This window comes from Streptomyces malaysiensis subsp. samsunensis (assembly GCF_024519315.1).
Lineage (GTDB): Bacteria > Actinomycetota > Actinomycetes > Streptomycetales > Streptomycetaceae > Streptomyces > Streptomyces malaysiensis.
Genome location: NZ_JANIIC010000029.1, coordinates 57,672 through 115,068, shown reverse-complemented (window position 1 = coordinate 115,068; position 57,397 = coordinate 57,672). Strand labels below are relative to the sequence as shown.

The window sequence follows — 57,397 nt, the reverse complement described above, 5'->3', positions numbered from 1 at the left end:
ATGCGTATCCGTCGGAAGTGCGCAGCACATTGGCCCGGGATGTGTCCCCGTGGACCAGTACGGTGCCGGGAGGATTGCGCAGCGCGTCCTGAATCAGCGTGGTCGCGTCCGCGACCACGGGGAGGAGGGCATGCGCCGACGGGGCGACCGGGTGGTCGCTCGCACCGGCCTCGCCCACCCACTCCTGCCACTCCGCCAGGGAATGCAGCGCGATGCCGTCATCGGCGCCGGCCCCTGAACCAGTGCCCAGGAGGGCGATGCGGGCCAAGGTGCTTCCCACCCACTCCGCCGGCTTCGAGAGGTCGGCATCGGATGGGGCCTCGGCCCGCCGCAAGTCGTGCCCTTCGAGCCATTCGCTCACCCGCACCAGCGCCTCACCCGCTGGGTTGTGCCAGAAGCCGATGGCCGGAGAGGGGGGCTCGACGGGCCGCGGCATCGTGATCCCCGCTTCCCAGGCCGCGCTCTGTAGCCGGTGCACCCGGTGCGCCTGTTCGCGATGCCACTCGCCCAGCAACCGGTCCGTCCGCACCACCCACCGGCCTCGCGTGGTGACCAGCACACGGCTGTCCGACGGGGCGCCCCCGTTGGCCAGCGGGCGCCATGGCCCCAACGGCCGACCCAGCCCGAAAGCCGCGGCGACTGCGACGCAATCGAGATGCATCCGAAGAGTCTGCTCCACATGGCGGCACTGCCGCATCCGGCTTCTCCGGCCATCCACAGATGTCACGAACAGTGCGCCCGGGTATCCGCGCAGGCCGCCGCCGCCCGTGCTCAGCCGAGTGGGTCAGCACGTCCGTACGAGCGGACGGCCCGGCCCGGACGGCGTCAAGGGCGCCGGGGGCGGAATCGCTGCCGCCCCCGGTTGCGCCCCGTCAGGCGGGTGCGGGTCCCGTCGTGCCGCGTTGCACGAAGTGGGCCGTCGGGGACCAGCGCTCGGTGACGGGCCTGCCGTCGATGTGATCCAGGGCGGCTTCCGCGACCACCACCCCGAAGCCGTGCACGTCGACGGTCATGGTGGTCAGCGGCGGTGAGGCGAGGCGGCAGAGCGCGGAGTCGTCCCAGGCGATCAGCGACAGGTCGGCGGGGGCTTCCAGACCAAGCTCCTTGGCCGTGGCCAGTCCGGCGACCGCCATCACGTCGTTGTCGTAGAGGATCGCGGTGGGCCGGGAATCCCGCTTGAGCAGCTCGGCGGTGAGCCGGGCCCCGGACTCGGCCGTGTAGTCGCCGTCGATGACCACCGACTCGACGCCCGCCTGTTTGCACGCCTCCTCCTGGGCCACGGTGCGGGCCTGGGTATGCAGGAGGGAGCGCGGTCCCGCGACACGCGCGATGACACGGTGTCCGAGGTCCGCGAGCCGGGCCACGGCGTCGCGGACGGGGCCGCCGTCGTCGGTGCGCACGGCCGGCAGGTCGGGGGCGTCCCGCCAGGTGCCGACGAGGACCGCCGGCAGCCCCAACTCGCGCAGGACGGCCGGCCTTGGGTCGTCCTCGACGAGGTTGACCACGGCCACCGCGTCGACCAGACCTCCCTCGGCCCACCGGCGATAGGCGGCCACCTCTTCCTCGTACGTCGGGACGACATGGAGCAGCACCGACATGTCGCGTGTGACGAGGCACTCCTCCATTCCGGCGATGAACTCCATGAAGAACGGCTCCACGCCGAGCAGCCGGGTCGAACGCGCGAGGACGAGGCCCAGGGCACCCGGCTGGGTGCGGTCGCGATGGGCAGGGGTCATCCGATCTCCGGTGTCGTGGGGCAGAGGCTGTTCACGGAACGCAACACGGGTACGGCGGTCAGGACAGCGGGATCGAGGGTATGGCGGGTGCGGACGTGGAAGGTGTGGCTCTCTCCGGGCAGCAGGGTGACGAGCATGTCGTCGACCGTCGCGTCGTCGGCGACGTGGTCGGCCAGCACGGCGACGTCGCGGGCGAACGAGGTGGCCCGGACGTCGACGCGGTAGCCGCCCGGCTCGGCGTGGGCCTGTGCGCTCAGCGCGTCGGGCCGGTAGGCGAGGTCGCGGTCCTCGCAGAAAGTGTGGACGGCGCGTACGCCCTCCGACGACGCCACGAGCACCTCCTGCCTGGCCTCTTCCGGTGTGAGCAGTGAGTCGTCCGGCTTCACGCAGACTACCGAACGGGGCCCCACCCGGAGCTCGACTTTAGCATCGGCACGGACGACACCCTCGAGCGTCTGACGCTCGAGGACCAGGCGGCCGGCCCAGGCTTCGTCGGTGTCGTTGACCACGACGACGGCGAGTCTGCCCTCCCTGGGCTGGAAGGTCAGCAGACGCGGCGCGTAAGCGTCGCGCAGCGCGTACCACAGGGGCTTGGGGCGCTCGTCGCTGTCCACCGCGGCCCAGGAGGTGACGGGCCAGCAGTCGTTGAGCTGCCAGACCAGACTTCCGGCCGTCCTCGGCCACCAGGAGCGGAAGTGCTCGATGCCGAAGGCGACGGCGCGGGCCTGGTTGAGCTGCGTGGCCCAGTGCCAGTCCGTGAAGGAGAGCGGGCGGGGCAGGTGCGGAGCCATGCCGCGGTCCAGCTTGCCGTTCCCGTCCTCCGCCTTCTGGTGCAGCAGGAACGCGGGCGAGGTGGGGGCGAGCGGTTCGTCGTGGATCCAGCGGGTGAGGGTGGCCCAGGTGGGCGGGCCCTGGAAGCCGAATTCGGAGCAGAAGCGCGGAATGTGGTCGCGGTAGGTGGTGTAGTCGAGCCGGTTCCACACCTCCCACTCGTGCCGCGTGCCGTGATTCTGGTCGTTGGGGTGGGTGCCGCCGACCGGTGCGCCGGGGGTGTAGGGGCTGCCGTCGGCGTAGGGCGTCGTCGGGTCGAGGTCGGCGACGATCCGCGGCAGCAGGTCGGTGTAGTAGCCAAGTCCCCAGGTGCGACCGGCCAGTTGCTCGGGCCAGCCCCAGTCGGCGTAGCCCCAGAGGTTCTCGTTGCCGCCGTTCCACAGGGCCAGGCTGGGGTGTCCGGCGAGCCGGGCGACGTTCTCGCGCGCCTCGGCCTCGACCTCGCCGCGCAGCGGCTCCTCCTCGGGGTAGGCGGCGCAGGCGAAGGGGAAGTCCTGCCAGACGAGCATTCCTCGCTCGTCGCACACGTCGTAGAAGTCGTCGGTCTCGTAGATGCCGCCGCCCCACACGCGCAGCATGTTCATGTGGGCGGCGAGGGCCTGGTCGACGCGGCGTTCGAGGCGTTCGCGCGTGATGCGGGTCAGGAAGTGGTCGTCGGGGATCCAGTTGGCTCCCTTGGCGAAGATGCGGGTGCCGTTGACGACGAAGGTGAAGGGGGTGCCGGTCTCGTCGGGTGCGGTGTCGACGGTGATGTTCCTGAAGCCCACGCGCCGGTCGACGGCGTCGAGAGGCTCTTCGGGCCGCTCGGCCGTGGCAAGGGTGACCCGAAGGTCGTACAGGGGCTGGTCGCCGTATCCGGCGGGGCACCACATCCGGGCGTCGGGTACGCCGCCCCGGAGCACGGCGGTGGTGTCGCCGACGGTGAGCACGGCGCGCGCCCGGTGTCCGCCGACCTCGGCGGTGAGGACCAGCTGTGGCGCTTCCGCTGCGGTCCGTTCGATGTCCGCGTGCACCTCCACGGCTCCGGTGCCGTCGGGCTCGACGCTCACCAGGGGCCGGACGCGGCCGAGTCGTGCCGTGTGCCAGCGTTCCAGGCGGACGGGCTTCCAGATGCCGGCGGTCTGCAGGTCGGGGCCCCAGTCCCAGCCGAAGCTGCACGCCATCTTGCGCACCATGTTGAATGCGTGCGGGTAGACGTGGTCGCGACGGCCGAGTTCCGCTTCCTTCTCCTCCGCGTACTGGAGGGCAGAGGAGAAGTCCACGGTGAGTTCGTTGGCGCCGTCCACGAGGTGGGGGCGGACGTCGAAGCGGTAGCTGCGGTGCATGTTGGCCGTGGTGCCGATCAGTTCCCCGTTGAGGGTGATGGCCGCGACGGTGTCCAGGCCGTCGAAGACCAGGTCCACGTGCTCCCCGGCCTGCGCGGCGGTGGCCTCGAACGTGAGGCGGTACTGCCAGTCGGTGCGGTGCATCCACACCAGCTCCGCCTCGACCCGGTCAAGGTAGGGGTCGGGTATGAGGCCCGCGGCCCTCAAGTCGAGATGCACGCTGCCCGGCACCGCGGCGGGCACTGTGCGCCCGCGGACGGCGTCCGGCACCGGCCCACGCGTCGCGCTCAGCTGCCAGCCCTCGTGCAAGGTAGTACGCGCCATGTTCACTCCCGTCGGATCGGAGCCTGCGGCCGGGACATCCGTCATCGCTGGACCTTCCGAGCGAGGCCATAGACTCGCGAGCATTGTTACGTTGCTGAATTAAGTAAGTCAACGAGCGTGAGGCACCCAGAACACCCCGGAAGGGAGACGAGTCGATCAGTGGGTGCGGATGGCGCGGATCAGCCAGAGCGTGGCGGCCAGACACAGCGCCGAGACACCGCATAGCAGCAGCGGCACCGCGCGGATGCCGGACCACTCGATGGCCTTGCCGAGCACGGGTCCGGCCGCGACGCCGCCGATCATGGACGCGGCGATGACCACGGCCCCGGCCCTGCGGGCCCGCGGGGCCGCCTTGTTGAGCCAGGGAAGGCCCGTCGGAAAGATCGGTGCGATGAACAGGCCGACACCCGCGTACGCGTACGGGGCGAGTCCCGGCACCGTCGCGAGCAGCAGGCACACGGTCATGCCCACGCAGGAGACGGTGATGATCGCCTGGGCCGAGAACCGCAGCGCGATCGGCACGACGAGGAACCGGCCGACGGTCATCATCAGCCAGTACACGGACGTGGCGGTCGCAGCCACTCCGGCGCCGAAGCCGACGGTCTCCAGGTGGGTGGGCTCCCAGCCGCCCACGCCCGCCTCGATGCCGACGTGCAGCACGTAGAGCGCGATGAACACGCCGAGCACGGAGGCCAGGCTGCGCCCGAGCGCGCCCGTGGGCGCCGTGGCCTGTGCTGAGGAGGCCAGCTCGGGCGCCCGGTCGCGTACGCCCTTCAGGCACAGCAGGAGCGGCAGGTTGACCACGGCGAAGCCGAGGAAGACCGCCGGGTAGTGCGTGGCGCCGACTGCGCCGATCAGCATCGGGCCGAGGATCGCGCCGATCCCGAAGTGGGCGTTGAGGATGTTCAGCATGGCGGTCGACCGGTGGCCGAAGCCGATCGCGAACAGCTGGTTGAGGCCGTAGTCGATACCGCCGAAGCCGAGCCCGGCGAGCAGCGCGGCGGCCAGGGCGAGCGGCCAGGCCGGCGCGAGCGCGACGCCCGCGGCGCCGACCGCCATCAGGACGTAGGAGCTGGCCAGGATCTGCCGGTTGCCGAGCCGCCCGAAGAGCCGGTCGAAGAGCAGCACACCGGTGACGCCGCCGACGAAGTGGGCGCTCAGGCCGAGGCCCGCGCCGGAGGGGGAGAGCCCGAACTCCTCACGGAAGGCCGGGATCGCCGGACCGTACAGGGCCTGCAGCGCGCCGATGAGGACGAAGCCGACGCACGAGGCGACGACGGCGGCGTTGTTGAACAGCGGTGCGGTGCCGGCCGGTCGACCGGTCTTCACTCGCTGGGCGGTGTGGTCGCTCACACGGACTCCAGATGACGGCCCACGATCTCGTGGGCGTAGGACATGATCGTTCCCTGCGGGCTGATGCCGGGGGCACCGGGCAGCACGCTGGCGTCGCACACGTGCAGGTTGCGGAAGCCGTGCGGCCTGCCCGTCTCGTCGCACACCCCGCCGCGCTCGGGCCGCGCCATGGGGCAGCTGGCCATGCCGTGCACGGACACCAACTCCCAGTCACGCGGCCGCACCTGGGCGCAGTACGCGTCCACGTCGGCCAGGTCGCGCAGGGGCCCGGCCGTCGACGTGGGCGGCAGCAGCTCGACGGCACCCGCCGCGAACAGGAGCCGCGCGGTTCTGCGGAACGCGAGCCGCAACGTGTGATGGTCCGCCTGGGTCATGCCGTGCCGCAGCAGTGGCGCGCCGCCCACGCACGCGGTGATGCTCGCCGGGCCCTGCATACGGACCTGCGTGGTGAACATGCCCAAGTGGGCGCGAACGTCGAGGAGTGCGTCGACCTGGCGAGGGTCGCGTCCGGCCAGCGCGGCGCCCAGGCCGCCCGGGGTGAGGTTGGACGGCATGACGAGGATGCCGAGCCCGGAGTGCTCCTGGACCTGGGCGGTGAACATGGTGCCGCGCACCGCGTCCACGACCCGGGAGAAGCGGGCGACGGTCCGCAGGTTGAGGTGCAGGGCGAGGCGGCGCCCGGCGGTGTGCCGGTGGACGGAGCTGCGGCGCAGCAGCACGGGCGTGCCGATCGGGCCCGCGGCGGCGAACACGGTGCGCGGCAGGTAGCGGACGGGCCGCCCGGCCGCGTCCGTGGCCTCCACGCCGGTGACCACGCCGCGCCCGTGCACGAGCCGCCGCGCCCGCACCCCGTCGTGGATCCGCGCGCCGAGCGCCTCGGCCTGCGGCAGATAGCTGACGGCCATGCTCTGCTTGGCGCCGCTGGGACAGCCGGTGGCACACTGGTTGCGATGCTCGCAGCCTCGCACCACCCGCTGCGGATGCTGCCAGCGCCAGCCGAGCGACTCGGCGGCCCGGGCGAGCAGCCGGGAGTCCTCGTTGCCCTCGCCGTGCTCCTGGACGATCATCCCGAGGCGCTGCTGTACGTCGGCGAAGCGGGCGCCGACGACGGGGAAGCGGTAGCCGCCGTAGCCGGACCAGGCGGCCCAGCGGTCCAGGACCATCGCCGACGGCTCCCACAGCAGACCGCCGTTGACCACGGTGGTGCCGCCGACCACGCGGGCCTCGCCGTAGGCGATGGTCGGGGTGCCGAGGACGGCGATCGCCCCGCCGCCCCGGTACAGGCGGCGCATCGACTCGGCCGGGCTGGCCGCCGCGAGCTCCGCGGTGGTGACGCGCGGGCCCTCCTCCAGGACGGTCACCTGCCGCCCGGCGCGGGCGAGTTCGAGCGCGGCGACGCTGCCGCCCGCGCCGGACCCGATCACCAGGGCGTCGCAGTCGATGTCGTACGCAGCATGCCTCATCGCACGGCCCCCAGCGGCGGGTGCGCGGGGCGGGGCGCCGTACCGTCCAGGGCCCCATACAACGCCAACGCCGTGGTGGCGCGCAGCACATCGGCGTAGCCGGGCCGGGCGCGCAGCTGCCCGAGACCGTGGCGCAGTCGTTCCGGGGAGGCGGAGTGCGGGCTCGTCCGCGTCACCGCGCGGAAGGCGACAGGGAACAGGCGCAGGGCCGTGACCGTGCCCCACCGGTAGGCGGCGGGCATCAGGGCGAGGCTCGCGGCGGTGTGGCGCACCGCCCGTTCCAGGGCGCGGGAGTCGCGCAGAGCCGCGTAGGACCCGGCCCAGCAGGTGGGCAGACCGCTGTCGTAGAGGGCGCGCTCAAGGGCCCGTGCCCGCGGCGTACGGTCGCCGCTCACGCGGTCACCTTCTCCCGCACCAGTCCGGCGAGGAGCCTCGAGGCGCCCTGCCCGAGCACGTCGTCCAGGGCCTTCACGAACAGGTCCACCTCGTCGTCCTGCGCCACCAGCGGCGGCGAGACGATCAGCGCGATGAGCCGGTTGGAGCCGAAGAAGGTGAGGATGCCGTGGTCGCGGTAGAGGGCGGCGACCACGGCGCCGGTCAGCAGCTTGGAGACGGCCTGCGGGTCCCTGGCCACCGACGTCGGCAGCATCTCGCGCAGCCTGGCCGGGACGTCGGGCCCCGGCGTGAGGAACACACCGTGCAGCGCGCCCCGCCCCGTCACCTGCTGCACCAGACCCGGATGGCGGACGGCCACCTCCGCGAGACCCCGTTCAAGGCGCTCCCCCAGCGCGCGGGCACGCCCGGGGAAGTCCTCGTCGACGGCGACCGCCACCGCCTCCAGCGCGGTCGCGGTCTCCTCGCCGAAGCCGTAGTACGTGGTGCTGTGCAGCGTCGCGTCGGACAGGTTGTCGTACGCCGCCCGGAAGATCGGCTCGCGGGCGACGTAGCCGGAGATGGACGCCTTGCCGCCGCCGAACGACTTCGACGTCGTCACGATGTCCGGCACCAGACCCGGGTGGTGCATGAAGTGGAAGAGGGCGCCCGTCTTGCCCCAGCCTGTGTACACCTCGTCGAAGATCAGCACGATGTCCCGCTCGGTGCACAGCCGACGCACCCTGCGCAGAAACTCGGGAGAGCACTCGCGCAGGCTGGAGGCGCTGAACGGCTCCAGGACGACGGCGTACACATCGCTCTCCCCCGAGGAGGCGGTGTGCCGGTCGAGCGAGAGAAGGAACGAGGACAGATCGTCGTACGCGAACGTGTCCGTGCCGGGGATCTGTGGATACGGGAAGTGGGTCTCGGGCGAGGCTGTCAGGCTGCCCGCGCCCAGGAGCTTTCCGTGGAAGGCGATATCGGTGTGCAGGACGGTGCCGCGCCGCCCCCGGTGGTACTTGTAGGCGAGCTTCACCGCGCCCTCCACCGCCTCCGCACCGGAGTTGGGGAAGTAGCTGATGTTCAGGTCGCCGGGCAGCAGCTGCGCGAGATTGTGGCTGAGGGCCGCGACGTACGGCGAGAAGTAGTTCTTGTGCACCTCCATACGGCGCTGCTCCTGGAAGCGGCGGCGCGCGGCGAGGATACGCGGGTGGTTATGGCCGTGACTGAGGACACCGACGCCGCCGGTGAAGTCGAGGATCCGGCGCCCGTCGCGCAGATGGATCCACGCACCCTCGGCGTGATCGACGAGGTCTCGGCCGAACCCGAACGAGCCGATGAGGGAGACCTGGCTCCGGGAAACGTACCGCCGGTACAGGTCATGGGCCTGCTCCGTGGTCATTGCCTCCGCCTGGTCCAAGGTGATCAGTTCAGACATAGGCGCTCCCGGCGGGGGTGGCGGCACGGAGACGGTCGGCGATGAGACGTCCGGCGCGCCGGCCGGCGCGCACCGCGTAGTTGGTGCCGCGGTCCTCGGGGAACACCTGCGCCATGCTCGACAGGTACAGGCCCCGCACCCGTGACTCCACAGCGGGCATGGCCCGGCTGTAGTGCGGCGTGATGACGGGTTGCGCGTGCTCGGCGCGCCAGACGTGAAACCGCTCGACCCAGCTGCGGTCGAAGCCCGGGAACATGCGCTGGATGTGCGGCAGGCTGTACGCGAAGACCTCCTCGTCCGACATCCGGTACAGCTCGGCGTCGGTCGGCAGATACTTCGACAGATACACAACGTGCTTGCCGTCGTAGCGCTCGGGCCGGTCGAGATTGGTGTGCTCGATGACACCCACGAACGGGAAGTCGGGGTCGTTGACATTGAGCCAGTACGTGTCGGAGAGCTTGCGGTTGTTCTCCAGGACCAGGCACAGGTTGCCAAGGTAGTCGGTGGCTGACCAGCGCCGCTGGAGCTCCGGCACGGCCGGGTGGTCGGCGCCGTCGTGGTCGAGCAGTCCCACGGCCAACTGCGGGGCGACGGTGACGAGCACTTGGCCGGCCGGGTGGAAGACCCCGCCCGCGCCCACTCCGCTCACCCCGGCCCCCTCGGTGTGCACGGCATCCGCCGCCACTCCGGTGAGGATCTCGACCCCCAGGGACTCAAGGCGCCGCTGCAACGCACCGAGCAGTGCCTCGCTGCCGCCCTTGATGTAGTAGAGGGTTTCCTTGCCAGAGCGGGTCCGGCTGCCGCCACGCAGATGCAGCTTCGTGTCCACATCCAGGTGGCACCGACCTGGTCGGCGTACTTGCCGAACTTACCTTCGAGGAGCGGCCGCCACACCACCTCGTACACCCGGCGCCCACCCAGCGATATCAGCCACTCGCGCGCGGTCAGCTACTCCAACTCCCTCCAGTGCTCCACCCGTTGGGCTCGCAGAGCGAGCACGCCGAGGCGGATCCGGTCGCGCATCGGAAGCGGTGCGAAGCGCAGCACGTCCAGCGGCGCGGACAGCCGGTACACCGAGTTGGCGTAGTAGACGCCGGTACGTGTCTCGTGCGCCTCCAGGAGATGGGCTATGCCGAGGCTCTCGCACAGCCGGATCATCTCCGCGTCGGAGGAGAACCAGTGGTGGTAGAAGCGTTCGAGGCGCTTGCCGTCGCCTATGTCGAAGCTGGAGGCGAGGTCGCCGATGGTCTCCTCGCGCTCGATGACACGCACGCTGCGGCCCTGGAGGGCGAGTTCGAGCGCGGCGGACAGGCCGGTGAACCCGGCGCCGACTATGACAGCGTCCACGGCGCCGGCTTGCGTTGCCGACTGCGGTGTGATCTCCGTGCTCACAGGGCGACACGCTCCTTGCGGGACTGGCGGGAAGGGGGTGCGGAGGTGACGGTGGCGGGGCGGTCCGCGCAGCCAAGCCGGTCCTGGACCACGTAGTCAGGGCGCCCCTGCACCTGCCGGAAGACGGCGTGCAGGTACTCACCGACGACACCGAGCGCGATGGCATGCGCACCGAAGGCTCCTGGCCGGGCGAGCAGACGGGCGTTCCGCTGCATCAGGGCGGCCGCACATCCCCCTGTCAATACGGCCGTTCCGACATAGGTGGACAGCCGCAACGGCGCCACCGAACCGGCCAGCAGGCCGCGCCGCGACAGGGCGAGCATCTTGCGTAGGGTGTACTTCGACTCGCCTGCCTGCCGGGCGTCGCGGTCGTACGTCACGCTGGTCTCGGGCAGCCCGAACCAGCTGACGGCACCGCGAAGGTACAGGTTCTTGTCAGGTACGCCGGTCAGCAGCGCCACCAGCTCCCTGTCCACGAGCCGGAAGTCACCGGTGTCGAGGGCGAGCGAGTGGTCGGAGAGTGAGTTCAGCAGGCGGTAGAAGGCGTAGGCGCTGGCCCTTTTGAACAGCGTCTCGCCGTCGCGGCTGCGGCGTCGCGCGGACACCACGGACCAGCCGTCCCGCCACAGGGCGGCGAGCTCCGGGATCAACTCCGGCGGATCCTGCAGATCCGCGTCGATGACGACGACCGCGTCGCCCACGGACTCGCGCAGCCCGGCCAGGCAGGCGGCCTGATGCCCGAAGTTCCGGCTGAGCCGCAGGCCCCGCACGGAACAGCGCTCTCCGGCAAGGGAGTTGATGACCGCCCAGGTACCGTCGGAACTGCCGTCGTCCACGTAGATCAGCTCGTACTCGAATCCAGTGAGCCCTTCGAGGACCCGGGTCAGGCGGGTGTGGGTGCGGGCCAGCACCTCCGCTTCGTCGTAACAGGGCACGACGACGCCGAGGACTGGTCGCCGGTTGTCGTAGACACGCCTCTCCTGCAGCACGGCACACCTTTCGCGTAGGAGACACGGTGAGGGAACGGTCTGGTGGTACGCGGGTCAGGACTGACGGGGCTCAGCACGACGCTTCGGTCGAAGCTACGGTCGCCGACGGAGCCGATCGCGGGGTGGGCACGTCCACCAGTGCTGGACTCTGGTGTCTTCGGAACGAGGCCGATAAGCTCAAGCATTGTTACGTTACCAACTTAAGTAAGTCAACGAACGCACGGACACCCCCACTGCGAGGAAGCGCCAACTGTGTCAGCTGAAACCCTCATACCCGGCTCCGAACCGATCCACCTGCGCGCCGCGGGCACCGCCCTCGTCCTGGACCTGTCGGCGGACATCCTCCCCCGTGTACTGCACTGGGGGGCCGACCTGGGCGAACTGTCCGCCACGCACCTTCACGCGCTGCGCCTGGCGTCGCAGCGTCAGCCGATCGGCTTCTCCGTGGACCAGCCCGTCGAGGTCTCCGTACTGCCCGAGCAGTCGGCGGGCTGGCTGGGCACTCCGGGGCTGGTCGGCAACCGCGGCGGAGCGGACTTCTCGTCCGCCTTCCGCATCACCGGCACCGAACTCACAGCCGGCGGGGACATTGACGATGACCGGCCCGGCAGCCTCGTCGTGCACGCACGCGACACGGCCGCGGCCCTCGACCTGACACTGACCATCGAGCTGACCCCCGAAGGGCTGGTGCGCCAGCGCGCGAGCGTCACCAACCTCGCGGACACCCCATTCGCCGTGGACGCGGTCAACCTCACCCTGCCCGTGCCGACCGCGGCCGTGGAGCTCTTCGACTTCACCGGTCACCACCTGCGTGAGCGCAGCCCGCAGCGCACCGCCTTCACCCAGGGGCTGCGGGTCCGCGAGAACCGAACGGGCCGCACCGGTTTCGACTCGACTTACCTGCTCGCGGCCGGTACCCAGGGCTTCGGCAACGGCAGCGGTGAGGTGTGGGCCGTGCACACGGCCTGGTCGGGCAACCACCGCACGTTCGCGGAGCGCACCTTCCACTCCGTGGCGCTGCTCGGCTCCGGGGAACTGCTGCTCTCCGGCGAGATGGTGCTCGGCCCCGGCGAGAGTTACAGCACGCCCTGGCAGTACGGCGCGTACGGACGCGGCCTGGACGAGGTGTCGGCCCGCTTCCACCGCCATCTGCGAGCCCGTCCGCACCATCCGTCCTCGCCCCGGCCCGTGGTCGTCAACACCTGGGAAGCGGTCTACTTCGACCAGGATCTGGACCGGCTCAAGCGGCTTGCGGACACGGCGGCCGCGGTAGGCGCAGAGCGGTTCGTCCTGGACGACGGCTGGTTCGGCGCGCGCCGTGACGACCGCCGGGCGCTCGGCGACTGGTACGTCTCCGACGAGGTCTGGCCCAAGGGGCTCGGCCCGCTGACGGACCATGTGACGGCGCTCGGCATGGAGTTCGGGCTCTGGGTGGAACCGGAGATGATCAACGAGGACTCCGACCTCGCCCGCGCACACCCCGACTGGATCATGGCCACCGGCGGCCGGCTGCCGGGCGCCGCCCGCAACCAGCAGGTCCTGGATCTGGCCCGGCCCGGGGCGTACGCATACATCCTCGAGCGCCTTGACGACCTGCTGACGACGTACCCCATCTCCTATCTGAAGTGGGACCACAACCGCGACCTGGTCGAGGCCGGGCACCAGCCGACAGGGCAGGCCGGTGTGCACGATCAGACCCTGGCCATTTACCGGCTGCTGGACGAACTGCGTTCCCTGCACCCGGGTGTGGAGATCGAGTCCTGCTCATCGGGCGGCGGGCGAGTGGACCTCGGCATCCTGGAGCGCACGGACCGGGTGTGGGTGTCCGACTGCATCGACGCCCTGGAACGGCAGCAGATCCAGCGATGGACGAATGCCCTCGTCCCGCTGGAGCTGATGGGTACGCATGTCGGTTCGCCCGTGTCCCACACCACCGGTCGCAGCCACCCGCTCGACTTCCGGGCCGGCACCGCCCTGTTCGGCCACTTCGGCATCGAATGGGACCTGACCTCCGCCGGACCGGAGGAGCTGGAACGCCTGACGCAGTGGGTGGCTCTGTACAAGGAACTGCGACCCCTGCTGCACTCGGGGACGGCCGTGCACGGCGACCATGCCGATCCGGCGTACCAGGTGCACGGAGTGGTCGCCGAGGACCGGACCGAGGCCGTCTACGCACTTGTCGCCACCGGAACGTCCGAGCTCTACCCGACCGGCCCGGTGCGGCTGCCCGGACTTGACGAGCACGCCGTCTACCGCGTTCGCCCCCAGGCCCCGGGCGACGTCCCGGACGGCAACGCACACCACTGGGGCCTGCACCTGCCCTGGTGGACGGGGGACGGCGTCGAACTCCCCGGCGCCGTGCTCGGGAACGCCGGGCTGCAGGCGCCCGCGCTGTACCCGGAGCGGCTGGTCCTGCTGCGGGTGACGCAGGTCTGATCCCGCGCCCGACAGCGCAGTGCCAGGGGCCCACCGACGTGACGTCGGTGGGCCCCTGGCTGTGACGGGTCCTACGGGTTCGGGCTGAGCCGCACCACGCGGCCCGTCGGCGCCTGCGTCGCGCTGTCGAGCCGGAGTTCTCCGCAGGTGGCGTCCCAGTGGGTGTTCCAACTCGTCGCTGCCGCGGGGAAGAGGACCCGCGGCCGGGCGTCCCGGCCGTCCGGGCCAGCGGGGAGCGGACACCGATCACCTCCGGTTCGAGCCAGGTGCACGGCACCATGCGGCGCTCCCGGATGCGGTCCAGGCCCGACCGAGACCGCCGGGGGAGCGTGTCGTCGAGGGGCGCCGTTCCCCCACACTGTCCCACCAGCCGCCGTCCTCGTCGCACCATCCCGCGTCCACGCAGAAGATGTCCGCGCCCGCCGACGCCGCGGCGTCGATCAGCGGCAGCAGTCGGGCCGTGGTGAGGGCGCCCATCAGCCTGTTCATGGAGTCGTCGAAGGACACGGGGAGTTGGGGTGGGCGGGAGCGGATCAGCGCGCGGCGCTGCACGGTCAGGACGCCGATGGTCTCATCAAGTCCGCCTGCGGCCACGGCGAGACACCGGGACGCTGGTGAATCCGTGGCCCGCCCGGAGGCCAGCGGACCACTGGTGTTCAGTGTCGGTGGGGCCGAGCAGGGCGACGTGGGCGCCATGCCGGCGTTCGCCGACCTCCCAGTGCCAGGCCCCGTTGAGCTCGATCTGCCAGGCCAGCGCCCAGGAGCCCTCCCGGGCCACCAGAGCCCAGGTGGGCAGGTGCTCTCCGGTGGACCAGGAACTGCGCGAGGTCGGAGTCGTCGACTCCGCGTCCCGAGTCGGTGAGGAAGACGCCGGTGCAGGCCGAGATGACGGCCTGCACCGTGAGCTCCTCGCCGTCGGTTCCCAGCTCGGTCCATGTGCGTACTGCCGAGCTGTCCGGCGTGGCACGGAAGACGCTGGTGGCGGTCAGCCCGGTGGCCGGGTCGCGTTGGCAGATCCGCAGTTCCGCGCCGCCGCCGGCCGTCGTGGTACGGGTGTGGTCGACCAAGCGCAGGCGGGCGCCGACCGTGTGTCGGCGTACCGGTGGCTGCCGGGGAACCGCCCCTGGCCGAGGACCTGCACCTCGACCAGGGGGGCCGCATCCGCGACGGTTCGGCGGCGGGTGCCGCGCCCGCAGGACGCGGCGAGAGCAGCCGGACCGGTCGGTCAGGGGGCGGCCCCGAGCGTCAGCTCGGGGCCGCCACCGGTCCAGTTCGGGAGTTCGTCCGTGCTCCTGATGTCTCACCCTGCCACGGCGGCGTCGGAGTCCGTTGCGGCATCGATGTCGATCCACCGCCCGGCCTCGTGGTCATACGTGAGGTGATGGCGGTCGGAGGCCGCCTGCGGTTCGGGTTCTGACGAGAGCAGGCGGCCGCGCAGTTCGGGGTTCGGGGCCGCGGCGGCCAGGGTCTGGGTGTACGGGTGCTGGGGAGTGAGGATGACGTCGTCGGCCGGGCCGCGCTCGACGATCCGCCCGCGGTTCATCACCAGGATGCTGTCGGAGAAGTGCCGCGCCGTGGCCAGGTCGTGGGTGATGTAGAGCACCGCGAGATCGTCCTCCCGCTGCAGCCTGGCCAGGAGGCTGAGGACGCCGAGCCGACTGGACACGTCCAGCATGGAGACCGGCTCGTCGGCGACGATCACCCGTGCTCCCGGCGCCAGGGCGCGGGCGATAGCGACGCGCTGACGCTGTCCGCCCGAGAGTTCGTGCGGGCGCCGGTCCATCAGCTCGACCGGCAGGCTCACTCGCTCGAGGAGTTGTGACGCCTGTTCCCGGACCTGTTCGCGGCCCTTCGCCCGGCCGTGCAGCACCAGGGGGCGAGCCAGGTGGTGCTCGATGCTGTGGAAAGGATTGAGCGAGGCGAACGGGTCCTGGAACACCATTTGCACGTGGTCCCGGTAGTGGCGGTCCTTGATCCGCGTCCCGTCCGGGCCGACGGCGGCGATCGTGCCGGACGTGGGCTTCTCCAGACGGGCGATCATGCGGGCGACGGTGGACTTGCCCGAGCCGGACGCCCCGACCAAGGCCACGGTGCGGCCGGGCACGAGGGTGAAGTCGACACGGTGCACGGCGCGCAGCCGGGTGCGGCGCAGCCCGGACCTGAGCGTGAACTCCTTCACGAGATCGCGCACTTCCAGCGTGGTCATCGCACACCCCCGTCAGAACGAACCTGTTCTCGGTCTGCCGCGCCGGGCCCGGTGGGTGTCGTATCCCGAACGGTCTTCGGCGCGGCTTGCCCGTCGTCCCGAAGGAAGGCTCCACGTTCCCCCGTCAGGCGCGGGAAGGAATCAAGGAGTCGGCGCGCGTAGGGATGGCGTGGCTGCCGGTAGATCGTCTCCGCAGCCTCGCACTCGACGATCTCGCCGCGCAGCATCACCGCGATGCGGTCGCTCAGTTCGAGCAGCAGCGGCAGGTCGTGGGTGATGAAGATGACGGCGAAGCCGAGCTCCTCCCGCAGCCGGAGGATCTCTCGCAGGATGCCGCGCTGTACCAGCACGTCGAGGGCGGTGGTTGGCTCGTCCATGATCATGACCTGCGGGTCGAGCAGCAGAGCCATGGCGATCATCACTCGCTGGCGCATGCCGCCGGAGAGCTCGTGCGGGTAGGAGTTCATCCGCCGGGGCTCGACTCCGACGAGTTCGAGAACCTCCGCGCAGCGTGCCCGGCGGTCCTGCTTGGACATGCCGGGGCGGTGCGTGGTGAGTACGTCCTCCAGCTGTGCTCGTACTGAGGTGACGGGGTTGAGAGCGTTCATCGCGCCCTGGAACACCATCGACAGCTTCGACCAGCGGAACCTACGCAGTTGCTCACGGCCCAGGGCCAGCAGGTCCAGGTCCTGTCCGTCGCGGTCGTGGAAGGTGACCGATCCGGAGGTGACGTCGGCGGGCCACTCGTGGAGGCGGTTGATCGCGTACGCGAGGGTGCTCTTGCCGCAGCCGGACTCGCCCGCGAGGCCGAGGATCTCGCCCCGGTGCAGGGTGAAGGAGATGTCCCTGACGGCGTGCACGGGAGGGTCGCTCTGGTACACGACGTTCAGGTCACGCACCGTCAGGACCGGTGCCTGCGGAGCAGTTCCAGGTGCCGGAGCGGTGTCCGGTGACAGGTCGGGGGTCATGCGGCGGTGCTCCTGACGGCAGAGTTCCGGCTGCTCCCGGATGCGGCGCGGGCGGCGCGTTTGCGGACGGGGCGGCGCAGCCGCGGGTTAATGATCTCGTCGAGACTGAGGTTGATGAGGGCGAGCCCGCATCCGAAGACGGCGATGATCAGGCCGGGCGGTACGAACCACCACCACGCCTCCCGCTGCAGCGCGAAGCCGTTCTGCGCGAAATACAGCATCGTGCCCAGCGTGGAGGAGTTGGAGGCGCCGAGGCCCAGGAAGGAGAGGCCCGCCTCGCTGAGGATGGCGGCGATCACCGCAAAGACGAACTGCGAGGCCAGCACCGGCAGCAGGTTGGGCACGATCTCGACGCAGATCACGCGCCAGGGCTTCTCCCCGGCGACTCTGGCCGCGGCCACGTAGTCGCGGTTGCGCACGGAGAGGGTCTGGGCGCGCAGCACGCGTGCGGAGGCAGCCCAGCCGGTGACGGCGAGGACCAGGGCGATGGTCCACGATCCGCGCTGGTCGGCGGGGACGAATCCGGAAATGACGATCACCAGCGGCAGACCGGGGATGACGAGCATGACGTTGGAGAACAGCGAGAACGCCTCGTCGACGATGCCGCCGACGTAGCCGCCGATCACGCCGAACACCGCGGACAGGACTGTGGCCATGACACCGACGAGGAGACCGATCTGCAGCGATCCCCGCGTGGCGTGGGTGAGCTGGTCGAGCACGTCCTGGCCAGTCTGCGTGGTGCCCAGCCAGTGGTCACCGCTCGGTGCGGTGAGGCTGATGTTACGGATGGTGTCCGGATCGCCGGCCAGCACCGGCCCGATGAGCCCGAACAGCGCGATGGCGACCACCAGGCCGAGTCCGACGGCCAGCTTCGGTGTCCAGCTGGGCAGCATGGCGCGCCAGCCGGTGCGCCGGGTGGATGCGGGTGCGGGCACGGCCCCGGGCTCGGCGCCGGGAGGCAGGTCCTCCAGCCCGCTGGAGGAGGGAATGAGACTCGTCACGGATGGTCCTTCCGGTCAGTTGCTCACTCGGGTACGGGGGTCGATCAGCCCGTAGAGCAGATCCACGAGCAGGTTGGCGCCCAGGACCGCGACGGTGATGACCAGGAAGATTCCCTGCATCAGCGCATAGTCGTTGTTCTCGACGGCCTGCAGCAGCCGGCCGCCGATGCCGGGGTAGGAGAAGACCTGCTCGGTGATGACGGATCCGGACACCACGAAACCGAGCGAGGTGGCGAACCCCGCCACCGAGGGCAGCGCCGCGTTGCGTGCTGCGTAGCGGATCATGATGCGGTTGCCCCGCAGGCCCTTCGCGCGTGCCGTGAGGATGTAGTCCTCGGCCGCGGTGGACACCATCATGTTGCGCATGCCAAGGAGCCATCCGCCCACGGAAGAGATCACGACGGTGAGCGCGGGCAAGATGCCGTGGTAGATCGCTGAGGAGATGAACGGCCAGTTCCAGCCCATGGAGAGGGACACGTCGTATCCGCCGAGCAGCGGGAACCAGTGCAGGGTGGAAGAGAGCAGCGCCGCCAGGATGAGGGCCAGCCAGAAGTAGGGCACGGCAGCCAGCACGGTGGTGCTCGGGATGATCGAGTCCAGCCAGGTGCCGCGCTTCCAGCCCACCACCGTCCCGAGGACGAGACCGAGCACGAAGGAGATCAGCGTCGCCATACCGATCAGAACGATGGTCCAGGGCAGGGACTGCCCGATCACGTCCGACACCTTGGCGGGATACGAGCTGACCGAGACCCCGAAATCACCGTGCAGCAGATTGCCCAAGTACGAGACGTATTGCTGCACGAGTGAGTCGCTGCGGTCGGCCCCGAGGAGGAGCTCGTAGGACCGGCGTACCGACGGATCGACCGTGCCGCCGCGCTGCTGCAGCTTCGCCATCAGGATGTCCACCGGGTTCCCCGGCATCATTCTCGGGATGAAGAAGTTGAGAGTGACGGCCGCCCACAGGGCGACGAGATAGAAACCGAACTTGCGGGCGTAGTACCTCATCGGTCACTGCCGATCATGATGCGCTCCTCCTCGACGGGCTTGTTCACGTCCTCATGCCTCACTTGGCGGGCTTGAGGTGCAGGAAGACCTGCGAGTTGTCGGGGCGGCCCCAGACCGCGGGGAAGGCGTAGAGGTCGTCCTCGCTGGGCCAGCCGGTGAACTTGCCCGCGTTGTACTCGCTCGTGGTGCCACCGGTGAGGACCGGGATGTACGGCATCGACTTCTCGATCTCGGTCTGGATCGTGTCGTAGTACGGCTGCCGGGCGGCGGTGTCCTGCGGGTCGATGGCCTTCAGGGCGTCCAGGGCGTCATCCACCTTGGCGTTCTTGAACCGCGCGAAGTTCGGGTTGGCGCTCTTGCCGACCGGCGCGGTGGTCTTCGAAGAGAAGAAGTAGCTGTACGTGTAGTAAGGGTCGGGGGCGGGCCCCTGCGACAGGGAGTCGATCAGCAGCTGGTACTGGCCGCGGCCTCGGGCGTCCGACCACTCGTTCCACGACACCTGCTGCACGGTGAGCTTGATGCCCGCCTTCTTCAGCTGCTCGGCCATCGTGTTGACGGCGGTGATGTAGTCGGTCCAGCCGGAGACGACCTTGACCGTAAGGTTCAGCTTCTTGCCACTCTTGGCGTAGATGCCGTCGGAACCCTTGGTGTAGCCGGCGTCCCGCAGCAGGCCGGTGGCCTTGTCCGGGTGCGGCTTCATCGGCGCGATGGGGTCGGTGAGCTTGTCGGACACCAGCGCCTTGTCCCGCTCAGGCAGGGCGAAGCCCGGGGAGATCTCGCTGGCGGTGTTCTCGAAGGCCAGGGCGTTGAGCTGGGTGCGGTCCAGTGCGTAGTAGATGGCTTTGCGCACCGCCTGATCAGTCTGCGGTCCCGTACATCCGAGGTCGGCGCTGGAGCAGGTGAACAGGGCCGCCTGGTTCATCGGAACGGTGATGGCCTGGTAGCCCGGGTAGTTCTTCGAGACGTTCTTGATGTCGGGCACGGGGCCGGTGTTCCAGTCGATCTGGCCGGCCTTGAGAGCGTCGGCGCCGGACTGGTTCCCGGAGAGCGCCACGAAGCGAACCTTCTTCAGGGCGGGGGCGCCCCCGTAGTAGTCCTGGTTCGCCTCAAGGGTGAACGCCTGCGGCTTGAACTCGGCCAGCTTGAAGGGGCCGGTGCCCACTGGCTTCTTCACCACGTCCTCGGCCGGCTTGCCGACCTTCGACCAGATATGCTTCGGCACGATCCAGGACTTTCCGAGGATCTGCGGGCCGTCAGTGAAGGACGGCTTATCGAAGGTGATCTTTACGTGGGTGGCGTCGACGGCCTTGGCAGTGCCGGAGTACCCCGCACCGTTCATGCCGGGGTTCTTGCGGATCATGTCGAGGGTGAAGACGACATCGTCCGCTGTGAATTTCTGCCCGTCGCTCCACTTGGCGTCTGGCCGGAGGGTGACCGACAGCTCGGTGCCTTCCTTGTTCCAGGAGTAGGCGGTGCCCAGGCGCGGCTGGGGCTTGTCCTTGCGGGCGATGTTGTAGAAGAACAACGGCTCGAAGATCGTGCCGGGGCCGTCGATCACGGTCGGCGAGTACGGGTTGAAGTTGATCTGGTAGTCGCCGTTCTGGCCGGTATAGGCGACCAGTGTGTCGGAGCCACCCCCGCCACCGCCGGTACCACCTCCGCCGCCGCACCCCGTGAGGACGAGGCCGAGGACCATGCCCCCCGCGATGCTGACACGACGCGATTCACTACGAAACCTAAACATATGGGCCACTCTCTCGAGGCGGTCCTTGCCGGACGGCCGGGGCCCCGGAGCCGCCTCACGGGGCCGGGGAACCATGCCTGTGTGGCGAGATTGTTAAGCTGATGAAGAAAGAAAGTCAACACATCGGCGGGAACTGTTTCATTGGTCCGCTGCACCGGACACGGAGGCAGGCCCCGCGGCGGCCATTGCCGCGGGATCTACACCATCGACTGTGCGACAGCACTGCTCATCAGGGCCCCTCCGTTGCTATGTTCGTCCAGCAAATAAACTGATCGATGCCGGAGTCTCCGGCCGAGACACAGCGCCTGTGGGCGCCGGGAGGATGTCGATGGGAGGGTCAGCGAGGGACATGCCCCATGCGACCAGCAGGGCCGCGGTGCTGGACGTCATCAGGGCTGCCGGAACAATCAGCCGCGTCCGGTTGATCAAGGCGACGGGTTTCACCGGCGCCACGATCTCGACCGTGGTGCGGCGCCTGATCGACGACGGACTGGTCACCGAGGTGGGCCGCTCCGAGTCCACTGGAGGTAAGCCGCGAACCCTGCTGGCGCTCAACGAGAGCTCCCGTTACGCGGTCGGCGTCCACCTCGACCACTCAGGCATCACTTACGCGCTCACCGACCTCGGCGGCTCAGTGGTGGCCCGGATGTCCAGGGCCGGGGCAGGCACCGACAATCCTCCCGCGGTGGTGGCCCGCATGGCCGACGAGGTGGACAAGCTCATCCAGGGGGTCGGCATCAGCCGGGACCTGGTCCTGGGCCTCGGCCTGGTGTCACCCGGCCCGCTCACGCCGGCCAGCGGCATGCGCCTGACACCTCCGACGATGCGGCACTGGGAGGAGTTCCCTCTCGACCAGGCACTGGCGGAAGCCACCGGCCTTCCGGTCGTCCTTGAGAACGACGCCACCGCGGCGGCCCTGGGCGAGCACTGGTCCGGCGTGGTGCGCGGCACCCCGAGCTTCGCCGCCGTCTACATGGGAACCGGCATCGGCGCCGGCCTCATGATCGACGGCGTAGTCTACCGCGGCCGCAGCGGTAACGCCGGCGAGATCGGCCATATGTCTCTCGACGTCGACGGCCCCGACTGCTGGTGCGGCGCACGCGGGTGCACCGAAGCGCTCGCGGGCCCGGCCGCCGTGGTGACACAGGCCCGCGCCGACGCACGCATCTCCCGGGCGGCCGGCCTCGCCCAGGGCCCGGGCGGCCAACGCCCCTCGGTAGCCGCCGACTTCGCGGCGGTGGCGCGGGCGGCCCGGCTCGGGGACAGTGGCGCCCGGGAACTCCTGGAGCGCTCGGCACGCTGGCTCGCCCTGGCCACGCGAGCACTCGCCAACGTCATGGACCTGGAGACGGTCGTACTCACGGGCCCCAGTCTGGCTGTCGCCGGTTCCGTCTATCTGCCCGTCGTGCAGGAGGAGTTGGACCGGACCTTCTTCGCACGCGCCGCGCATCCGGTGGTCGTGCGCCTGTCGGACTCGGCCGCCACCGCTCCCGCCATCGGAGCGGCGACCATGGTGCTGCGGGCCGAACTGGTGCCGTTGCGCCAAGGAAGCCTCCCCCTTTCGAGCGCGCTCGGGGAGCCGGAGCCCGAAGTCGCGGTCGGCGCCACCGCGGGCCGTGCACGCCCCGTATCGTCCCGCCGGAAGGCGATCTGACCTCCACGTCGCGCTGTCGGCCGGTACCGGCCGACAGCGCGACCCTTTGATTAGCGGCAAAACTTATTACGTCGGCAGTCTTGCCATGGTTCTGCTGCGCTCTTAACGTCGTGGACACCGGCGACCCCGGCACGGGCCACCGAGTCCGGCCGTACCGAGCCGCGAGCCGCCCGTCCCCGATCCCGCGCGCGGCCCGCGCCACCTCCCTCAGGATTGGCCGCTTCGCTCCACAGAAAGTTCGGCAACCGAACTTACTGCTGGGCAACGATGTCGAAGGGTCGGCACAGTGAAGCCCCGCAGAGCGAACGCCTCCTGCGGAACAGCGGAGAAGGGACACACAAGAGTCATGTGCGGGGCACTCGACATCGGTGGGACGAAGATCGCCGGCGCGGTGGTGGACACGGAGGGCCGGGTGCTCGTGCGCGCTGAGAGGCCGACGGCCGGCTCCGCCAGCACTGTCATCGCCGCGGTCACCGCTGTCCTCGACGAACTGTCCGCTCGTCCGCGCTGGCGGTCCGTGACCTTGCGCTTGCCGAGAATGTCATCCTCCCTAGTCGGAGGCCTGCACCGGACCCCACACTCGCCAGCCGCGGTCGCTCGAGCCGGCGCTCTCGCGTAGCCGGTGGTCCACGCGTCATGATGATCGATCGTGCTGCTACGACTGGCCTACCTCGGTGTGACGAATGCCTTCGCGGTGCTGCGTTTGCTGCCGATAAGTGGCCGGGACAAGGATGTAGAGATCCTTGCCCTGCGCCATCAGATCGCGGTCCTGGAACGCCAACTCGGCAAAGGCAAAGTCCGGTTCAGCTCAAGCGACCGGGCGTTACTAGCGGCGCTGTTGCACCGGCTGCCGTTACCCGCCCTGCGGCGAGTGCGGCTGCTCGTGCGTCCTGACACGGTGCTGCGCTGGCATCGCGACCTCGCCAGGCGCCGGCATGCCGCCTTATCGCGGCCCAAGCGACCCGGCCGACCTCGTACGGTGCGCTCTATCCGGATTCTGGTACTGCGTCTGGCGAGGGAGAATCCAAACTGGGGCTACAGGCGTCTGCACGGTGAGCTGCTCGTGCTCGGCGTGAAAGTGTCCGCCTCGACCGTCTGGAAAATCCTCAAGGACGCGGGCGTCGATCCAGCGACCGACCGGAGTTCCAGCACGTGGGCCGACTTCCTGCGCTCCCAAGCCGACGCCCTCCTGGCCTGCGACTTCTTTGAGACGGTCACCTTGTCCGGCACGCGGATGTACGTACTCGCGGTGATCGAACACAGCAGTCGCCGCCTCCGGATCCTGGGCGCCACCGCACACCCGGCCGCCTCCTGGGTAACGCAAGCTGCGAAGAACCTGGTCATGGACCTCGAGGACGTCGGCTGCCGGGCGCGATTCATGATCCGCGATCGGGACGGGAAGTTCCCCCAGCTGTTCGATGCCGTCCTCAAGGACGCAGGGATCGAGGTCGTCCTCACTGGCATCCAGATGCCGAGAATGAACTCGGTCATGGAAAGGTGGGTGCAGACCTGCAGACACGAACTCCTGGACCGGACCTTGATCTGGAACCAGCGGCACTTCCTCCACGCCCTGCGAGAGTTCGAGCAGTTCTACAACTTCCACCGACCACACCAAGGCATCGCGAACGCCCGACCGCTACACCCGCTGCCCTCACCAATCGACGATCCGGACAAGTTAAGCAACCTCGACATACGACGCCACGACCGCCTTGGCGGCATCCTCCACGAATACAAGCATGCCGCGTGACCGCACGGATGAAGTATTCGGCCAGCACAACGTCCCATCGGCGAGCGGTCGATCTCCTCCTCGTCCAGCATCAGCCACTTGAAGAACTGCTGAAGTCCCTTGTGCTTGTTGAGCGCGGTCGACGCCGACCGCGTCTCGATCATCCACCCCTGGAACGCCTCGATGTGCGCGCGGGTGACCTCAGTCGCATCCTCGGCCGCGTCCTCCGCCTCGAGGTCGGGAGTGGCGTTCTCGTTCAGGTAGCGGGCGAGCTGGGCGGCGGCGAGGAGGTAGTTGTAGCGGGTGGTCTCCGGGTAGTTGCCCGCCCGCAGGGAACGGTCCCAGTCCCGCAGGAACCCTTCCCAGGTCTTGGAGACGCCTGTGGTGATCTTGTCCAGGTCCAGAAGCGGCATGGAGAGAAACCCTCCGAGTCAAGGTGTCGGTGAGCGGCGTGCTCGACCTCGACGCGGGAAACGGGAGCGCGAAAAGAGGGCCCTCACAGGTGTTGACCTGCGAAGACCCTCTGCACCGTCGGGACGACAGGATTTGAACCTGCGACCCCTTGACCCCCAGCCGCGCGGCAACTCTCCGCGACCATCCGTACCACTCTGTAGCAGTCCGTTCAGGGCAATACGCCGCCGCACGAAGCCCGAGAAGTACGCACCCCGCACACTACGCGCCAGCCGGCGTCGCCCGGGGCGCAGTCGGGCGACGCGTCTCTCCTTCAAATGACGCGGACCACGGTCCGGCGACTTCGACCGCGTGGGCCCGAGCCCCCTCCCCCGCCCATGGGAGCCGACGCGGGGCATCCCAGCCGAGGCGCCTTGACGTCGACCGCGCGACACCTGCCCCAGCCCCACTGATAAGGGATTTGTTATCCTTGGTAAGGTGCCCAGGCATTCAGGGAGGACATAATGGCCAAGATCACCATTGAGATCGACGAGGAGCGCCTCGCCGAGGCCAAGCAACTCCTGCACACCGAGGATGACACCGAGGTCGTGGCCAAAGCGGTGGATATTGCGGTCGGTGCGATCTACCAGCGTCGCGCGGCCCGGCAGCGGCTGAGCGAGCTCGCGGGTGAGGGCGGCGCCTTCGGCGAGGCCCGCCCGGCGTGAGCGAGTCTTATCTGATCGACACCAGCGCCTGCAACCGCCTGTTCCGCAGCCCCGCCGTGGAACGACACTGGGCGGGCATCCTGGACGAGGGCCGAGTGGCCGTGTGCGAGATCACCGAACTCGAACTGGTCCGCGCCACCGGCGGCCGCGACGAGCGGGCCGTACTGGAGCGCTACCTCCACGACGCCTTCGGCTGGACCCCCGTACCCGACCGTGCACTCACCCGGGCCCGGCAGGTGCAAGATCTCCTCGTCGCCACAAGCTGGCACCAGGGACCAGGAGCAGTCGACCTGATGACCGCCGCCACCGCAGAACTATGCGGACTGACCTTGCTGCACTACGACGCGGACTTCGAAACCATCGCCAAAGTGACCGGACAGCCCCACCAGTGGATCGCCCCACGCGGCAGTGTCGACTGACAAGGACAACGGCCACCATGGACTACACCACACACCCGGCCAAGCACACCGACACGGCACCGCCCGACAAAACCACCACCCACACCTGGGGGGCATTCCTGAAAAGAGCCCGGCGCAGCCGCGGGATGAGCCAGCGCGCGCTGGCCCGGGAACTGGGCGTCAGCCAGGCCCGGATCGCACAGATCGAAAACGGAGCCAGCACCCCGCAGATCGACACCATGGCCGCTTACATCACCGCCCTCGGCGGCGAGCTGACCCTGCGAGCCGACTTCCACGACCACGTCACCCAGACCACATGGCCCGAACAACACCCCACAGAAAGCTGACACGCACACAGGCAGGCTTCTTCACGTGACGGTGGCACTCTCCACGCTGACCGCCCTCGCACCCTGCCCGATCCTGTTGCCCATTTACTGTTTGTGCTGGTCGGGGTGTTGATCGTTGCGGCAGGCTGGTCTGGTGGCCGGTCCTTTTCGTTCCCGGTCACGGAGCGGGAGGGGTTCCGTGTCGATGGAGCCGCAGTCGTGGCCGGAGCCGGCGCCAGCCGTGACGCGCCAACCCGCAAAAGGTGTATTAACGTCATTACCGGCGACGGTGTAAGCCATCCCCATGGTTACGGCGTCACCGTCGCCGGGTCGTATCGAATCCGCTCCATCCTCTGGTCATGGGGTGGAGCGGCCTGACCTCCGTGCGCGGGGAGCTCCCAGGACCCCCGACCTACCCAGGTCCGGGGTTCGTCGCGTTGACCCAGTCGAGCCCCCGAGACAGCGGAGAGCGGGGCTTGGACACCAGTCCCTCAAAAGCCCACCCCGGGAGCGGAGGCGCGGCCTTCCAGCTCCAGGGTGGGCCGCTGTGCACATACACAGTGCCCCACAGGGGGCGCCTTGCCGACAAGACAACGTCACGACAGACCACCCGTATGGGGCACGCTTCCGCGCTGAGTTCGCAAACAGTCAGAGGTCGTTTTCACCTTGAATGTGCTGGTGTCTGTCAATCTTCGCGGCACGGGGTTGTGGTGGTGCGGAGGTTGTTGATGGGTTTGGTACCTGACGGACAGGTGGGGTGGCAAGTGGGGCGGGAGATGGTCTGTGCCTGTCTCATCCCAAGAAGCCAGGCCTTGCGCTGCGTGCTTCCAACGTCGTTGCCGTGCGCCTGGGCGCACTCGGTCCGGAGCGGTACTCCAGGAACATGCCTGCGCGACGCCCGTATCCGAGTGATCTGTCCGATGCCCGCTGGGAGTTGATCGAGCCGGTGCTGTCCGCCTGGCGCTTCGAGCGTCGCGGCAGGGCCCTGGACTTCGGCCGGCCACCCGAGCATGACCTGCGCGAGATTATGAACGCGATCCTGTACGTGGACCGCACCGGCGTCCAGTGGCGCTACCTCCCGCACGACTTCCCGCACTGGAACACGGTCTACGGATACTTCGCCAAGTGGGCGGCAGAAGGTGTGTTCGCCCAGCTCAACGGCCTACTCAGGCAACTCCTGCGACAGAAGGAGGGGCGGGACGCCGAACCTTCGGCCTGCGTGATCGACGCACAGAGTGTCAAGACCTCCACCAGCGTCCCCGCCTCCAGCCAAGGCACCGACGCCGGGAAGAAGATCGTCGGCCGGAAGCGGAGCATCGTCATCGACACGATCGGCCTCCTACTCGCGGTGCTCGTTACCGCGGCGAGCGTGCAGGACTCTGTGGCCGGCAGCCAACTCCTGGACCAGGTCGCTGCCGAACACTCCGCAATCCGCAAGGTGTGGGTGGACGGCGGCTACCGCCAGCACCTTGTCGAGCACGCCGCCACCCTCGGCATCGACATGGAAATCACCGCCCGCACCCCCGGGACCAGGGGCTTCACCCCGATCCCCAAGCGGTGGGCAGTCGAACGGACCTACGGCGGGCTGATGCTCCACCGCCGTCTCGCCCGCGACTACGAAACCCTCCCCGGACGCTCCGAAGCCATGATCCACCTCGCCATGACCGACCTCATGGCTCGCCGCCTCACCGGCGAAGCCACCATCTCCTGGCGCGATCCGAAAACCGTCACTAAATAAACAATTCCAGGATGAAACAGCGGGAGAAAACGACCTCTCAGGGGTAATGACAGGGCCCCCACTGCCCCGCGCAGCAGGTGCCCATCGGGTGAGACTGGAGTCATGACATCGGAGAGCGCGCACAGCGAGGGCGCCGAGCTGGGCCGCTATCTGCGCGCCCGCCGCACCCGGACCAGCCCCGAACACGCCGGCCTCACCGTCGGCACCGGCATCCGACGCACCCCAGGGCTGCGCCGCGAGGAGCTGGCCACCCTCGTCGGCATCAGCATCGACTACTACGTACGTCTGGAACGCGGCAAGGAGACCCGCCCCAGCCCCGCCGTCCTCGACTCGCTCGCCCGCGCCCTGCACATGGACGACCAGGAACACCAGCACCTGCGCGAGCTCGCCGCCCGCGCCGCCCGCTACGCCCCCGAACCGCCGCCCGCGCCCAGCCGCACCGTGCGCCCCCACCTCAAGCTGCTGCTCGACTCACTGCGCCCGAACGCGGCCTATGTCATCAGCCGCAGCATGGACATGCTCGCCTGGAACCCCGGTGGCCTCGCCCTCTACGCCAGCCTGGACGACTGGCCGGCCAAGCACCGAAACCTTGCCTGATATCTCTTCCTGCACCCTGCGGCCCGCGACCTCTTCCAGGACTGGGACCGGCAGATCACCGCCTGCGTCGCTCGCCTGCGCGCCGTCGCCGGCACCGCGCCTGACGCCCCCGATCTGACCAACCTCGTCGGCGAACTCCTCCTCAAAAGCCCCGACTTCGCCGGTCTCTGGGAACGCTACGAAGTCACCGGACGCAAGCCCGCGCACAAGACGTTCCATCATCCCCAGGTCGGCATGCTCACCCTCACATCCCAGTCTCTGCACGTCGAGGGCACCCCAGGCCAGCGCATCGGCGTCTACACCGCCGAACCCTGGCAGCCCCGACCACGACGCGCTGCTCCTGCTCGATATGACCGCACAGCCGTCAACGGAACGCCCCGCGCCCGCCCCGAGGGCCAGCGGTCAGCAGCCGTAAGCCGCCGCGGCACGGGACCGGCGTCCATCGCCCTGACGGGTTCCGTGGAGGAAATGCCACGTTCCTGAGACAACTGAGCGACGCCACGACGTGAGACAGCCGCGGATGGCTTCAGGTGCCTGGCGTGTGCGACGATCCGTGAGACCCACTCCCCGTCGCCAATGGGACTTCGCCTCCGCCGGTCACGGCGACGTGCCGTGCGAGGACGCGTTCCGAGCCCTCACCGCCATCGGCCTTCGCGGCCCGTCTCGATCGAGTGGGAAGACGCTGGAATGGACCGCTTCCGCGACGCGGCCGAGGCGGTCACATAGGTGCGGGCCCTGTTCTGAAAGCCGCCCGACGCGTCCCTCGACGCTGCCTTCTCGCACCAGACTGCCGAAGCCCCCTGAACAGAGTGCGGGAGATGTGCCATGACGTGATGACGTACCCACACCGCCGCTGTGACGGCGGTCGGGCCTGACGGCACGCTCCCTCGCGGATCCGGCCAACGGGCCGTGGCCAGGGCGGCGGACGAGCGACGGGAGCGCTTGTGCCTACCCCTCGCCTTCGGTCCGTTGCCGACCGCAGGACACCCCCGACCCGGTCCGCCCAGCGGGCAGGGACGGACAAGTAGCACGCCCCGGCAGCCTGCGCTGGCGGCGCGACCGGTGGCGGTCGCCGCTCGCTCACCCAGCCGCGACGACGGCCAGGCATCCGCTGTCGCCGGACGCGGCATACGGACGCCGTCCGTGGATGAGAAAAACCACGCCGATACCCAGGTATCGATGTCGGACAGCCAGCGGATCGACGCTGTCTGCGGGCCTCACCCGTACGCCTCCTACCAGCTGTCCACTCGCAGCTGAACTCCGGGCGCCGATCACTGCACGTCATCGGCGGCCAGGCCATTCTCGTTCGACCCGGCCCAGGGACCGGCGCTCGTGGTTCCCGACCTGCCAGGCCGTGTACGACACGCTCATCCTGCGTCGGCCTGACGGGAAGCTGGTTTCGATGCCCGCCGGTAAGTGGGCGTACGACAAGGCCCGCACAGCCTTGACCGTCGACCTGAGCTAGGGCGTCACTTTCAGCGACGGCGCCGCATTCGACGCCGCCGCGGCCAAGACGAACCTCGACCACTTCCGCACCGGCTCCGGCCCGCAGGGCGACACCCTCCCCGACGTCACTGGACGGCGGCCACGACTGCGATCGGTACCCACGGGTGTGGTCAGGCGGACCCACAGCGGTCCGCTGCCGCCTCTGGCGTGACTCGGTCGGGTCTCCGCGCCGCGATCAAATTCACCACGCGGCGGGAGCGCCAGCCCCGCGGCTCACGGTCCCTCCTGCGATCAGGCGCTCCGCGTCCAGGAACCGAGAGCCATGAGTGTTTTGGTCCCGGTTACCTGACCGGCGCGACGCAGGCTGTCGATGACCTGTTGGAGATGCTCGATGTCGCGGACGCGGACGTGCACCAGGGCGTCCGGATCGCCGGCGATGGTGAAGACGGCTTGGACCTCGGGGACCTTGTAGGCGGTGCGGACGATCTCCCCAACCGGTGTGGTTCCGGTGTAGGACAGCTCCACGAAGGCCTCGATGCCCCAGCCGAGCTTGGTGTGGTCGACCTGCACGGTGAAGCCGGTGATCACGCCACTCTCCCGGAGCCGGTCCACACGGCGTTTGACCGCGGCCACCGACAGTCCCACGTCGATCGCCATGTCCGAGAAGGTGCGCCGCCCGTCTTCGTGGAGCATGCGCAGCAGCTGGCGGTCGACGTCGTCGATCTCTGTCATCAGTACCTCCATCACACCCAGCGGGTGACAATAAAATGCATCCACAAGCATCGTCTAGTCAAATTTTTTGCTTCTGGCTCGCAATTTCTCACAAGTTACTTGTGTCGCACGGTGGATGTTGTTGTCCTTGGCGCCCGGACCCATGATCTCGAGGAGGCGCGCATGAGCACCGATCCTGCCGCGGTATCGCTTGACGACAAGTACACGGCCCGCAGCGGCCGGGTACTGATCTCAGGCATCCAGGCCCTGGTGCGACTGACCCTCGAACAGCGCCGCCTCGACGAAGCACGCGGCCTGAACACCCGTGCTTTCGTGACCGGCTACCAGGGCTCACCGCTGGGCGGGGTCGATATGGAGATGGACAGGGCGCGCCGCTTCCTCGACCCCGGCGGCGTGGTGTTCCGGCCAGGTCTGAACGAAGAGCTGGCCGCGACGGCGGTGGCCGGGACACAGGTACTCGGGCAGGTCCCCGGACGCCGTCACGACGGGGTCACCGGGTTCTGGTACGGCAAGAACCCCGGGCTGGACCGGGCAGCCGACGCGATCCGGCACTCCACCGTGGCCGGCACCGCGGCGCTCGGCGGAGCGGTGGCCTGGATCGGCGACGACCCCGGCAGCAAGTCCTCGACGGTGCCCAGTTCGTGCGAGCCGATGTGCCAGAGCCTGGCCATGCCCCTGCTCACACCCGGCAGTGTGGCGGAGATCATCGAGCTCGGGCTGCATGCCGTGGCTCTGTCTCGCGCCACCGGCCTGTGGACCGGCTTGAAGATCGTCGCGGACATCGCGGACGCCACCGCGGTCGTCGACCTCGACGCGCTGCGGCCGGACGTCCCCGCACCTCCCCGCAGTCCCCGAGGGGCTCCCCCAACCCTCGTCGGTCCCGCCTCGCTGGACGCCGAGCATGACATGCTCACCCGCCGTCTGGATCTGGCACGTGACTACGCCCGTCAGACGAATCTGAACCACATCGTCTTCAGCGCCCAGCAAGCGACCTTGGGCGTGGTGGCCTCCGGCACCTCCTACGCCGTGGTGCAACGTGCCCTCGCCGACCTCGGTATCGACGAGTCCGCCCTGGAGGATCTGGGCGTCCGTCTGATCCGCCTGGCGATGCCGTTCCCCCTGTCGGCAGAGGAACTGGTGGCCATGACCGGCGACCTCGACCAGGTTCTCGTCGTCGAGGACAAGGTGCCTTTCATCGAAGGCCACCTCAAGGAAGCCCTCTACGGCACGACCGGCGCGCCCACCGTGGTGGGCCGTCGCGGTGAGAACGGCCGCCCGCTGCTGACCGCCCGCGGCACACTGGGCGCCGAAGACGTGGCCAAGGCGCTGGTCACGCGGATCGGGCCCGACCGCCTGCCGCACACCGCTTCCGTTCAGCTGACCGCCATGAAGCCGCCGGCCCCGGCCCGTATCGCGGTGCCGACCCTTTCAGCGCGCACGCCGTACTTCTGCTCGGGATGTCCGCACAGCGCCTCCACCCGTGCCGACGACGACACCCTCGTCGGAGTGGGCATCGGCTGCCACGTCATGATCGCGTTGGATGGCGCGGGGCGCGGCAACCAGGTCGGGCTGACCCAAATGGGAGGGGAGGGTGCCCAGTGGATCGGCCTCGCTCCCTTCACCGAGGACCGGCACTTCGTGCAGAACCTCGGTGACGGTACCTTCCACCACTCCGGGTCGCTCGCCATTCGCGCGGCGGTAGCCGCGGGCGTCACGATGACCTACAAGCTGCTCTACAACGACGCCGTCGCCATGACTGGGGGCCAGCGCCCCGAAGGGCGCCTGGACGTGCCGGCCCTGACCCGCTGGCTCGCCCTCGAGGGCGTACGGAAGGTCGTCGTGACCACCGCCGAACCGGCCGACTACCGTGGTATACGCCTTGATCCGATCGCCACGGTGCGACACCGCGACGACCTGCCCGATGCCGAGAAGGAACTGGCCGCCGTCGAGGGCGTGACCGTGCTCATCCATGACGACCGGTGCGCCGCGGAGGAACGCAGGCTGCGCAAGCGCGGCAAACTCCCCACCCCCGCCGAGAAGGTGGTCATCAACCAGCGGGTCTGCGAGGGCTGCGGTGACTGCGGCGACGTGTCCACATGTCTGTCGGTGCAGCCCGTCGCCACCGAGTTCGGCCGCAAGACCCAGATCCACCAGGCCTCCTGCAACTCGGACTTCAGCTGCCTGAAGGGCGACTGTCCCTCCTTCCTCCTCGTGGAGCCGAAGGACAAGCGGCCCTCCCGCCCCCTTCCCGGACTGCCCGTGGAACTGACCACGCCCGGCTCCGCCCTGTCCGGGAACAGCACCCTGCTGCGCATGCCCGGCATCGGCGGCACCGGCGTCGTGACCGTGTCACAGATCCTGCAGATGGCGGCCCATCTCGACGGCCGCTACGCCGCCGGACTGGAGCAGACTGGACTCGCGCAGAAGGGCGGCCCCGTCGTCAGCGACGTGCGGATCTCCTCAGACCCCGTGACCGGAGCCCTGCGGGCCTCCCACGCGACCGCGGACGTGGTCATCGGCTTCGACCTGCTCGGGGCGGCCGCCGACTCCACCATGCGGGTGGCCCGCCCCGGTCACACCATTGCCGTCATCAACACCGCCATCGTGCCCACCGCCGCGATGGTCACCAACCGGGTCGTCATGCCCGGCTCCCCGGACGACGCACTGGAGCGGATCGAATCGGTCACCCGCCCCAAGGAGAACCTGTACCTCGATGCCCAGGGCCTGGCCGAATCCCTGTTCGGCGACCACATGCCGACCAACATGTTGCTCATCGGCGCCGCCTATCAGCACGGCTGTGTTCCCCTGACGGACCAGTCCATCGAAGCCGCGATCCGCCTCAACGGCGCTGCCGTGGACAAGAACCTCGCCGCCTTCCGCTGGGGGCGGGCAGCGGCCCTGGACCCCGAGGCCGTACGGCGTGCCATCGCCACGCCCGCCCGGGAGGTTCTCGACATCACGCCCGAGGCACGGACCATCGCGGACACCGCCGCGCGATCCGGGAGCCTGCGAGACGTCATAGCACTGCGCAGCGCGGACTTGATCGCCTACCAGAACGAGGCGTACGCGAGGCGATATGCCGACGAGGTGCGGCAGGTGGCCACCGTGGCCGGACAGCGGGCCGGCGACGAGGCCGGCGAGCGCATCGCGATCGCCTACGCCCAGGGACTCCACAAACTCATGGCATACAAGGACGAGTACGAGGTGGCCCGGCTGCATCTGGACGCCGTGGAGCAGGCCAAGATCGAGGACGAGTTCGGTGCCGGCGCCGCCGTCTCCGTCATGCTGCACCCACCGATACTCCGCGCCCTGGGCATGAAGCGCAAGATCCGCCTCCGGCGCACCGCGCCCGCCGCCTTCCGGACGCTCTACGCCCTGCGAGGAGTGCGCGGAACCCGGATGGACCTCTTCGGATACGCGAAGGTCCGCCGCCTGGAGCGCACGCTGATCGCGGAGTACTCGCGCCTGGTCCAAGACGCTCTCGCGCACCTGACACCGGACAACGCCGCCAAGGTTGAGGACCTGGTACGGCTCACCGACGCCATCCGCGGCTACGAGGGCATCAAGCTGGCGGCCATCGCCGACTTTCGCGAGAAGGCACGCGAGGCCCTTGCCGGGCTGGACGAACCGACCGCGGTGTCCGCCTGAGCCCTTCGCTCCCTTTCACCGCCCACAGCCAGGAGCTTTCCGTCATGCCTGTCGACCGTCTGCTGCCCACGCGGGAGGCCGAGGACCTGCTCGACCTCGTCCGCGACATCGCCGACAAGGAACTCGCACCCCGTGTCGATGAACACGAGCGCACCGAAACCTACCCCGAGGGCCTGTTCGGGCTTCTGGGCCAGGCCGGGCTGCTCGGCCTGCCCTACCCGGAGGAGTTCGGCGGCGGTAACCAGCCTTACGAGGTCTACCTCCAGGTCCTCGAAGAGCTGGCAGCACACTGGGCCGCCGTCGCCGTAGCCGCCAGCGTTCATAGCCTCGCCGCCTTCCCGCTCCTGAGCGCCGGCACCTCCGCCCAGTGCCAGCGCTGGGCGGAAGACATCCTCAGCGGCTCCCTCATCGGCGGCTACAGCCTCTCCGAACCACAGGCCGGATCCGATGCCGCGGCCCTGACCTGCCGCGCCGACAAGGGCCCCGACGGCTACCGGATCAACGGCGCCAAAGCCTGGATCACCCACGGCGGCAAGGCGGACTTCTACGCCCTGTTCGCCCGCACCGGTCCGGGCAGCGACGGTATCTCCTGCTTCTTCGCGCCCGGACAGACCGACGGCCTCACCTTCGGCCGCCCCGAGGAGAAGATGGGGCTGCACGCCATCCCCACCACGGCGGCCTTCTGGGACGACGCCCTCCTCGCCCCGGACCGGCTCATCGGCCGCGAAGGCCAGGGACTGAAGATCGCCTTCAGTGCCCTGGACTCGGGCAGACTGGGCATCGCCGCCTGCGCCACCGGGCTGGCCCAGGCCGCCCTGGACGCCGCTGTCACCTATGCCCACGAACGCACCGCCTTCGGCCGCAAAATCATCGATCACCAGGGACTCGGCTTCCTTCTGGCCGACATGGCCGCAGCGGTCGACTCCGCACGCGCCACCTACCTGGACGCCGCCCGCCGCCGGGACCAAGGGCGCCCGCACAGTCGCCAGGCCAGCGTCGCCAAGCTGATCGCGACCGACGCCGCCATGAAGGTCACCACGGACGCGGTCCAGGTCTTCGGCGGCTACGGATACACCCGCGACTACCCCGTCGAGCGCTACATGCGCGAAGCCAAGATCATGCAGATCTTCGAAGGAACCAACCAGATCCAGCGGCTGGTCATCTGCCGCCAGCTCGCCCGCTGACCGCCACTCGGGAGACCCTCATGCAGATCAACGGTAGCGCCGCCCTGGTAACCGGTGCCGCCTCCGGCCTGGGCGCCGCGACGGCAGCCCTCCTCGCCCAACAGGGCGCTCACGTCTACGGGCTGGACCTCGAAGCCGCCCTCCAGAACATTGGTACGCCGCCGTCCAACGTGACGCTCCTGCCCGCCGACGTCACCCGTGAAGAGCCGGTTCAAACGGCCCTGGACCGCATCCGCACCGACGGCGCCCAGCTCCGCCTGGCCGTCAACTGCGCGGGCATCGCCCCTTCCGCCCGCGTCCTCGGACGCCGCGGCCCGCACAGCCTCGAGCTCTTCCAGACCGTGGTCAACATCAATCTCGTCGGCACGTTCAACGTCCTGCGGCTGGCGGGGGCAGCCATTGCCGAAGCCGAACCGGACGAGAACGGCCAGCGCGGCCTGATCGTCAGTACCGCCTCCATCGCCGCTTTCGAAGGACAGGTGGGGCAGGCCGCCTACACCGCGTCCAAGGCCGGCGTCGTCGGCCTCACCCTCGTCGCCGCCCGCGACCTGGCCGATCACGGCATTCGGGTGATGACCATCGCCCCCGGCATCGTCGACACCCCCATGATGGCCGGCTTCTCCGACGAGGTCCGAACCAGTCTCGCCAAGGGTGTGCCCTTCCCGAAACGCCTGGCGGACCCCACCGAGTACGCCCGCCTGGTGACCACGCTCGCCGAGCACGACTACCTCAACGGCGAAACCGTCCGGATGGACGGGGCCCTACGCATGGCCCCTCGCTGACCGCCGCGCCCAATCCGCGCCGGGCCGGCGTCAACGGTCCCGAACCGATGCCGGCCAGCGATGCTCACGGGGCCGTCGTTCCACCTTGCAACTCCGTGGCCGTGCCGTTCGGCCCCGTGCAGCGCACCCGCCTGCTCGGTGAGGCGCTGGGCCGTGCCCTGCTCGCGCTCGACCGCCGGGTGCTGCTGCTCGGATCCGGCGGCCTCTCCCATGATCCGCCGCTCCCTACTCTGGAGGGCGCGCCACCCGAGGTGGCCGCCCGGCTGATCGCCGGCCGCCAACCGACGCCCGAAGAGCGGGCCGGGCGAGAGAACCGGGTCCGCGACGCCGGACTGGCCGTCGCGGCCGGCAAGCCGGGGCCGCGACTGAACCCTGACTGGGACCGCGCGTTCCTGGACCTGCTGGCCAAGGGCCGACTCACCGCCACCGACACCTGGACCAACGCCTGGATCACCGCCGAGGCGGGCAATTCCACCCACGAGGTACGCACCTGGCTGGCCTGCTACGCGGCGCTGGCCGCCGCTGGCCCCTACACCATGCGCAGCAGTTTCTACCGCCCGATCCCGGAGTGGATCGCTGGCTTCGGCATCACCATCGCAGAGACCCGGAGGAATCCGTGACCATCCCCGTCCCCGCGCCCATCACCGAAGAGCCGAGCGTCTGGACCGCCCTGCTCGGGCAGGATATGACGATCCGGCACGTGCAGGTCGGCGAGTGGGACACCCGCGTACTGGAGGCCGGCTCGGGACCGGAGACCGTGGTCCTGCTGCACGGCGTCGGCGGGCACCTGGAGGCCTATGCGCGCAACATCCCCGCCCTCGCCGCGCGATACCGCGTGATCGCCTACGACTACCCGGGCCACGGGCTGACCACCCCGGCTACCCGGCCGCTGGAACTACCGGACTACGTCGCCCATCTCATGGGCCTCCTTGACACGCTCGATGTGGAACGAGCACATCTGAACGGGGAGTCGCTCGGCGGCTGGATCGCGGTGAAGGCCGCGTACGCATACCCGGAGCGGGTGAACCGGATCGTGCTGAACACCCCCGGTGGCGCGCTGTCCGACCCAGCTGTCCGCGAACGGATCCGCACGCTGTCCCAAGGCGCTGCCGACGACCCGAGCGATGGGCGCATCCGCGCCCGCGTGAGCTGGCTGATGGCTGATCCGGCGAGCGTCACCCAGGAGCTGGTCGACGTCCGGCGGACCCTGTACTCACAGGCGCCGTTCGCCGAGTCGATGCGGAACATCATGTGCCTGCAGGACGCAGACGTCCGGGCACGCAACATGATCACCGACGACGAGCTGGCCGCCATCACCGCGGCCGCGCTCGTGGTCTGGACCAGCGACGACCCTTCGGGACCCGCCGCCGTCGGGCTGCGCATGGCGGAGAAGCTCCCGAACGGGCGTTTCGAGCTGGTCGAGGGCGCGGGGCACTGGCCGCAGTGGGAGCGGCATCGTCGGTTCAACGAGCTCGTCCTGGACTTCCTCGGGCAGCACACCCCCGTACGAACCTAATGCGGGACGTCGCAGGTCTTTGGCCACTGATGACCGACGACCTCGAGGCGGCGGCGCTGGAGCTGATCGAGGCAGTCGAAGACCGCGGCGGCGCCGTCGACCTGCCGCGTCGGCCCCCGCTACCGGTCCGCGCTTTCCACCCCAGGACACTGAGCCGCGGTGACGTCACGGTGCCTCCCGGGGCGGGACTGACAGCTCGCGATGCCTCGTCCGACTGCGTGCCGACGGCGGGACCACTGCTTGCGGCATGCCAAGCCTTCGGCCGAATCGGCCAGAAGCGACCCACGCGGGGTCCGCGCGCGGTGGAGAAGCAGCACGCCAAGGGCAAGCTGACCGCGCGCGAACGCATCGACCTCCTCCTGGACGAGGGGTCCTTCACCGAGCTCGACGAGTTCGCCCCGCACCGCTCGACCAACTTCGGCATCGACCAGAACCGGCCCTACGGGGACGGGGTCGTGACCGGCTACGGCACGGTCGACGGCCGCCCGGTGGCCGTGTTCTCCCAGGTCTTCACAGTCTTCGGCGGGGCGCGCTGCTGTCCTACCTCCCCTCCAACAACCTCTCCCAGCCCCCGGCCTTCCCCGACGAGGCCGACCTGGAGGTCTCGGACGAGGACCGGGAGATGGACACCCTCATCCCGGACTCGGCGAACCAGCCGTACGACGTGCACAAGGCCATCGAGCACGTCCTGGACGACAACGAGTTCCTGGAGACCCAGGCCCTCTTCGCGCCCAACATCATCACCGGCTTCGGCCGGGTCGAGGGCCACCCGGTGGGCATCGTGGCCAACCAGCCGATGCAGTTCGCCGGATGCCTGGACATCGACGCCTCCGAGAAGGCCGCACGCTTCGTACGCACCTGCGACGCGTTCAACGTGCCCGTCCTGACCTTCGTGGACGTGCCCGGCTTCCTGCCCGGCACCGACCAGGAGTACAACGGCATCATCCGGCGCGGCGCCAAGCTGATCTACGCCTACGCCGAGGCCACCGTCCCGCTGATCACGGTCATCACCCGCAAGGCGTTCGGCGGCGCGTACGACGTGATGGGCTCCAAACACCTGGGCGCGGTCAACATCCTCCACCGCCGCACCATCGCCGAGGCCGAGGCGAGCGGAGACGTCGGAGCGACCCGCCCAGCTGATCCAGGAGTATGAGGACACCCTCCTCAACCCCTAATCGCGGCCGAGCGCGGCTACATCGACTCCGTGATCAAGCCTTCGGACACCCGCCGGCACGTCGTACGAGGACTGCGTCAGCTGCGCACCACGCGAGAGTCCTTGCCGCCGAAGAAGCACGGCAACATCCCCAGTAGGCCCGAGCACCCTTGCGAGCGGACATGACGATCAAGATCCTGCAGGGCAACCCGACCTCGGAGAAGCTGGCCGCTGTCCTGGCGGTGGTACGAGCCCGCGCCGCGGCAGCTTCGTCGGTGCCCGCGATGCCCAAGCGACTGGATGAGTGGGCGGACAAAGAACCCAACATCCCACGCCACACCCTCGCACAGCCGGGGCCGACGACCTGGCGCGGCTCTTACCGGCCTCGTTGAGCGAGCGGGCCCCGCGTCAACTGCCGAAGCGGATCGTCCCACCATCATCGCCGAGGAAGACACTGGCAAGGTCCGTGTCCTCGTCAAGGCATCATCCCCGATGGCGACATCCACGCCCTGCAAGCCATGGGCGTCGACGCGGTCTTCACCCCCGGTCCCGAGATCGGCCAGATCGTCGAGACCGCGCACCGGAGTGCCGGTCCAGCAAACTCACGGGAGGGGCACCGCTGTTATCGGCGTCCGAAGCCCGGGTGCCGCACTCCACAGTGCCCTCCCTCTGTCAGCGAACGTCCGTGACCTCGTTGTCAGACTCGACACGGAGAACTCCCCGATGGGGTGTTCCGCCGGGTAGCGCCGAACTGGCCCGCGGCCACGGACTTCTTCCATCTCGATGCCCTCAGCCTGCAGCGCCTGTACGAGCTGTTCGTCATGGAAGTGCGCACCCGCCGGATTCCTGGGCGTCACCGCCCACTCCACCGCCGCCTGGGGCGCGAGGGCGAGCGCGAAGCGCCAGGGCTTTCTTGACAAGCACACCGAGATCACTATTCTGAAATAGAACTAGTTGTGGATTCCGAGTAGCCTGAAGGGAGGTCAGATGGCGCGAACGGACCCGTCGGCCGGCTGGCTGCGCGGAACCTTGCAGCTGAGCGTGGCCGCAGTGCTGGCCGAAGCCGACCGGCATGGATACGCACTGGTGCAAAGGCTCGCAGAGCATGGCCTGGGGTCGGTGCGTGGCGGAGCCTTGTACCCCGTTCTCGGCCGGATGGAAGCCGACGGCTTGGTCGAGTCGCGCTGGGAGCCGGGTGAGGGCGGCCCGGGACGCAAGGTCTACCGGCTCACCGACGCCGGGCGCGCCCGACTGCGTGACGAGATAGCGCACTGGCAGGACTTTTCCGCTGCGATGGACCGACTCATGAAACACACCGACCAGGAGTTGTTATGACCGAAACCATGGACGCGTGGGAATTCCGCACACGGCTCGCTCTCGCCGAGCGGTCCGTGGGAAAAGACGTGGGCGACACTGTGCTGGCTGAAGTGGCCGCGCACTGCGCGGAGAGCGGAGAACGCCCGGAGGACGCCTTCGGTCTCCCGGAAGACTTCGCCGAGACCGTGGCGAGCGAGCGGCTGCCCGCAGGCACACCGGCCGGAAACGACCCCGACGCATTGACGACTGCCGACTACGTCTTCACCGTGACCGGGGTGTTGGGCTGGATGACGTTCGTGGTTGGGGCGTACCTGTTCGTCGCGAAGGGTCTCGTGATCGATCTCACCGCCGCCACCCTTGTCGGCTGCACCGTCGTCGCCACCGCCGTAGCCACCCTGCACGGCGTGCAGGTCACGCTACACGCCGGCTCCCGCGCCCGCGCGGCCGGTTGCGGACTGGCTACCCTCGTCGCCGTCATCCTCGCCGCTGTGGCGTTCGTCGAGGGCCCTGACACCGTGATCGCACACGTGCCGACCCCCGCCATCTGCGCGGTGGGCCTCCTGCTCCCCGCATGGGCACTGCTCTACAACCCGCCGACCGCCCCTACGCACGAGGAGTTGCCGTCTGAAGCGTGGCTCCGAAAGCTGCCGCAGCTTCTGGAAGGACGCCACGCACTTCCGCGGGCACGCGCGGCCGAACTCACCCGGGAAGCAAGCCGACACGTCACGGAAGCCGGGTGTGAGCCCGAGGAGGAATTCGGGCCCGTGACGACATACGCGCGGCAGCTCGCCGAAGCGGAAGCACCCCGACAGCACTGGTGGCTGCGAAACGACGTGCGGTCCGCGGTCAGCACCGTGTTCCTCGGCGCGTTCCTCGTGAACAACCTGTACAGCCATGGACCGATATGGCTGACTGTGGTGGCCGCGCTTGGCACGTATGCCGCCGCGGCGTTGCTCACCGGCCATCTGCGTCGGCGCATCAAGCGCATTCGACGGGCCGCCTGAGTCTTCGCCCATACAGGAGTCGCGACCCGGTGCCGTGCGGTAAGCGCCCAAAGCGAGCAACACACGGAGCGACTCGCTCTCACCGCCCCCGCGCGGCCCGCTGACGGGCGACGTAGATGATGGTGAGGAGGGCGAACCAGACCGCACCGGTGTACAGACCCACTCGTGTGTCACCCTCGAATGCCAGGCTCACCAGGACGATGACCACCATCGCGACCACGAAGATGTTCGTCCAGGGAGCGCCGGGCAGCCGGAACGCCGGCAGGGGTGCGCCCTCCAGCGCCAGCCGACGGCGGAACCGCATATGGGAAATGGCGATCATGCTCCACGTCCACAGCCCGGAGGCGCTGACGACACTGGTCAGCGTGATGAAGGCATGAGCGGGCGCAAGATAGTTGAAGAGCACCCCGACGCCGACGGCGAGCGTGGTGACCGTCAGCGCCCGCCCCGGCACCCGGCGACGTGTCGTGTGGTGGAGCGCTCGCGGCGCCGAACCCGCGGATGCCAAGCCGTAGAGCAGTCGACTGGCCGAGAACATATTCGCGTTACATGAGGAAAGTGCCGAGGTCAGGACGACGAAGTTCATGATTCCCGCGGCGCCGGCCAGCCCCGCTTTGGAGAACACCGAAACGAATGGGCTCACGTCAGCGGTGTACCGCGTCCACGGCTGGACGACCATGAGGATGAACAGCGCGCCGATGTAGAAGACGATGATGCGCCAGATGACGTTGCCCACCGCCTTGGGGATCGTCCGCTCCGGGTGTGCCGCCTCGCCCGCGGTGATACCAAGCATCTCCACCCCGATGAACGCGAAGACGGCGATCTGCAGGGTGAGGAAGAAGCCGTGCCCCCCATTCGGAAAGAAGCCGCCGAATGTCCAGAGGTTGCTCAGGCTCGCACCGTGGCCGAGCGCGGTCACACCGGTGACGATGATGACGGCCCCGAAAAGGATCAGCCCGACGATGGCGATGATCTTGATCAGCGCAAACCAGAACTCGGACTCCCCGAACATCCGGACCGAGACCCAGTGCACGCCGAACAGCAGAACCAAGCCGATGAGCGCGGGCACCCACTGCGGAAGGTCCGGATACCAGTAGTGCATGTAGACACCGCTCGCCGTGAGCTCTGCCATCGGGCCCACGATGCACTGCAGCCAGTAGGTCCAGCCCGTGACGAACCCGGCGAAGGGGCTCACATGGATACGGGCGTACTCGCTGAACGATCCGGCGTGCGGCGAATGGACGGCCATCTCCCCCAGGCCGCGCATGAGGCAGTACACGACCGCCCCCGCGAGGGCGTAGGCGAGAAGCAGCGCCGGACCCGCGATATGGATGCCCCGCCCGGAGCCGAGGAACAGCCCCACGCCGATGGCCATGCCGATTGACATCATCTGCATGTGCCGCGGACTGAGTCCTCGCGCCAGCCCGGCATCGCCCTCCGGCCCGGTCGACGTATGGCAGGTGGCCGATGCGGCCGCCGCCCCGGCCGTGGTCACGGCCGGTCGCGAGCGTGACAGATCATTGCCGGGAGTATTCGGCATCAATGGTCCCGCCTTCCGAATGGATACCTAACGTATACTTGGCGTATCGGTGGCGCGTCCAGGGTTCTCACACGAATGTAATGACGTGAAACGGGGCTGATACCGAGGTAGCGGGCCCATGGGATGCCGTGCCCACCCCGTGCGCGGAGGCGGACGCCGGTTACCATCGATGGCGTCTGGGCGGCCAAGGGGTACGTAACGGCGTGCCCTTCCGGGCCGACGCCGTGGACCACAGCGGAACGTCCGGATGATGCTTCACCCGTCGTTCCCGTTCGCAGGAGAGTGATGAATGCCGGAAAGCCGGAAAGCGGCGGCTGCCATGTCGAAGACCGGACAAACCGAGCCCAGTGTCCCGGCAACGGAGACGAGCGCCGCAATGGGCGGGTCCCAGGCATCCCCGAAAAAGGTTTCCCAGACCGGGGCCGCCGTGGAGAAGATCCGCTCCCGCATCATCGACCTGACGATCCCGCCGGGTAGCCGGATCGACGAGCCGCTGCTGCTCAAGGAGTTCCAGCTGGGCCGGACCCCGGCGCGGGAGGCCATCAACCAGCTGGCCGCGGAGGGCTTTGTGAAGATTTTGCCCAACCGGGGTGGCACATTCGTCCGCAAGCTCGATCTGGCGGAGATCGGCGAGATCGTGGTGGCTCACCAACTGGTGGAGAACAACCTCGCTCAGTTGTGCAGGCTCGACGACGAGACGCTCGCCGACGACCTGGAACGCATTCAGACGGTGTACCGCGTGGAGGTCGACAACCGCAGGTACCTCAACATCACGGAGTTGAACGAGCAGTTCCACATGCGCATGAACCAGTCGATCGGCAACAGCTTCTTCCACGACTTCGCCCAATCGACCCACCGCCATGTGCGTCGGCTGCTCGTCCATCTCTACACACTGGAGTCGGCACTGCCCGAGCAGCAGGACGAGCAGTTCGAGCTCAATGTCCGGCAGCATGACCGCATCATCGAAGCGGTGCGGGACAAGGACCGCGAGGCGCTCACCGAGGTACTGCCGGAACACGCAGGCGCCACGCAGGACCGGCTGGTACGGCTGCTGCAAAGCAACACGGTCGCTCCGTTCCCCGTCAAGCTTCGCCCTCTCGTCCTGCCGGGGAACTGAGCACACCCGGCTCACGGCTCAGCTCGCTCGGGCCCCATTGCCGGTCGCGGCCTTGAGACCGAATGCCCCATAGGTCGAACGCGCCTGCTCAGACGCGAGGAAGCGCACCAGCTCCAGCGCGGGGGGCAGGCCCGCCGCAGCCATGGACGGTACGGCGCTGAACTCGGTGTCGTGGTCGGCACCGGCCGGGAAGGGGCCGACCACGTCGACGCCACAGACCGCCATCAGCTCGCTCACCTGCTGGATGGCGAGGTCCGCTCTGCCGTCCAAAACAGCGTCCGCAGTGAAACCCTTCTCCACGACCGTGGCACGTGCGTTCACCTCCTCGGCCACCCCGAGTTCGGCCAGCAACCGGGCGAAGTAGATGCCGCTGGCCCCGGTTCTCGAATAGGCGACCGACCGCGCGTCGCGCAGCGTACGAACCAGCTCACCGACGGTCGCGATCCGCGGGTGCGGTGTTCGCGCACGGACCGCGAGGCCGACTCCGGTGCTGGCGAGCGGCAGTCTCGCCGCGCCGTCGACGACGCCCTGCGCGGCCAGTTGCCTGACGTCGTCCGTGATGGCGATCAGGACGTCGGGGTACTCCCCCGAGGCCATCCGTTTCCTCAGCGCGGACGTCGGATCGAAGACAGCCCTGACGGCTGTCCCCGTCGCCTCGGTGAACTCTTCGAGCAGCCGGTGTTCCAGGGCGCTCCGCACCGCCAGGGTACTGAAGAGTTTGACATGCCCATGATTAGGCATCTTACGCATGACTACTTCACCCGTTCCCTTCCGGGGCGTACCTCGTCAGCCATCCGAGCCCGTCGGCGGTGGCGTTCGCGGGACGGTACTCACAGCCGATCCAGCCCGGGTATCCAAATGCCCGCAGCCGGTCGAACACGAAGTCCCAGGCGATCTCCCCAGTGCCCGGTTCTGCCCGGCCGGGCACGTCCGCCACCTGAATGTGAGCGGTGGACGGCAGGAATTCCTCCAGACGGGTGCTCAGGTCGCCCTGGCTCATCTGGCAGTGGTAGATGTCGAAGAGCATGCCAACCTGATCACTGCCGACAGCCGCCACGACGCCCGCGGCCTGTTCCTGGGTCTGGAGGAAGTAGCCCGGAATGTCCTGAGCGTTGACCGCCTCGATGACCAGCCGGACGCCCGCGCTGGAGGCGAGCTGTCCTGCCCACACCACGTTCGCGACGTACTGGGCGACGGCCGTGTCGCGCGGGACACCTGCGGGCCGTACGCCGGCCCGCAGGTGGACAAGCGGACACTCCAGCTCGACGGCGTAGTCGAGCGCCTGTGTGATGCCGTCGCGGAATTCCCCGATTCGGTCCGGCAGGCACGCCGTTCCCGCGGCCGTGGGAGTTCCCGGAGACCCCACCGGGCTGTTGATCAGCACCTGGCGCAGCCCCGCGTCCTTCAGTCGCCGGCGTAGCTCCACCGGTGAACGACCGTAAGGCGAGGCGTACTCGACGGCGGAGAATCCGGCCTCGGCCGCGGCGTCGAAGCGCTCCTCGAACGGCACTTCACCGAAAAGCCAGCCCAGATTCGCGCAGAAGCGCAGCCCATGGTCCGTCGTCATGACGGGGCGCCGAGCGCGGCGATGACCTCGATCTCGACGCAGGCGCCATGCGGGAGTTGCGTTACGCCGATGGCGCTTCGTGCGTGCCGGCCGGAGTCGCCGAGGGTCTCGATCAAGACCTCGGACGCGGCGTCGATTACCTTGGCCTGAGCGGTGAAATCCGGGGCCGAGGCAACGAATCCAGTGATCTTGAGGATCCGCAGGACCCGGCCCCCCTCTCCGCTGAGTTCGCTGTCCAGAGTGTTGAGACACGTCTGTGCGCACAGCCGCGCGGCGGCCCTGGCGGATTCCAGGTCGACGTCCGCGCCGACCTTCCCGTGGTAGGCGATCCGGCCGTCCTTCCTGGGAAGCTGGCCGCTGACGTACGCGACGCCCTGGTGCACCACCACGGGAGTCACGTAGCCGCTCGGGGCGGAACCCTTCTCGTTCGGTGTCGCCATCTTCCCCTCCCTATGCCTTGAGATCGTTGACGAAGTCGGAGATCTCCCGTGCGAGCGCCTCGGGTTCCTCCTCGGGAATGTAGTGACCGCTGCCGGCGATGACTCCGCCCCGCACGTCGCTGCCCAGCGGCCGCATGCTCTCGTAGAGGTCGGGGGCGGAGCCAACCTCGCCGCCGAGGGCGAGGACCGGGACGCCGATCTTCCGCCGCATCAGGGGGGTGTTCTGCTCGATGTCCTCCAGGACCGCGCGGTAGTAGCCGAGCATGCCTCGCAGTCCACCCGAGGTCTGGTACACGCGCTCGTACTCGTCGATGTCGGCCTTGCTGAAAGTGGACCTCCAGTTGGCGGTTTTCCTGCTGAAGAACCATTCGATGAGGATGCGCTCGCGGCCCTGGAGCAGTGCCTCGGGCAGGTCGGGGATCGGGTTGAACAGGAAGTGCCAGTTACGCCAGTTGTCCGGGCCGAGCGTGATCGTCGGCCGCAGTGTGACACCCGGGATGTTGCCGTCGAGGAGCACCACTCCGCGCAGGTCGGCGGCGAACTGATGGGCATAGGCGTACCCCACCCAGGCGCCGACGTCGTGCCCGACCAGCACGTACCAGTCCTCACCGAGGGCCTTCAGCAGCGAGCGCAGCCGCTTGCCGGTCGTCAGGGTGTCGTAGCCGTCCACGGGCTTGTCGGAGTCGCCTTGCCCAGGGAGGTCGACGGCGATCACATGGAAACGGTCCGCGAGCAGCGGCATCAGGCGCCGCCACGCGTAGCAGCTTTGCGGGAATCCCGCGACCAGGACGATCGTGGGGCCTTCGCCGGCTTCCACGATGTGGAACCGGAGGTCGTCCGCCCACACCATGCGGTGCTGGAGCTTGATGTCACTCATTGCTGTCCTCTCAGGAACTGTTGTCGGGTATGGCAGCCAGCCATGCAGTTGCGGTATGCGGGGCAAGGAGTCATCCACGAGGAGGTGAGGTCAGTGACCACGGTCGAGCTGTGAGACCTCTTGGTCGCTGAGCGGGCGGGTCGGTATTCCGCGCAGGAGCAGGAAGAGTTTCGCCGTCTCCTCCAGCTCTTCGATCGCCGCCGCCGCGGATTCAAGAGTCGTGCCGCTGACGATCGGCCCGTGGTTGGCCAGCAGGATCGCGTGGTAACGGGCGGCGAGGTCGTAGATCGCGGTGGCCGGCGCCGGGTCACCGGGCCGGTGGTAGGGGACGAGGGGCAGCCGGCCGACCCTCATGGCGAAATAGGCGGTGAGCGGCGGAAGGCACCCGGCTGGATCGAGCCCATCCATGCAGGACACCGCCACCGCGTAGGTCGAGTGCAGGTGAACGATGCCACCGGCGTCCCGTCGCTGCCTGTACAGCGCCAGATGCAGGAGGCTCTCCTTGGTCGGGCGGTCCCCGCCGACGTGACGACCGTTCTCGTCCAGCTTTGACAGCCGGTCCGGATCAAGGGTGCCCAGACTCGCGTTGGTGGGCGTCATCAGCCATCCGTCGGACACGCGCACGCTGAGGTTGCCGCTGGTCCCGGTGGTCAGCCCGCGGGCGAACAAGGATGCACCCAGAGTGGTGAGCCGCTCCCGCAGCTGAGATTCGTGGCTCCTCGTGATCACGTTCATGGCAGCCGCTCCCAGGCGTCGAGAAAGAAGTCGCGCGAGCCGAAATTCCCCGACTTCAGCGCGAGTGCGAGTGGCCGGGGGGTGCCAAGCGCCCAGGTCCACGGGACTCCTGGACTGATCTCCGGCCCGATGACCAGCCCCGTAACACCCAGTGCCCCTACGACCGCGCCGGATGTCTCCCCACCGGCGACGACCAACCGGTCGACCCCCATGCCGACGAGACCGCGGGCGATCGAGGCGAGGGTGTCCTCGATCCGTGAGGCGAAGTCGTCGGGAAGCCGTGACTTCGCCGCTGTGACGTCCCGCGCAGGTTGCGTCGCGTGCAGCAGGACCGGACCATGCGCCAGTAGCGGGCGCGCCCAGCGCAGTGCCGCTGTGACGACATCCTCACCTCGGACGATCGCGAAGGGGTCGACGGGGAAGGTCGGGTAAACCTCTCGCACCGCCTCGACCTGGGCGTTCGTCGCCGCCGAGCAACTACCGGCGATGACAGCCCGCGCCCCGCCGGATGGCAGGTGGGCCTCCGGGGCACTGTCGGCGAGGTCCTCCGGCTGGGCACGGAGAGATGCAGCGAGCCCGATCGCGACCCCCGAACTCGCCGTGACCAGCGGCAGATCGGCGCACGCACGGCCGATGGCGAGGAGGTCCTGGTCGTCGGTCGCGTCGACGACGGCGAACCGGATTCCCGCCGAGCGCAACGCGGCGAACTCGGCGTGGATCCGCTCCGACCCCTGAACCACGGTTCCGCGGTCGACCAGACCGACTCGCGAGGAAGTCTGCCGCCGCATCAGCCGCACCACGTTCGCGTCATCCATCGGCGTCAGGGGGTGCTGACGCATGGAAGTCTCGTCCAACGGCACGTCGTCCACGAAGAGCCGGCCGTCGCGGACGGTACGGCCGTTGGCCGGCAGCGCCGGGCATACGACGGTGAAATCCATGCCCAGGGCGTCCATCAGGGCGTCCGCGACCGGGCCGATATTGCCCGCCGGGGTGGAGTCGAAAGTCGAGCAGTACTTGAAGTAGAAGCGATCGCAGCCGATCTTCCGCAGCCACCGCAGCGCGGTAAGGGACTGCTCGACCGCGTCGGCAACCGGCGCCGTGCGGGTCTTCAACGCGACGACGACCGCCTCCGCGCCCGACCGCGCAATGTCCTCCCAGGTGTCGGGGACGCCAATGACCTGCACAGTTCGAATCCCCTGCGCCATCAGTACGGAGGCGAGATCGGTACCGCCCGTGAAGTCATCGGCGATGCATCCGAGCAACATGCCCGCACCCCTCTCCGATCACATCGGCCGACGGGCCCACGTGGAGACGGCGGCCGTCACGAGGCGCCATGGACAGCCTCCTTCAGAGCGAGGACGGCCGTCTGTGGCGCGGTGAAGACGGGCACGTCCACCCGTGCGCGGACCCGCTCCACCGCCTGCGACGTGGAGAAATGGGCGAGGACGATGGCGTCGCAGCCGGAGAGCCTCGGTGCCTGCTCCGCGACCAGCCGGTTGTGTGACCCTGTGTCCCCCGCACGCAGCAGGTCGATCGCGTAGTCGACGACGATCGACCTGAGCTTCGCAGGTGATCCCAGACGTTCCGCCTCGGCGGCGAATTCGTCCTCCATGGTCGGGACCGAGGGCGCGAACGTGGCAAGCATCCCGACGTCGGTGCCGCACGCGAGCGCCGCCCGGAACATCGCCTCGTTCGGTTTGACCACAGGCACGGGCAGCAGAGCGGCCGCGCGTTCTATCGCCGGGCCGAACGCCGAACAGGTCGCCAGGATGCCGTCGGCGCCGGTGCGGTGGGCGTAGCGCACCAGATCCACGAAACGTTCGATCAGCTCCTCGGCCAGCTCCGGCCGGCGCGCCCGCTCGGTGGTGAGCCCGTCATCGAGCAGATTGGTCAGCTCGGCCTCGGGCCATTCGCTGCGGAACGCGTCATGGACGGGTGCCATGGCGACGGGCGTCGCGTGAATAAGGACAATACGTGCTGTGCCTGTCATTACTTTCTCTGCTCTTTGCGTCGCACCGGGCACCGGCCCGCTGACAGCGGGCCGACATCGACCGGTCAGGTGTTTCGTGACAAAACGGCCATTATGGACTCGATGATCTCAATGTGGTCGCCGAGCGGAAGCCTGTCGATCGTCATCTGCAACTGGCCGAGCCGATCGACACGGCTGTCATCGATGGCCTGGCCGATGGTGACCGCCGCGATGAGGACGTCGTGCTCGGACTGCGCGTGGAAGTGCTTGAGCAGGTACGGGGCAAGATCGGGCCGCAGACTCGCGACCGCTCCGAGCAACCCGTAGGCACCCCAGTTGGCGACACCGGAGACGATCAGGTGGTCTGCGCCGGTCCGCGCGGCGACCAGGGCACCGTTCGGAATATCTTCCTCGACGATCTCCCGGGGCAGTACACCCATGCCGATCTCGTTGCCGCCGTCACCGATACCGATGGTGGTCCAGGGCGAGTTCCAGCCGTCGTCCTGGAACAGGTAGTCCAGCGGCGCGGTGTCGTCCGAGATGTCCCACCCGTGCTCGCGGTGCGCCCTCCCGTCGGCCCCCAGCGAGCAGCGCTCGATCGCGATGAGGTGGGTGAGCGGCTGCTCCGCCGACTCCAGACGTCCGCGAAGGCTCCGTACGGCGTCGGCGTCCACCGATACGACCTCGAGCGCGATCCTTCCCGGCAGGACACCGGTGACCGCCCATACCGCCTTGGCGCATGGCGCGTCGGTGATCACCGTGACGGGGATACCGGCCTCGATGAACCCCGCGGCGAGCTGACCCATGCCGTTCAGGCCGTCCGTCTCAGGTGACGGCGGTTCCGCGTGCCGGACGAAGAACCCGCACACGATGCCGATGTGCGGCGAGGGGTGGTCCGCTATCGACTGGGCGGCGCGCTCCAGATTCCCCTGCGCGAACGCGACCAGCCGGCTGATGTCGCGGCGCACCTTGCGTCCGACGATGCCTTCGATCTCGGTGATAGGCGTTGGCATTTGCCCTCCAAGGGGTGGCGTATACCTAACGTATATATGACCCCGGGGCGTGTCAACCACACTTCCGGGCCGGGCGGCGCGTGGCCGAACCGGCGGTAATCCGACCCGGCTGGTGCGCTGGGAGCCCGGCCTCGATACCTCGACATCCGATACCGTCCACAGCCACTCATGACGGGAGGAAACCGCAGTCCCCTGCCACACAGCGGTTACTGAGGAAGTTCGAGTCGGTGATCGTGAGGTCAGGCCGGTGAGGGGCGAAGCCGAAGGCGCGCTGGACCTGGGCGGGCGGCGGCGGTCAACCCTTGAGGAAGGTTCGCGTCACTCCGGAGAGGCGGTGAACCTCTGCGTGCCGATGGTGTTGAGCAGGCTCAGTGTGCGTGCGTCGGATGATCCCGGCTCGGCGGTGTAGACCACGATACGCAGGTCGCTGCCCTCGACGGTGAGGACGTCGCAGTCCAAGGTCATCGGCCCGACCTGTGGGTGGAGGATCGTCTTGCGCGTCGCCATGTGGCGCGCGACCGAGCCGTGCTGCCAGCGCTTGTCGAAGCGGGCGCTCACCTTGCGCAGATCGGTGATGAGAGTCCGCAGCGGCACATCGTCCGGGTAGCGGCCGACCGCGGCGCGCAGATCCGCGACGGCCGCGGTCTCGAAGGCGGCGTCCTCCTCGGGCGTGGCGACGACCCGGGAAGGCATGCCGGTGAAGTGCCGCCACAGGAGGTTGCGTTGGCGCGCCGGTTCACTGATCATCTCGCCGAGCAGGGCGGTGGCCATCGGGTTGGTGGCGACAAGCTGCCAGGCCGCGTCCAGGACGATGACGGGACTGTCGGCGAGCCGATCGATGATCCGATGGACCCCCGGGGTCATGTGCCGGGTCATGCCGTTGGTCCGCGGATCCGCGTGGCCGGCCAGACGGAACAAATGGGCGTTTTCATCATCGGTCAGTCGCAATGCCCGTGCCAGAGCCTCCAGCACTGAAGGGGACGGATTCCCCGCGCGTCCCTGCTCGAGGCGGGCGAGGTAGTCCACCGACACACCGGCGAGGTGTGCGACCTCTTCACGGCGTAGGCCGGGCGCGCGCCGCAGGCTGCCTGCCGACAGTCCCACGCTCACAGGGCTGAGACGGTCCCGCCAGTGACGCAGGCAACGCGCGAGCTCATTGCGATCCATGTATGCATCGTCGCCCAGAGACAGCGGGTGAGCATCGCCCTGTCAGTCCTAGGCAGAAGCGGTCTCTCGTACCGGCAGCGGCTGGAGGGCACGGTGATGTGGAGGCAGCCGCGATCCGCGGCCGCCATTCTCGAGGAGCGTCACCGTGAATCAATCCCATGGGACACGAGACCCTGGTGTCCGCCGCCTGGCCGGAAAGACCGCCCTGGTCACCGGGGCACCGCGTAGCATCGGCCGAGCCATCGCCGAGGCGCTCGCGGAGGAGGGGGCGAATATCGTCCTGCACTACCGCAGCCGGGAGACGGAGGCGCACGAAGCCGCGGAGGCGATCCGCAAGCGCGGTGTCGATGTGTTGTCGCTTTCCGCGGATCTCACTCGCAGCAGCAGTGTGCGGGAGCTGTTCGACCTGGCCATCGCACACTTCGGCGGCCTGGACATCGTGGTTGCCAACGCCGGCGTCACCTCGCGCCTGCAGCCAGTGGCCGAGGTCTCCGACGCCGAGTTCGACCGTGTGCTCGCCGTCAACACCCGCGCGGTCTTCTACGTACTGCGCGAAGCTGCCCGCCGGGTGTCCGACGGCGGTCGCATCATCAATATCTCCAGCAGCTCCACCCGGAGCGCGGGCGCCGGCTTCGGTGCCTACGCCACCAGCAAGAACGGTGCCAACGCCACCATCCGCACGCTGGCCAAGGAACTCTCCTCGCGGGGCATCACCGCTAACAGCATTCACTCCGGCGCCGTCGGGGACGGCTTCCTCGCCGCGGACAGCGGCGTCCTCAGTCCCGAGATGACGCAGTACGTCGCCGCCTCCGCGCCCGCCGGACGCCTTGGCGAACCGAGTGACATCGCACCCGTGGCACGATTCCTTGCCTTGCCGGAGGCCGAATGGATCAACGGACAGGCCCTTGTCGTCAACGGCGGAAGCTGGATCTGACGTGGATATCACGGTCGAGTACACCGCTGTCATCGACGGTGACCCGCAAGCGGTCTGGCAACTCCTGGCCGCCTTCGAGGACATGCGCTGGCACCCGCAGGTGAACGGTAGCCAGTTGGCGAGCGGCATATCAGGACGGGTCGGTGCCGTACGTGAACTGTCGCTCACGGACGGCAGCACGGTAACCGAGCGTCTTGACGAGCTGGATCACACCCGGATGACGCTGACCTACAGCTTCCAGGGAGACCCGCCCATCCCCGTCTCCACCTCCCGCACCACCATCTCGCTGCAGCCCGCCGACGGGCAGACGGCGATCACCTGGCAGGGCGATTACGGCGTCGCGGACAGTGACGCCGCGGCTCTCGTCACCCGCGTCAGCCGCGAGATGGTCTGGCCCGCGACCGCTCAGGCATTGAAGACCGTGCTCGGCCGCTGAGCTGGGTTTCGGGGGTTCGCTTGCTGCCCATCGAGCTCCAGGAGCACCTGGCCTCCATGGCCCCGATGAACCAGATCGCCCCTGCCGACGACATGGCCCGCGCCGCCCTGTTCCTGCTGTCCGACGAAAGCCGCTGGACCACCGGCGCCATCATCCCCGCCGAAGGCGGCCACCACATCGGACGCTGACCAACAGATGCTCGGGAAGCAGACTGGCCCGCGCCGCTCGTGGACCAGCAGCGGCGTCGGCACCCGGGATGGTGACGGGGCCGTGCGGGAGCGGACCACCCGGCACATCTGGTCCGTCTGCTCCGATAACCGCGTCGGTGAGCGTGGTGGCGACCGCGCAGGTACGCACCCCCTTCTCGGCAGTTCGGGCCGTGGCCCGGGGGCGGCGCCCTGACTACTCTGCTGAAGCCCTGAACCGGGGCGGGGTGGGGATAACCCCACCCCGAATGCTGCTGGTGGTCGGATCGCGGGGGCGGCCCACTGGCGACCAGAGTGATCACTGTTCGACGCCAGCCCAGCCTCGGACTTTATCCACTGCCGGCCCGGTCGGGCCATACCTCACCCCACGGAGACATCTCATGACTGAGCGAGCGCCGATATCGCGTCGCCGTCCGCGTGCAGCCTTGACGCTGACCTTGGCCACCTGCCTGACCGCGGCGGCCGCGGTCGGCGGGGCGTCCGGGGCGTCGGCCGTGCCGGTGCGGACCGAGGCGGCGCGGGCTGACACGTGGTCGGCCGATGCCGGTCACGTGGGCGCGGTAGCGGGGCGAGCGGACCAGTTGGCCACGCTGGTCCGGCAGACCGTGGACGCCGGTGTCCCGGGGGTGGCCGTGCGGATCGACGACGGTCATGGGCCTGCTGTCGAGTCCGCCGGGCAGGCCCCCTGGACCGTGGCTGACCACAAGCTCGCGGTGGACGACGAGTTTCGCATGGGTTCCAACACCAAGACGCTCGTGGCCACTTTGACCCTGCAACTCGTCGCCGAGCACCAGGTCAACCTGACCGACTCGGTGGAGAGTTGGCTGCCCGGCCTGGTCCCCGGCGGAGGCGCGATCACTTTACGCATGCTCCTCAACCACACGAGCGGTCTGTACGACTACACCGACGACCCCGCCGGCCTCGCCTCGGTCACCGGCCAGGACCAACGGCAGTGGACCCCCGAAGAACTGCTCGCCCTGGCCACCAGGCACCAGGCGCTGTTCACTCCCGGCAAGAAGTGGTCCTACAGCAACACCAACTACATCGCGCTCGGCATGGTGCTCGAGAAGGCCACGGGCCGTAGCGTGGCCGACCTGATCGACTAGGGTTCGTCCGGCCGCTGCGCCTGACCCACACCTACCTCGCCACCACTGCCGCCTGGCGGCCCGGCGACAACCGGACGTACGCGCACGGCTATGAACCCGACGCCGCTCATCTGGGCCCCCTGCTGCCTCCCGGCATGCCCCCGGGGACGTCCTTCGCGGGTCTGAGCCACGAAGACCACGTAGACACGACCGGGATCAACCCGAGCTGGGCCTGGGCCGCGGGGGCCGTCGTCTCCACCGCGGCCGACTGGGCGCGCTTCGACACCGCCTTGATGTCCGGAGAACTGCTGCCCCCGGCTCAGCTGAGGCAGATGCGCACGACCGTCCCGGAAGACCCCGCCGCGCCGGAGGCCACCAGGTACGGGCTGGGTCTGGAGGAGGTCCGCACCCCGTGCGGCACCGTATGGGGACACACCGGTGGCATCCCCGGCTACGCGAGCCAGAACTACACCGACAGCACCGGCCACCGCACCGTCGCCATCCTCACCTCGACCGTCTTCGGCCTCAGCGAACCGAAGGTCGCCGCCAGGTACCGGCCCCTGGTGGACGCCGCGGTCTGCCGCATGCTCGGCAAGCCTGTCCCCGGTACAGCCACGCAGAGCACGGCTTTGCCGGGCTGACGTACCCGAACGATCTGTCACATCACCCGCACCGCACGGAGCGCACGATCCGCCGCACCGTCGGCTACCACGCACCCTCACCCCCCACAGCAGCCGAAGGAGCCCCATGGCTCACCACGGCTCAACACCCGCCCTGCCCGGCAGGGCACCAGCAAGGAGTGTTCTTCGTGTCCCGTTATCGCCACGCTCCCCGGTCTGTTCACACCTCGTCGCCGTCCAGGCGCCGACGGGCAGCCACGACGACGGCCGCACTGGCGGTACTGGCCAGTCTCACCGTGGGCTGCGTGCCGTCAGCGTCGGCGTCCGGGGCTCATACCGACGAGCGTCACGACGTGGTGCGGCAGCGGATGGACCGCCTGGTGCGCGATGACGCGTTTCCCGCGGCCCTGGCCGCTGTCCGCGGCCGCGATGGCAGCACCCGTGACTACACCGTCGGCGTCGCCGACAGGAAAGACAAGACGAAGGTGCCGGCCGACGGGCGGGTACGCATCGGATCCACCACCAAGACCTTCACCGCCGTGGTCGTCCTGCAACTGGTCGGCGAAGGCCGCGTCGGCCTCGACGCGCCGATCGAGACGTACCTGCCGCGGCTCGTCCGGGGCGACGGCATCGACGGCCGCCACATCACGGTGCGGCAGCTGCTGCAGCACACCAGCGGCCTGCCCGACTACGTCGCGGCCATGGGCGGCGACTTCTTCAAGGGCCGGCACACCTACACCGAACCGCGCGACCTGCTCGACCTGGCGCTGGCCCAGAAGGCGAAGTTCGCCCCCGGCAGCAAGTGGGAGTACAGCAACACCAACTATCTCCTCGCGGGCCTGCTCATCCAGAAGGTCACCGGCCGCCCGGTGGCCGAGGAGATAACGCGGCGGGCCATCAAGCCCATCGGGCTGCGCCACACCTACTTCCCCGGCATCGGCGACCAGGACATCCGGGGACCTCACCCGCGGGGCTATCACGTGGTGAAGCCCGGCGATCCGCTGCGCGACATCACCGAGATGGACCCGTCCTGGGCATGGGCCGCCGGACAGATGATCGCCACCCCGAGCGACCTCAACCGCTTCTACTCCGCCCTGCTCGGCGGCAAGCTCCTCAAGCCGGCGCAGCTGAAGCAGATGCGCACCACCGTCCCGGCCTCCGCTCTCTGGCCCCGGGCCCGTTACGGACTCGGCCTGATCAGTACCCCACTGAGCTGCGGTGGCCTGGTCTGGGGCCACGGCGGTGACATCCCCGGCTACGAGACCCGCGGGGGCGCCACCGAAGACGGCCGCGCCGTCTCGGTCACCGTCACCGCGCTGCCCAGCGCCCTGCCCACCGACCAGGCCGGTCAGCAGACCGCCGCGGACCACGTAATCGACTTCGTCGACACTGCCCTCTGCGAGTAAGCCGCCCGCCCCGTCGGCGTCGGGTCCTCGCCCCGGTGGCGGCCGTTCGCGGTCGCCCCGGCTGTCGCCACCGGCGGTTGCCTGCCCGTCCAGTCAGCTCGTGAGGTCACCCGACCAGGTCGGTCTCGTCGAGCTTGCAGATCGCCGCGGTGGTTTCGACGCCGTCGTCGTGCAGCAGCTGACGCATATGGGAGATGTCGATGTAGGCGGCGTCGAGGGGATGCATGACCAGGCGTGAGAACGCAGTGCCGAACTTGGCCATCGAGCTCTTGCCCGGGATGAATATCGACAGCTCGTCCCGGGCTTCGAAGATCTGCACCTCAACGTCACCGGACAGAGCTGCAATCGCTTTCTCGTCCGCCGTGACGGGGATCTTCACCAGCCAGTGCGGCCCCTCGGCGGTGATGCCCTGCATCTTCTGCTCCGGGGTCTCGCTGGCCCAGGTTCGCCAAGGAGTCCCCGACACAACAGCTCCGCACGACTCCACGGTCTTGACCACATCCTGAACGGTGGCGGTAACGACGGCATCGGCTTCGTCCCAGTCGTACTGGTCACCCCCGGCCGACGGGCCGGGTACCAGCTTCGACACCACGGTCATCTCGGGTACATGGCGCAGGCGTGCCTCCGGCCACGAGTTGAAGAATTCTCGCGCGTCGCTGATCGCCTCGTCCTGGGCCTGCCGCTGGTGCTGCACCTCCGCACTGTGCTGCTGCAACAGGGCGGGTGCCGCGTCCGTCTTGTCGAGAGCACGCCGGACGAGCTTGACACTCATCCCCGTGCCGCGCAGGACCGTGATCAGCATGGCCTGTTCGACCTGCTCGAATGTGTACGAGCGGTAGCCGGTCCGCTCGTTGACGTCGGCTGGGACGAGCAAACCCTCGGAGTGGTAGAACCGCAGTGTCTGCGGTGACAGATGGCACATTTCGCTGAATTCGCCGATGGACAACATGGCGCCATGTTCGCCCTTACAGCAACTACAAGGTCAAGCGCCGAGGACGCGGCGCAGCGCACACAGCCTGCGTCCGGCGCGGGCACCTTGGCCCCGACTCCACCGAGCCGGGGCCATAACCGAGAGTCTCAGCGGCCTTCTGGACTCAGGCCAGGCTCTCAGCGAACTGGCGCTCCTCCTCCGCGTCGTGGTCGCGGCCCAGCCAGAGAGCCCCGGCGATCGTGACTGCGCAGGCGAGCGCGGTGTAGACCGCCAGGAGCAGCCATGTTCCCTGCCAGTTCAGCAAGGCCGCGAACACCAGCGGCGCCACGGCGCCGCCGAACGTGCTGCCGATCGCGAAGGCCAGCGAGCTGCCGCTCGCGCGAAGGCGGGGCGAGAACTGCTCAGTGATGAAGGCGCCCTGCGGTCCGTACATGA

51 protein-coding genes and 5 pseudogenes (2 of these 56 only partly in view) are annotated in these 57,397 nt (G+C 68.9%); 26 read left to right on the top strand and 30 right to left on the bottom strand.

Going from position 1 to position 57,397, the window contains the following annotated elements; translation table 11 throughout:
* The 10 genes from NQU54_RS24280 to NQU54_RS24235 all read right to left on the bottom strand — a co-directional run.
* Window positions 1–661: the 5' portion of a phosphotransferase gene (locus NQU54_RS24280; protein WP_257632955.1), read on the bottom strand. 359 nt of this gene lie to the left of the window's left edge; the window shows 661 of its 1,020 coding nt (coding positions 1–661); the start codon lies at window positions 659–661; the stop codon falls past the left edge of the window.
* A gap of 211 nt (window positions 662–872) precedes the next feature.
* A complete protein-coding gene (locus NQU54_RS24275; protein ID WP_257632954.1) occupies window positions 873–1,736 on the bottom strand; it encodes a LacI family DNA-binding transcriptional regulator in 864 nt (287 codons plus the stop codon).
* On the bottom strand, window positions 1,733–4,216 hold the full coding sequence (locus NQU54_RS24270; protein WP_257632953.1) for a glycoside hydrolase family 2 protein: 2,484 nt from the start codon (window positions 4,214–4,216) through the stop codon (window positions 1,733–1,735). The genes NQU54_RS24275 and NQU54_RS24270 overlap by 4 nt, the downstream gene beginning before the upstream one ends.
* A 156-nt stretch (window positions 4,217–4,372) precedes the next feature.
* Entirely contained in the window at window positions 4,373–5,569 is a 1,197-nt protein-coding gene (locus NQU54_RS24265) for an MFS transporter (RefSeq protein ID WP_257632952.1), read from the bottom strand.
* Window positions 5,566–7,032, bottom strand: a complete 1,467-nt coding sequence (locus NQU54_RS24260) for a GMC family oxidoreductase (RefSeq protein WP_257632951.1) — start codon at window positions 7,030–7,032, stop codon at window positions 5,566–5,568. Before NQU54_RS24260 ends, NQU54_RS24265 begins: the two co-directional genes overlap by 4 nt.
* Window positions 7,029–7,427, bottom strand: a complete 399-nt coding sequence (locus NQU54_RS24255; RefSeq protein WP_257632950.1) for a hypothetical protein — start codon at window positions 7,425–7,427, stop codon at window positions 7,029–7,031. Before NQU54_RS24255 ends, NQU54_RS24260 begins: the two co-directional genes overlap by 4 nt.
* Window positions 7,424–8,842, bottom strand: a complete 1,419-nt coding sequence (locus NQU54_RS24250) for an aspartate aminotransferase family protein (RefSeq protein ID WP_257632949.1) — start codon at window positions 8,840–8,842, stop codon at window positions 7,424–7,426. Before NQU54_RS24250 ends, NQU54_RS24255 begins: the two co-directional genes overlap by 4 nt.
* Window positions 8,835–9,671: a hypothetical protein gene (locus NQU54_RS24245; RefSeq protein ID WP_257632948.1), complete on the bottom strand. Its 837-nt coding sequence runs from the start codon at window positions 9,669–9,671 to the stop codon at window positions 8,835–8,837. The genes NQU54_RS24250 and NQU54_RS24245 overlap by 8 nt, the downstream gene beginning before the upstream one ends.
* Before the next feature lie 119 nt (window positions 9,672–9,790).
* A complete protein-coding gene (locus NQU54_RS24240) occupies window positions 9,791–10,234 on the bottom strand; it encodes an FAD-dependent oxidoreductase (protein WP_257632947.1) in 444 nt (147 codons plus the stop codon).
* Window positions 10,231–11,223 carry a glycosyltransferase family 2 protein gene (locus tag NQU54_RS24235; RefSeq protein WP_257632946.1) on the bottom strand — a complete coding sequence of 331 codons (993 nt, stop codon included), beginning with the start codon at window positions 11,221–11,223 and terminating at the stop codon, window positions 10,231–10,233. The genes NQU54_RS24240 and NQU54_RS24235 overlap by 4 nt, the downstream gene beginning before the upstream one ends.
* Window positions 11,224–11,475: 252 nt before the next feature.
* On the opposite strand from NQU54_RS24235, the gene NQU54_RS24230 reads away from it, so the two are divergent.
* Window positions 11,476–13,659: an alpha-galactosidase gene (locus NQU54_RS24230; protein WP_257632945.1), complete on the top strand. Its 2,184-nt coding sequence runs from the start codon at window positions 11,476–11,478 to the stop codon at window positions 13,657–13,659.
* Window positions 13,660–13,905: 246 nt separating this feature from the next.
* Here the strand turns inward: NQU54_RS24230 and NQU54_RS24225 are convergent, their stop codons facing one another.
* The 6 genes from NQU54_RS24225 to NQU54_RS24200 form a co-directional block, all read right to left on the bottom strand.
* A complete protein-coding gene (locus tag NQU54_RS24225; protein WP_257632944.1) occupies window positions 13,906–14,253 on the bottom strand; it encodes a hypothetical protein in 348 nt (115 codons plus the stop codon).
* A gap of 706 nt (window positions 14,254–14,959) precedes the next feature.
* Window positions 14,960–15,865, bottom strand: coding sequence for an ABC transporter ATP-binding protein (locus NQU54_RS24220; protein ID WP_257632943.1), 906 nt, complete (start codon window positions 15,863–15,865; stop codon window positions 14,960–14,962).
* Entirely contained in the window at window positions 15,862–16,833 is a 972-nt protein-coding gene (locus NQU54_RS24215; RefSeq protein WP_257632942.1) for an ABC transporter ATP-binding protein, read from the bottom strand. The genes NQU54_RS24220 and NQU54_RS24215 overlap by 4 nt, the downstream gene beginning before the upstream one ends.
* Window positions 16,830–17,834 carry an ABC transporter permease gene (locus tag NQU54_RS24210; RefSeq protein WP_257632941.1) on the bottom strand — a complete coding sequence of 335 codons (1,005 nt, stop codon included), beginning with the start codon at window positions 17,832–17,834 and terminating at the stop codon, window positions 16,830–16,832. The genes NQU54_RS24215 and NQU54_RS24210 overlap by 4 nt, the downstream gene beginning before the upstream one ends.
* Before the next feature lie 15 nt (window positions 17,835–17,849).
* On the bottom strand, window positions 17,850–18,839 hold the full coding sequence (locus tag NQU54_RS24205; protein ID WP_257632940.1) for an ABC transporter permease: 990 nt from the start codon (window positions 18,837–18,839) through the stop codon (window positions 17,850–17,852).
* 58 nt (window positions 18,840–18,897) lie between these two features.
* On the bottom strand, window positions 18,898–20,535 hold the full coding sequence (locus tag NQU54_RS24200) for an ABC transporter substrate-binding protein (protein WP_257632939.1): 1,638 nt from the start codon (window positions 20,533–20,535) through the stop codon (window positions 18,898–18,900).
* A 397-nt stretch (window positions 20,536–20,932) separates the two neighbouring features.
* On the opposite strand from NQU54_RS24200, the gene NQU54_RS24195 reads away from it, so the two are divergent.
* The 3 genes and pseudogenes from NQU54_RS24195 (at window position 20,933) to NQU54_RS24185 (ending at window position 23,984) form a co-directional block, all read left to right on the top strand.
* Window positions 20,933–22,237, top strand: a complete 1,305-nt coding sequence (locus NQU54_RS24195; protein ID WP_257632938.1) for an ROK family transcriptional regulator — start codon at window positions 20,933–20,935, stop codon at window positions 22,235–22,237.
* A gap of 346 nt (window positions 22,238–22,583) precedes the next feature.
* Window positions 22,584–22,748, top strand: a pseudogene (locus tag NQU54_RS50560) (ROK family protein); the annotation flags it as partial.
* Between the two features lie 138 nt (window positions 22,749–22,886).
* Window positions 22,887–23,984, top strand: coding sequence for a helix-turn-helix domain-containing protein (locus NQU54_RS24185; protein WP_257632937.1), 1,098 nt, complete (start codon window positions 22,887–22,889; stop codon window positions 23,982–23,984).
* 77 nt (window positions 23,985–24,061) lie between these two features.
* Here the strand turns inward: NQU54_RS24185 and NQU54_RS50155 are convergent.
* Window positions 24,062–24,376, bottom strand: a pseudogene (locus tag NQU54_RS50155) (phage integrase N-terminal SAM-like domain-containing protein); the annotation flags it as partial.
* 501 nt (window positions 24,377–24,877) lie between these two features.
* Between NQU54_RS50155 and NQU54_RS24180 the strand changes: the two are divergent.
* The 6 genes and pseudogenes from NQU54_RS24180 to NQU54_RS24155 all read left to right on the top strand — a co-directional run.
* Window positions 24,878–25,078 carry a hypothetical protein gene (locus NQU54_RS24180; RefSeq protein ID WP_230993481.1) on the top strand — a complete coding sequence of 67 codons (201 nt, stop codon included), beginning with the start codon at window positions 24,878–24,880 and terminating at the stop codon, window positions 25,076–25,078.
* A complete protein-coding gene (locus tag NQU54_RS24175) occupies window positions 25,075–25,497 on the top strand; it encodes a PIN domain nuclease (RefSeq protein WP_078640465.1) in 423 nt (140 codons plus the stop codon). Before NQU54_RS24180 ends, NQU54_RS24175 begins: the two co-directional genes overlap by 4 nt.
* A 17-nt stretch (window positions 25,498–25,514) precedes the next feature.
* Window positions 25,515–25,823: a helix-turn-helix domain-containing protein gene (locus NQU54_RS24170; RefSeq protein WP_257632936.1), complete on the top strand. Its 309-nt coding sequence runs from the start codon at window positions 25,515–25,517 to the stop codon at window positions 25,821–25,823.
* 862 nt (window positions 25,824–26,685) lie between these two features.
* On the top strand, window positions 26,686–27,540 hold the full coding sequence (locus NQU54_RS24165) for an IS5 family transposase (RefSeq protein ID WP_257632935.1): 855 nt from the start codon (window positions 26,686–26,688) through the stop codon (window positions 27,538–27,540).
* A gap of 102 nt (window positions 27,541–27,642) precedes the next feature.
* Window positions 27,643–28,552 (top strand): annotated as a pseudogene (locus NQU54_RS24160) (helix-turn-helix transcriptional regulator).
* A gap of 150 nt (window positions 28,553–28,702) precedes the next feature.
* Window positions 28,703–28,881, top strand: a pseudogene (locus tag NQU54_RS24155) (sugar phosphate isomerase/epimerase); the annotation flags it as partial.
* A 993-nt stretch (window positions 28,882–29,874) separates the two neighbouring features.
* Here NQU54_RS24155 and NQU54_RS24150 read toward each other — a convergent pair.
* On the bottom strand, window positions 29,875–30,315 hold the full coding sequence (locus NQU54_RS24150) for an Lrp/AsnC family transcriptional regulator (RefSeq protein WP_257632934.1): 441 nt from the start codon (window positions 30,313–30,315) through the stop codon (window positions 29,875–29,877).
* Window positions 30,316–30,477: 162 nt separating this feature from the next.
* On the opposite strand from NQU54_RS24150, the gene NQU54_RS24145 reads away from it, so the two are divergent.
* From NQU54_RS24145 to NQU54_RS24095, 9 genes and pseudogenes are all read left to right on the top strand, one after another.
* The gene (locus tag NQU54_RS24145) at window positions 30,478–33,963 is read left to right on the top strand and encodes an indolepyruvate ferredoxin oxidoreductase family protein (protein ID WP_257632933.1); all 3,486 of its coding nucleotides are present in this window, start codon (window positions 30,478–30,480) and stop codon (window positions 33,961–33,963) included.
* Between the two features lie 44 nt (window positions 33,964–34,007).
* Window positions 34,008–35,147 carry an acyl-CoA dehydrogenase family protein gene (locus NQU54_RS24140; protein WP_257632932.1) on the top strand — a complete coding sequence of 380 codons (1,140 nt, stop codon included), beginning with the start codon at window positions 34,008–34,010 and terminating at the stop codon, window positions 35,145–35,147.
* A 20-nt stretch (window positions 35,148–35,167) separates the two neighbouring features.
* Window positions 35,168–35,929, top strand: coding sequence for an SDR family NAD(P)-dependent oxidoreductase (locus tag NQU54_RS24135; RefSeq protein ID WP_257632931.1), 762 nt, complete (start codon window positions 35,168–35,170; stop codon window positions 35,927–35,929).
* A gap of 95 nt (window positions 35,930–36,024) precedes the next feature.
* On the top strand, window positions 36,025–36,549 hold the full coding sequence (locus NQU54_RS24130; RefSeq protein WP_257632930.1) for a DODA-type extradiol aromatic ring-opening family dioxygenase: 525 nt from the start codon (window positions 36,025–36,027) through the stop codon (window positions 36,547–36,549).
* Complete coding sequence (locus NQU54_RS24125; protein ID WP_257632929.1) at window positions 36,546–37,445, top strand: alpha/beta fold hydrolase; 900 nt, start codon at window positions 36,546–36,548, stop codon at window positions 37,443–37,445. The genes NQU54_RS24130 and NQU54_RS24125 overlap by 4 nt, the downstream gene beginning before the upstream one ends.
* Window positions 37,446–37,692: 247 nt before the next feature.
* A pseudogene (locus tag NQU54_RS24115) lies at window positions 37,693–38,784 on the top strand (acyl-CoA carboxylase subunit beta).
* Entirely contained in the window at window positions 38,781–38,990 is a 210-nt protein-coding gene (locus NQU54_RS24110; protein ID WP_257632928.1) for an acyl-CoA carboxylase epsilon subunit, read from the top strand. The pseudogene NQU54_RS24115 and the gene NQU54_RS24110 overlap by 4 nt, the downstream one beginning before the upstream one ends.
* A 595-nt stretch (window positions 38,991–39,585) precedes the next feature.
* A complete protein-coding gene (locus NQU54_RS24100) occupies window positions 39,586–39,933 on the top strand; it encodes a PadR family transcriptional regulator (protein WP_257632927.1) in 348 nt (115 codons plus the stop codon).
* Entirely contained in the window at window positions 39,930–40,919 is a 990-nt protein-coding gene (locus tag NQU54_RS24095; protein WP_257632926.1) for a hypothetical protein, read from the top strand. The genes NQU54_RS24100 and NQU54_RS24095 overlap by 4 nt, the downstream gene beginning before the upstream one ends.
* A 79-nt stretch (window positions 40,920–40,998) precedes the next feature.
* On the opposite strand, the gene NQU54_RS24090 is transcribed toward NQU54_RS24095, so the two are convergent.
* Window positions 40,999–42,315 carry an amino acid permease gene (locus NQU54_RS24090; RefSeq protein ID WP_257632925.1) on the bottom strand — a complete coding sequence of 439 codons (1,317 nt, stop codon included), beginning with the start codon at window positions 42,313–42,315 and terminating at the stop codon, window positions 40,999–41,001.
* A 520-nt stretch (window positions 42,316–42,835) separates the two neighbouring features.
* Here NQU54_RS24090 and NQU54_RS24085 point away from each other — a divergent pair.
* Complete coding sequence (locus NQU54_RS24085) at window positions 42,836–43,576, top strand: GntR family transcriptional regulator (RefSeq protein ID WP_257632924.1); 741 nt, start codon at window positions 42,836–42,838, stop codon at window positions 43,574–43,576.
* A gap of 18 nt (window positions 43,577–43,594) precedes the next feature.
* On the opposite strand, the gene NQU54_RS24080 is transcribed toward NQU54_RS24085, so the two are convergent.
* From NQU54_RS24080 to NQU54_RS24040, 9 genes are all read right to left on the bottom strand, one after another.
* Window positions 43,595–44,326: a molybdate ABC transporter substrate-binding protein gene (locus NQU54_RS24080; protein WP_257632923.1), complete on the bottom strand. Its 732-nt coding sequence runs from the start codon at window positions 44,324–44,326 to the stop codon at window positions 43,595–43,597.
* A 7-nt stretch (window positions 44,327–44,333) separates the two neighbouring features.
* On the bottom strand, window positions 44,334–45,143 hold the full coding sequence (locus NQU54_RS24075; protein WP_257632922.1) for a hydroxypyruvate isomerase family protein: 810 nt from the start codon (window positions 45,141–45,143) through the stop codon (window positions 44,334–44,336).
* Window positions 45,140–45,583, bottom strand: a complete 444-nt coding sequence (locus NQU54_RS24070) for a RidA family protein (protein ID WP_257632921.1) — start codon at window positions 45,581–45,583, stop codon at window positions 45,140–45,142. Before NQU54_RS24070 ends, NQU54_RS24075 begins: the two co-directional genes overlap by 4 nt.
* A 10-nt stretch (window positions 45,584–45,593) precedes the next feature.
* On the bottom strand, window positions 45,594–46,460 hold the full coding sequence (locus tag NQU54_RS24065; RefSeq protein WP_257632920.1) for an alpha/beta fold hydrolase: 867 nt from the start codon (window positions 46,458–46,460) through the stop codon (window positions 45,594–45,596).
* 90 nt (window positions 46,461–46,550) lie between these two features.
* On the bottom strand, window positions 46,551–47,195 hold the full coding sequence (gene otnC, locus NQU54_RS24060; RefSeq protein ID WP_257632919.1) for a 3-oxo-tetronate 4-phosphate decarboxylase: 645 nt from the start codon (window positions 47,193–47,195) through the stop codon (window positions 46,551–46,553).
* Window positions 47,192–48,460, bottom strand: a complete 1,269-nt coding sequence (otnK, locus tag NQU54_RS24055) for a 3-oxo-tetronate kinase (protein ID WP_257632918.1) — start codon at window positions 48,458–48,460, stop codon at window positions 47,192–47,194. Before otnK ends, otnC begins: the two co-directional genes overlap by 4 nt.
* Window positions 48,461–48,516: 56 nt before the next feature.
* On the bottom strand, window positions 48,517–49,137 hold the full coding sequence (locus NQU54_RS24050) for an aspartate/glutamate racemase family protein (protein ID WP_257632917.1): 621 nt from the start codon (window positions 49,135–49,137) through the stop codon (window positions 48,517–48,519).
* Between the two features lie 113 nt (window positions 49,138–49,250).
* On the bottom strand, window positions 49,251–50,177 hold the full coding sequence (locus NQU54_RS24045; protein WP_257632916.1) for a glutamate cyclase domain-containing protein: 927 nt from the start codon (window positions 50,175–50,177) through the stop codon (window positions 49,251–49,253).
* 318 nt (window positions 50,178–50,495) lie between these two features.
* Window positions 50,496–51,344, bottom strand: a complete 849-nt coding sequence (locus tag NQU54_RS24040; protein ID WP_257632915.1) for a helix-turn-helix transcriptional regulator — start codon at window positions 51,342–51,344, stop codon at window positions 50,496–50,498.
* A gap of 145 nt (window positions 51,345–51,489) precedes the next feature.
* On the opposite strand from NQU54_RS24040, the gene NQU54_RS24035 reads away from it, so the two are divergent.
* The 6 genes from NQU54_RS24035 (at window position 51,490) to NQU54_RS24010 (ending at window position 56,031) form a co-directional block, all read left to right on the top strand.
* On the top strand, window positions 51,490–52,278 hold the full coding sequence (locus NQU54_RS24035; protein ID WP_257632914.1) for an SDR family oxidoreductase: 789 nt from the start codon (window positions 51,490–51,492) through the stop codon (window positions 52,276–52,278).
* Window position 52,279: 1 nt separating this feature from the next.
* A complete protein-coding gene (locus tag NQU54_RS24030; protein WP_257632913.1) occupies window positions 52,280–52,714 on the top strand; it encodes an SRPBCC family protein in 435 nt (144 codons plus the stop codon).
* A 20-nt stretch (window positions 52,715–52,734) separates the two neighbouring features.
* The gene (locus NQU54_RS24025) at window positions 52,735–52,902 is read left to right on the top strand and encodes an SDR family oxidoreductase (protein ID WP_257632912.1); all 168 of its coding nucleotides are present in this window, start codon (window positions 52,735–52,737) and stop codon (window positions 52,900–52,902) included.
* 443 nt (window positions 52,903–53,345) lie between these two features.
* Window positions 53,346–54,026: a serine hydrolase domain-containing protein gene (locus NQU54_RS24020; protein ID WP_257632911.1), complete on the top strand. Its 681-nt coding sequence runs from the start codon at window positions 53,346–53,348 to the stop codon at window positions 54,024–54,026.
* Window positions 54,027–54,040: 14 nt separating this feature from the next.
* Window positions 54,041–54,646 (top strand): serine hydrolase domain-containing protein, encoded by a 606-nt coding sequence (locus tag NQU54_RS24015; protein WP_306279010.1) that lies wholly within the window; start codon window positions 54,041–54,043, stop codon window positions 54,644–54,646.
* A gap of 275 nt (window positions 54,647–54,921) precedes the next feature.
* A complete protein-coding gene (locus NQU54_RS24010) occupies window positions 54,922–56,031 on the top strand; it encodes a serine hydrolase domain-containing protein (RefSeq protein WP_372506007.1) in 1,110 nt (369 codons plus the stop codon).
* A 106-nt stretch (window positions 56,032–56,137) separates the two neighbouring features.
* Here the strand turns inward: NQU54_RS24010 and NQU54_RS24005 are convergent, their stop codons facing one another.
* Complete coding sequence (locus NQU54_RS24005) at window positions 56,138–56,980, bottom strand: MerR family transcriptional regulator (RefSeq protein ID WP_257632909.1); 843 nt, start codon at window positions 56,978–56,980, stop codon at window positions 56,138–56,140.
* A gap of 145 nt (window positions 56,981–57,125) precedes the next feature.
* On the bottom strand, window positions 57,126–57,397 hold the 3' end of the coding sequence (locus NQU54_RS24000; protein WP_257632908.1) for an MFS transporter. The gene runs 1,078 nt beyond the window's last position; only the last 272 of its 1,350 coding nucleotides appear in the window; the start codon falls outside the window, past its right edge; its stop codon occupies window positions 57,126–57,128.

Bases quoted from the DNA above. Each gene is read 5' to 3' on its own strand.
- NQU54_RS24275 (WP_257632954.1), bottom strand. From the start codon at position 1,736: ATGACCCCTGCCCATCGCGACCGCACCCAGCCGGGTGCCCTGGGCCTC.
- NQU54_RS24270 (WP_257632953.1), bottom strand. From the start codon at position 4,216: ATGGCGCGTACTACCTTGCACGAGGGCTGGCAGCTGAGCGCGACGCGT.
- NQU54_RS24260 (WP_257632951.1), bottom strand. From the start codon at position 7,032: ATGAGGCATGCTGCGTACGACATCGACTGCGACGCCCTGGTGATCGGG.
- NQU54_RS24250 (WP_257632949.1), bottom strand. From the start codon at position 8,842: ATGTCTGAACTGATCACCTTGGACCAGGCGGAGGCAATGACCACGGAG.
- NQU54_RS24220 (WP_257632943.1), bottom strand. From the start codon at position 15,865: ATGACCACGCTGGAAGTGCGCGATCTCGTGAAGGAGTTCACGCTCAGG.
- NQU54_RS24215 (WP_257632942.1), bottom strand. From the start codon at position 16,833: ATGACCCCCGACCTGTCACCGGACACCGCTCCGGCACCTGGAACTGCT.
- NQU54_RS24205 (WP_257632940.1), bottom strand. From the start codon at position 18,839: ATGAGGTACTACGCCCGCAAGTTCGGTTTCTATCTCGTCGCCCTGTGG.
- NQU54_RS24200 (WP_257632939.1), bottom strand. From the start codon at position 20,535: ATGGTCCTCGGCCTCGTCCTCACGGGGTGCGGCGGCGGAGGTGGTACC.
- NQU54_RS24195 (WP_257632938.1), top strand. From the start codon at position 20,933: ATGCCCCATGCGACCAGCAGGGCCGCGGTGCTGGACGTCATCAGGGCT.
- NQU54_RS24180 (WP_230993481.1), top strand. From the start codon at position 24,878: ATGGCCAAGATCACCATTGAGATCGACGAGGAGCGCCTCGCCGAGGCC.
- NQU54_RS24170 (WP_257632936.1), top strand. From the start codon at position 25,515: ATGGACTACACCACACACCCGGCCAAGCACACCGACACGGCACCGCCC.
- NQU54_RS24165 (WP_257632935.1), top strand. From the start codon at position 26,686: ATGCCTGCGCGACGCCCGTATCCGAGTGATCTGTCCGATGCCCGCTGG.
- NQU54_RS24150 (WP_257632934.1), bottom strand. From the start codon at position 30,315: ATGACAGAGATCGACGACGTCGACCGCCAGCTGCTGCGCATGCTCCAC.
- NQU54_RS24145 (WP_257632933.1), top strand. From the start codon at position 30,478: ATGAGCACCGATCCTGCCGCGGTATCGCTTGACGACAAGTACACGGCC.
- NQU54_RS24140 (WP_257632932.1), top strand. From the start codon at position 34,008: ATGCCTGTCGACCGTCTGCTGCCCACGCGGGAGGCCGAGGACCTGCTC.
- NQU54_RS24135 (WP_257632931.1), top strand. From the start codon at position 35,168: ATGCAGATCAACGGTAGCGCCGCCCTGGTAACCGGTGCCGCCTCCGGC.
- NQU54_RS24110 (WP_257632928.1), top strand. From the start codon at position 38,781: ATGACGATCAAGATCCTGCAGGGCAACCCGACCTCGGAGAAGCTGGCC.
- NQU54_RS24100 (WP_257632927.1), top strand. From the start codon at position 39,586: ATGGCGCGAACGGACCCGTCGGCCGGCTGGCTGCGCGGAACCTTGCAG.
- NQU54_RS24095 (WP_257632926.1), top strand. From the start codon at position 39,930: ATGACCGAAACCATGGACGCGTGGGAATTCCGCACACGGCTCGCTCTC.
- NQU54_RS24090 (WP_257632925.1), bottom strand. From the start codon at position 42,315: ATGCAGATGATGTCAATCGGCATGGCCATCGGCGTGGGGCTGTTCCTC.
- NQU54_RS24085 (WP_257632924.1), top strand. From the start codon at position 42,836: ATGGGCGGGTCCCAGGCATCCCCGAAAAAGGTTTCCCAGACCGGGGCC.
- NQU54_RS24080 (WP_257632923.1), bottom strand. From the start codon at position 44,326: ATGCGTAAGATGCCTAATCATGGGCATGTCAAACTCTTCAGTACCCTG.
- NQU54_RS24075 (WP_257632922.1), bottom strand. From the start codon at position 45,143: ATGACGACGGACCATGGGCTGCGCTTCTGCGCGAATCTGGGCTGGCTT.
- NQU54_RS24070 (WP_257632921.1), bottom strand. From the start codon at position 45,583: ATGGCGACACCGAACGAGAAGGGTTCCGCCCCGAGCGGCTACGTGACT.
- NQU54_RS24065 (WP_257632920.1), bottom strand. From the start codon at position 46,460: ATGAGTGACATCAAGCTCCAGCACCGCATGGTGTGGGCGGACGACCTC.
- otnC (WP_257632919.1), bottom strand. From the start codon at position 47,195: ATGAACGTGATCACGAGGAGCCACGAATCTCAGCTGCGGGAGCGGCTC.
- otnK (WP_257632918.1), bottom strand. From the start codon at position 48,460: ATGTTGCTCGGATGCATCGCCGATGACTTCACGGGCGGTACCGATCTC.
- NQU54_RS24050 (WP_257632917.1), bottom strand. From the start codon at position 49,137: ATGGCACCCGTCCATGACGCGTTCCGCAGCGAATGGCCCGAGGCCGAG.
- NQU54_RS24045 (WP_257632916.1), bottom strand. From the start codon at position 50,177: ATGCCAACGCCTATCACCGAGATCGAAGGCATCGTCGGACGCAAGGTG.
- NQU54_RS24040 (WP_257632915.1), bottom strand. From the start codon at position 51,344: ATGGATCGCAATGAGCTCGCGCGTTGCCTGCGTCACTGGCGGGACCGT.
- NQU54_RS24005 (WP_257632909.1), bottom strand. From the start codon at position 56,980: ATGTTGTCCATCGGCGAATTCAGCGAAATGTGCCATCTGTCACCGCAG.